At 72.2% G+C, this 57,671-nt stretch carries 46 protein-coding genes, 1 tRNA gene and 2 pseudogenes (1 of these 49 running past the window's edge); 22 read left to right on the top strand and 27 right to left on the bottom strand.

Going from position 1 to position 57,671, the window contains the following annotated elements:
• Positions 1-144 precede the first annotated feature (144 nt).
• From ABTZ54_RS30915 to ABTZ54_RS30925, 3 genes are all read right to left on the bottom strand, one after another.
• Entirely contained in the window at positions 145-2,145 is a 2,001-nt protein-coding gene (locus tag ABTZ54_RS30915; protein ID WP_351669522.1) for an alkyl/aryl-sulfatase, read from the bottom strand.
• Between the two features lie 302 nt (positions 2,146-2,447).
• Positions 2,448-3,665, bottom strand: a complete 1,218-nt coding sequence (locus ABTZ54_RS30920) for a globin domain-containing protein (protein WP_351669523.1) — start codon at positions 3,663-3,665, stop codon at positions 2,448-2,450.
• Positions 3,666-4,118: 453 nt separating this feature from the next.
• On the bottom strand, positions 4,119-5,036 hold the full coding sequence (locus ABTZ54_RS30925; protein ID WP_351669524.1) for a sigma-70 family RNA polymerase sigma factor family protein: 918 nt from the start codon (positions 5,034-5,036) through the stop codon (positions 4,119-4,121).
• 257 nt (positions 5,037-5,293) lie between these two features.
• On the opposite strand from ABTZ54_RS30925, the gene ABTZ54_RS30930 reads away from it, so the two are divergent.
• Entirely contained in the window at positions 5,294-6,028 is a 735-nt protein-coding gene (locus ABTZ54_RS30930; RefSeq protein ID WP_351669526.1) for an alpha/beta fold hydrolase, read from the top strand.
• A 112-nt stretch (positions 6,029-6,140) separates the two neighbouring features.
• Entirely contained in the window at positions 6,141-7,499 is a 1,359-nt protein-coding gene (locus tag ABTZ54_RS30935) for an NAD(P)/FAD-dependent oxidoreductase (protein ID WP_351669528.1), read from the top strand.
• Here ABTZ54_RS30935 and ABTZ54_RS30940 read toward each other — a convergent pair.
• The 3 genes from ABTZ54_RS30940 to ABTZ54_RS30950 all read right to left on the bottom strand — a co-directional run bounded on the left by ABTZ54_RS30940 (position 7,489) and on the right by ABTZ54_RS30950 (position 9,217).
• Positions 7,489-8,073: a hypothetical protein gene (locus tag ABTZ54_RS30940; RefSeq protein WP_351669530.1), complete on the bottom strand. Its 585-nt coding sequence runs from the start codon at positions 8,071-8,073 to the stop codon at positions 7,489-7,491. The two genes, ABTZ54_RS30935 and ABTZ54_RS30940, sit on opposite strands and share 11 nt — an antisense overlap.
• A gap of 263 nt (positions 8,074-8,336) precedes the next feature.
• Positions 8,337-8,588, bottom strand: coding sequence for a hypothetical protein (locus tag ABTZ54_RS30945; protein ID WP_351669532.1), 252 nt, complete (start codon positions 8,586-8,588; stop codon positions 8,337-8,339).
• Positions 8,589-8,782: 194 nt separating this feature from the next.
• Entirely contained in the window at positions 8,783-9,217 is a 435-nt protein-coding gene (locus ABTZ54_RS30950) for a cupin domain-containing protein (protein ID WP_351669534.1), read from the bottom strand.
• Between the two features lie 164 nt (positions 9,218-9,381).
• Here ABTZ54_RS30950 and ABTZ54_RS30955 point away from each other — a divergent pair, with 164 nt between their 5' ends.
• Complete coding sequence (locus tag ABTZ54_RS30955) at positions 9,382-10,257, top strand: sigma-70 family RNA polymerase sigma factor family protein (protein ID WP_351669536.1); 876 nt, start codon at positions 9,382-9,384, stop codon at positions 10,255-10,257.
• A gap of 7 nt (positions 10,258-10,264) precedes the next feature.
• Here ABTZ54_RS30955 and ABTZ54_RS30960 read toward each other — a convergent pair whose 3' ends face one another.
• Entirely contained in the window at positions 10,265-11,191 is a 927-nt protein-coding gene (locus ABTZ54_RS30960; protein ID WP_351669538.1) for a sigma-70 family RNA polymerase sigma factor, read from the bottom strand.
• A gap of 294 nt (positions 11,192-11,485) precedes the next feature.
• Between ABTZ54_RS30960 and ABTZ54_RS30965 the strand changes: the two genes are divergently transcribed.
• Positions 11,486-11,746, top strand: coding sequence for a WhiB family transcriptional regulator (locus ABTZ54_RS30965; RefSeq protein WP_351669539.1), 261 nt, complete (start codon positions 11,486-11,488; stop codon positions 11,744-11,746).
• Positions 11,747-11,891: 145 nt separating this feature from the next.
• Here ABTZ54_RS30965 and ABTZ54_RS30970 read toward each other — a convergent pair whose 3' ends face one another.
• Positions 11,892-12,641, bottom strand: coding sequence for an SDR family oxidoreductase (locus ABTZ54_RS30970; protein WP_351669541.1), 750 nt, complete (start codon positions 12,639-12,641; stop codon positions 11,892-11,894).
• Between the two features lie 169 nt (positions 12,642-12,810).
• Entirely contained in the window at positions 12,811-14,541 is a 1,731-nt protein-coding gene (locus ABTZ54_RS30975; protein ID WP_351669543.1) for an L-aspartate oxidase, read from the bottom strand.
• A gap of 166 nt (positions 14,542-14,707) precedes the next feature.
• Between ABTZ54_RS30975 and fdxA the strand changes: the two are divergent.
• Positions 14,708-15,016 (top strand): annotated as a pseudogene (gene fdxA / locus ABTZ54_RS30980) (ferredoxin); the annotation flags it as partial.
• A gap of 82 nt (positions 15,017-15,098) precedes the next feature.
• Here fdxA and ABTZ54_RS30985 read toward each other — a convergent pair.
• Positions 15,099-15,596, bottom strand: a complete 498-nt coding sequence (locus ABTZ54_RS30985) for an Ohr family peroxiredoxin (protein WP_351669545.1) — start codon at positions 15,594-15,596, stop codon at positions 15,099-15,101.
• Between the two features lie 125 nt (positions 15,597-15,721).
• Positions 15,722-16,618: an RNA polymerase sigma-70 factor gene (locus tag ABTZ54_RS30990; RefSeq protein WP_351669547.1), complete on the bottom strand. Its 897-nt coding sequence runs from the start codon at positions 16,616-16,618 to the stop codon at positions 15,722-15,724.
• 214 nt (positions 16,619-16,832) lie between these two features.
• Here ABTZ54_RS30990 and ABTZ54_RS30995 point away from each other — a divergent pair, with 214 nt between their 5' ends.
• Positions 16,833-17,444, top strand: coding sequence for a DUF5134 domain-containing protein (locus tag ABTZ54_RS30995; protein ID WP_351669549.1), 612 nt, complete (start codon positions 16,833-16,835; stop codon positions 17,442-17,444).
• A 5-nt stretch (positions 17,445-17,449) separates the two neighbouring features.
• Here the strand turns inward: ABTZ54_RS30995 and ABTZ54_RS31000 are convergent, their stop codons facing one another.
• From ABTZ54_RS31000 to ABTZ54_RS31020, 5 genes are all read right to left on the bottom strand, one after another.
• Positions 17,450-18,859, bottom strand: coding sequence for an aldehyde dehydrogenase family protein (locus tag ABTZ54_RS31000; protein ID WP_351669551.1), 1,410 nt, complete (start codon positions 18,857-18,859; stop codon positions 17,450-17,452).
• The gene (locus ABTZ54_RS31005; RefSeq protein WP_351669553.1) at positions 18,859-19,959 is read right to left on the bottom strand and encodes a phenazine antibiotic biosynthesis protein; all 1,101 of its coding nucleotides are present in this window, start codon (positions 19,957-19,959) and stop codon (positions 18,859-18,861) included. The genes ABTZ54_RS31000 and ABTZ54_RS31005 overlap by 1 nt, the downstream gene beginning before the upstream one ends.
• Positions 19,960-20,009: 50 nt before the next feature.
• Entirely contained in the window at positions 20,010-21,242 is a 1,233-nt protein-coding gene (locus ABTZ54_RS31010; RefSeq protein WP_351669555.1) for an NAD(P)/FAD-dependent oxidoreductase, read from the bottom strand.
• Positions 21,243-21,376: 134 nt separating this feature from the next.
• Positions 21,377-22,135: a class I SAM-dependent methyltransferase gene (locus ABTZ54_RS31015; protein ID WP_351669557.1), complete on the bottom strand. Its 759-nt coding sequence runs from the start codon at positions 22,133-22,135 to the stop codon at positions 21,377-21,379.
• Between the two features lie 135 nt (positions 22,136-22,270).
• Positions 22,271-22,789, bottom strand: coding sequence for a HEAT repeat domain-containing protein (locus ABTZ54_RS31020; RefSeq protein ID WP_351669559.1), 519 nt, complete (start codon positions 22,787-22,789; stop codon positions 22,271-22,273).
• Between the two features lie 252 nt (positions 22,790-23,041).
• On the opposite strand from ABTZ54_RS31020, the gene ABTZ54_RS31025 reads away from it, so the two are divergent.
• Positions 23,042-23,115, top strand: a tRNA-Ala gene (locus ABTZ54_RS31025).
• A 12-nt stretch (positions 23,116-23,127) separates the two neighbouring features.
• Here the strand turns inward: ABTZ54_RS31025 and ABTZ54_RS31030 are convergent.
• Positions 23,128-24,709: pseudogene (locus tag ABTZ54_RS31030) on the bottom strand (ISL3 family transposase).
• Between the two features lie 268 nt (positions 24,710-24,977).
• Here ABTZ54_RS31030 and ABTZ54_RS31040 point away from each other — a divergent pair.
• From ABTZ54_RS31040 to ABTZ54_RS31055, 4 genes are all read left to right on the top strand, one after another.
• Positions 24,978-25,931 carry a 2-hydroxyacid dehydrogenase gene (locus ABTZ54_RS31040; RefSeq protein ID WP_351669561.1) on the top strand — a complete coding sequence of 318 codons (954 nt, stop codon included), beginning with the start codon at positions 24,978-24,980 and terminating at the stop codon, positions 25,929-25,931.
• 213 nt (positions 25,932-26,144) lie between these two features.
• Positions 26,145-27,764, top strand: a complete 1,620-nt coding sequence (gene qcrB, locus ABTZ54_RS31045) for a cytochrome bc1 complex cytochrome b subunit (RefSeq protein ID WP_351669563.1) — start codon at positions 26,145-26,147, stop codon at positions 27,762-27,764.
• Between the two features lie 130 nt (positions 27,765-27,894).
• The gene (locus ABTZ54_RS31050; protein ID WP_351669565.1) at positions 27,895-28,767 is read left to right on the top strand and encodes an alpha/beta fold hydrolase; all 873 of its coding nucleotides are present in this window, start codon (positions 27,895-27,897) and stop codon (positions 28,765-28,767) included.
• A 166-nt stretch (positions 28,768-28,933) separates the two neighbouring features.
• Complete coding sequence (locus ABTZ54_RS31055) at positions 28,934-29,452, top strand: GNAT family N-acetyltransferase (RefSeq protein ID WP_351669567.1); 519 nt, start codon at positions 28,934-28,936, stop codon at positions 29,450-29,452.
• A gap of 83 nt (positions 29,453-29,535) precedes the next feature.
• Here the strand turns inward: ABTZ54_RS31055 and ABTZ54_RS31060 are convergent, their stop codons facing one another.
• From ABTZ54_RS31060 to ABTZ54_RS31070, 3 genes are all read right to left on the bottom strand, one after another.
• Positions 29,536-30,744: a 2-oxo acid dehydrogenase subunit E2 gene (locus ABTZ54_RS31060; protein ID WP_351669569.1), complete on the bottom strand. Its 1,209-nt coding sequence runs from the start codon at positions 30,742-30,744 to the stop codon at positions 29,536-29,538.
• 125 nt (positions 30,745-30,869) lie between these two features.
• On the bottom strand, positions 30,870-33,557 hold the full coding sequence (aceE, locus tag ABTZ54_RS31065; RefSeq protein WP_351669571.1) for a pyruvate dehydrogenase (acetyl-transferring), homodimeric type: 2,688 nt from the start codon (positions 33,555-33,557) through the stop codon (positions 30,870-30,872).
• 102 nt (positions 33,558-33,659) lie between these two features.
• Positions 33,660-34,400, bottom strand: a complete 741-nt coding sequence (locus tag ABTZ54_RS31070) for an SDR family oxidoreductase (RefSeq protein ID WP_351669573.1) — start codon at positions 34,398-34,400, stop codon at positions 33,660-33,662.
• 269 nt (positions 34,401-34,669) lie between these two features.
• Here ABTZ54_RS31070 and ABTZ54_RS31075 point away from each other — a divergent pair, with 269 nt between their 5' ends.
• Positions 34,670-35,131 (top strand): cupin domain-containing protein, encoded by a 462-nt coding sequence (locus ABTZ54_RS31075; RefSeq protein ID WP_351669575.1) that lies wholly within the window; start codon positions 34,670-34,672, stop codon positions 35,129-35,131.
• Positions 35,132-35,218: 87 nt separating this feature from the next.
• Here ABTZ54_RS31075 and ABTZ54_RS31080 read toward each other — a convergent pair whose 3' ends face one another.
• The 3 genes from ABTZ54_RS31080 to ABTZ54_RS31090 all read right to left on the bottom strand — a co-directional run bounded on the left by ABTZ54_RS31080 (position 35,219) and on the right by ABTZ54_RS31090 (position 37,955).
• The gene (locus ABTZ54_RS31080) at positions 35,219-35,725 is read right to left on the bottom strand and encodes a cupin domain-containing protein (protein ID WP_351669577.1); all 507 of its coding nucleotides are present in this window, start codon (positions 35,723-35,725) and stop codon (positions 35,219-35,221) included.
• A gap of 64 nt (positions 35,726-35,789) precedes the next feature.
• Positions 35,790-37,340 (bottom strand): MFS transporter, encoded by a 1,551-nt coding sequence (locus tag ABTZ54_RS31085; RefSeq protein WP_351669579.1) that lies wholly within the window; start codon positions 37,338-37,340, stop codon positions 35,790-35,792.
• A gap of 144 nt (positions 37,341-37,484) precedes the next feature.
• On the bottom strand, positions 37,485-37,955 hold the full coding sequence (locus ABTZ54_RS31090) for a carboxymuconolactone decarboxylase family protein (RefSeq protein WP_351669581.1): 471 nt from the start codon (positions 37,953-37,955) through the stop codon (positions 37,485-37,487).
• Positions 37,956-38,140: 185 nt separating this feature from the next.
• Here ABTZ54_RS31090 and ABTZ54_RS31095 point away from each other — a divergent pair, with 185 nt between their 5' ends.
• The 5 genes from ABTZ54_RS31095 (at position 38,141) to ABTZ54_RS31115 (ending at position 44,000) form a co-directional block, all read left to right on the top strand.
• On the top strand, positions 38,141-38,929 hold the full coding sequence (locus ABTZ54_RS31095; RefSeq protein ID WP_351669583.1) for a DUF427 domain-containing protein: 789 nt from the start codon (positions 38,141-38,143) through the stop codon (positions 38,927-38,929).
• A 163-nt stretch (positions 38,930-39,092) separates the two neighbouring features.
• Entirely contained in the window at positions 39,093-40,043 is a 951-nt protein-coding gene (locus ABTZ54_RS31100) for an alpha/beta hydrolase (RefSeq protein ID WP_351669585.1), read from the top strand.
• A gap of 33 nt (positions 40,044-40,076) precedes the next feature.
• Positions 40,077-40,805 (top strand): alpha/beta fold hydrolase, encoded by a 729-nt coding sequence (locus ABTZ54_RS31105; RefSeq protein ID WP_351669587.1) that lies wholly within the window; start codon positions 40,077-40,079, stop codon positions 40,803-40,805.
• On the top strand, positions 40,802-41,143 hold the full coding sequence (locus tag ABTZ54_RS31110) for a hypothetical protein (RefSeq protein ID WP_351669589.1): 342 nt from the start codon (positions 40,802-40,804) through the stop codon (positions 41,141-41,143). The genes ABTZ54_RS31105 and ABTZ54_RS31110 overlap by 4 nt, the downstream gene beginning before the upstream one ends.
• 85 nt (positions 41,144-41,228) lie before the next feature.
• A complete protein-coding gene (locus ABTZ54_RS31115) occupies positions 41,229-44,000 on the top strand; it encodes a helix-turn-helix transcriptional regulator (RefSeq protein WP_351669591.1) in 2,772 nt (923 codons plus the stop codon).
• Positions 44,001-44,016: 16 nt separating this feature from the next.
• On the opposite strand, the gene ABTZ54_RS31120 is transcribed toward ABTZ54_RS31115, so the two are convergent.
• A complete protein-coding gene (locus ABTZ54_RS31120; RefSeq protein WP_351669593.1) occupies positions 44,017-44,442 on the bottom strand; it encodes an OsmC family protein in 426 nt (141 codons plus the stop codon).
• A gap of 135 nt (positions 44,443-44,577) precedes the next feature.
• Positions 44,578-47,322 (bottom strand): helix-turn-helix transcriptional regulator, encoded by a 2,745-nt coding sequence (locus ABTZ54_RS31125; protein WP_351669595.1) that lies wholly within the window; start codon positions 47,320-47,322, stop codon positions 44,578-44,580.
• Positions 47,323-47,526: 204 nt separating this feature from the next.
• Here ABTZ54_RS31125 and ABTZ54_RS31130 point away from each other — a divergent pair, with 204 nt between their 5' ends.
• Positions 47,527-48,960 (top strand): aldehyde dehydrogenase family protein, encoded by a 1,434-nt coding sequence (locus ABTZ54_RS31130; RefSeq protein ID WP_351669597.1) that lies wholly within the window; start codon positions 47,527-47,529, stop codon positions 48,958-48,960.
• 62 nt (positions 48,961-49,022) lie between these two features.
• Positions 49,023-49,883 carry a helix-turn-helix transcriptional regulator gene (locus ABTZ54_RS31135; RefSeq protein WP_351669599.1) on the top strand — a complete coding sequence of 287 codons (861 nt, stop codon included), beginning with the start codon at positions 49,023-49,025 and terminating at the stop codon, positions 49,881-49,883.
• Between the two features lie 52 nt (positions 49,884-49,935).
• Here the strand turns inward: ABTZ54_RS31135 and ABTZ54_RS31140 are convergent, their stop codons facing one another.
• Entirely contained in the window at positions 49,936-51,618 is a 1,683-nt protein-coding gene (locus tag ABTZ54_RS31140; RefSeq protein ID WP_351669601.1) for an FAD-binding protein, read from the bottom strand.
• Positions 51,619-51,829: 211 nt separating this feature from the next.
• Here ABTZ54_RS31140 and ABTZ54_RS31145 point away from each other — a divergent pair, with 211 nt between their 5' ends.
• From ABTZ54_RS31145 to ABTZ54_RS31155, 3 genes are all read left to right on the top strand, one after another.
• The gene (locus ABTZ54_RS31145) at positions 51,830-54,643 is read left to right on the top strand and encodes a helix-turn-helix transcriptional regulator (protein WP_351669603.1); all 2,814 of its coding nucleotides are present in this window, start codon (positions 51,830-51,832) and stop codon (positions 54,641-54,643) included.
• A gap of 223 nt (positions 54,644-54,866) precedes the next feature.
• Positions 54,867-55,553, top strand: coding sequence for a sigma factor (locus ABTZ54_RS31150; RefSeq protein WP_351669605.1), 687 nt, complete (start codon positions 54,867-54,869; stop codon positions 55,551-55,553).
• 227 nt (positions 55,554-55,780) lie between these two features.
• Entirely contained in the window at positions 55,781-56,863 is a 1,083-nt protein-coding gene (locus ABTZ54_RS31155) for a ferritin-like domain-containing protein (RefSeq protein ID WP_351669607.1), read from the top strand.
• A gap of 34 nt (positions 56,864-56,897) precedes the next feature.
• On the opposite strand, the gene ABTZ54_RS31160 is transcribed toward ABTZ54_RS31155, so the two are convergent.
• Positions 56,898-57,671 carry the 3' portion of a low temperature requirement protein A gene (locus tag ABTZ54_RS31160; protein WP_351669609.1) on the bottom strand. It continues 420 nt past the right edge of the window, so 774 of the gene's 1,194 nt are visible here — the last part of the coding sequence; the start codon falls outside the window, past its right edge — the gene reads right to left on this strand; it ends in the stop codon at positions 56,898-56,900.

Here is a 57,671-nt window from a genome sequence, read left to right on the forward strand (position 1 = left end):
GGGGGGGGTGGGGTTGGGGGGGGGGGGGGTGGGGTCGGGGGGGGGGGGGGGGGGGTTTGGGGGGGGGGGGGTGGTGGGGGGGGGGGTGGGGGGGGGGGGGGGGGCGGCCCCCCCCCGCCCCCCCCCCACGACGGGTGGCCGGGATCAGGGAGTGGTCAGCCCGAACCAGTACTCGAACGTGTCGAGGAGGCCGTTGAGCGTGTTGAGCGGTGCGATCGTGCCGCTGGTGATGGTGAGCGCGCCGGAGGCGAGGAGCTGGTCGGGGGTTGCGGCGGCGATGGCGAGGTCGTTGAGTCCGGCCCTGGTGATGGTGTAGACGGCATCGGTGGTGGGCTTGAGCGTGCCGGGGTACTGAACGAGGACTCCGCTGCGTACTTGCAGCGTGTAGGTGGTGGGGTCGCCCGGGATGCCGTTGGTGATGGTGAGGCCGATGGTGAGGGAGTGGTCGGCCGCGTTCGGCCCGTTGAGGCGGATGCCGAGGTAGTCGAAGAGCATGTCCAGCGGCATCGCGGCGAGGACCGGCGGGGTGATGATCTGGGGCGAGGGCAGGGCGACCGGGCTGTCCGCTGGACGGACGCGCAGCTCGTTGGCGGCGGCGAGGTAGAAGTTGCGCCAGGGGCCGCTCTCGGCCTGGTAGCCGAGCTGTTCGAGGATGTCGGCCTGGAGGCCGCGGGCGGCGCTGTTGGTGGGGTCGGCGAAGACCACGTGGGTCAGGAGTTCGGCGGCGAACCGGTAGTCCTGCGCGGTCTTGGCGTCGTCGAAGGAGGCCCGGGCGATGTCCACGACCTTGTCGGCGCCACCGAAGGCATCGACGTACCGGGCGCCGGCCTCTTCGGGCGGCAGGGCGTGCAGGTGCGCGGCGTTGCCGTCGTACCAGCCGAGGTAGCGCTGGTAGACGGCCTTGGAGTCGTGGTTGACGGTGCCGTAATAGCCCCGGTTGAACCACTGGCCCGACAGGGCCTGCGGTACGGCGTTGTCGAGTTCCTCGCCGATCTCCGGCATGGTCAGGCCGTGGTTGGCCAGCCGCAACGACTGGTCGTGCAGGTACCGGTACAGGTCGGCCTGCGAGGTCAGGAACGAGCGGACCGTCCCGGGTGCCTCCTCGCTGTTCCAGCGGGGCCAGAAGTGCGAGGCGAACAGGGAGTCGGAGCGGTCGGCGTACCAGTCGGCGGACTGGATCAGGAACTCCGACCACGCCTTGGCGTCACGGACTTGGGCGCCGCGCAGGCTGTAGAGGTTGTGGAGGGTAGGGGTGGCGTTCTCCGCCATGCACAGGGCACGGACGTCGGGGAGGTAGAAGTTCAGTTCGGCCGGGGCCTCGGTGCCGGGGGTGAGCTGGAACTCGATCCTGACGGGGCCGAAGGTGTGGACGATGCCCGGCGCGGCGATGTCCGAGGTGACGGTGAAGGTCGGGGCGAGCAGACCCGAGGTGCCGAGGGAGTTCGTCTTGCCGAGCCCGGCGTCCACCTGCCCCTGCGCGGAGCGCTCCAGCAGGGAGCCGTACATGAACTGGGCGCGGCGCTGCATGGCGTTACCGGCGTATACGTTCTCGCTGACGGCGTGCTCCAGGAAGCCGTCGGGGGCGATGATCTCGACGCCCGCGGGGAGGGCCCGGTCGTCCCACAGACCGAGCACGCCGCCGTAGTGGTCGATGTGGGAGTGCGTGAAGATCACCGCGCGGATGATCCGGTCACCGCCGCGGTGCTCGCGGTAGAGCGCGAGCGCGGCGGCGGCGGTCTCCTCACTGATGAGGGGGTCGACGACGACGATCTCCCGGGAGGCTCCGGTGGGGTCCTCCAGGAAGGTGATGTTGGACAGATCCATGCCCCGGACCTGGTAGACGGCGTCCGCGACGACCTCGAACAGACCCACGTTCATGTTCAGCAGGGCGTTGCGCCACAGGCTCGGGTTGACGCTGTCCGGGGCATCACCGGTGAGGAACTCGAACGGTGCCAGGGACCAGGCGGGCACCGGGCCGCCGCCCTGCTTGTCGACGGTGAAGTCGGCGGGCAGCGGCGCGATCAGGCCCTGGGCGGCGAACGCGGCCTCGGCATCAGAAGCCGGGTCGGGAACGACGACGGACGCGTTCAGATCGCGCGTGAGCGCGGTGGCGGGCTTGGTCGGAGCACGGTCGGGAAGAACCACGGGCGTTTCCACACCTTTCAACGGCTGGACGTGCGCGAAGGGTGACCGGTACGGGTGCACGGGAAATGATGAAGCGGGGATGCACGACGCACTGACATCCACCCCACCTCGGGTACGTTCCGTAGCGGTCCGCACGCGCACAGTACGGGTGCGCTGTCGTGAGTCTGAAGCCCCGTTCCGGACAACCCGCCCGGCGAAACCGGCCGAGCGCCGATCTCCAGCCATGCCGGACGGTCTGTCCGGCCAAGACGACGGCGTTCGGCGTTCGGCGTTGGCGCGCAGCGTCTGTGGCGGGTTGGGGGTTACGGCTTACTGAGCCACAGGTCGGGGCCGAAGACTTCGTAGTGGATGGTTCGGGGGCTCAGGCCGTGGTCGAGGAGGTCGGTGCGGACGGCTTTCATGAAGGCGAGGGGGCCGCAGAGGTATGCGGTGGTGTTGGGGGTGGGGGAGAGGCGGGTGATGTCGGCGAGGCCTTCGTTGATGTGGTCGGCGACGGCGTCGAGGTCGGGGTGGTCGGTGTCCTCGTACCAGAGGTGGAGTGAGGCGTTGGGGAGGCGGTTGGTCAGTGTGGTGAGTTCGAGTCGGTGGGCGTGGTCGGCGGGGGAGCGGTCGGCGTGGACGACGGTGACGGGGCGGTGGGGTGTGGTGGCGGCCAGGTGTTCGAGCATGGCCAGCATGGGGGTGATGCCGATACCTGCCGAGGCGAGCAGGAGCGGGCTTTCGCTCTGGTCGAGGAGGAGGTCGCCGAAGGGGAGGGAGACCTGGAGGGTGGTTCCGGGGCGGGCGTGGGTGTGCAGCCAGGAGGAGACCTCGCCCTCGGGGACGCGGCCGTCGGCGGAGTACTCCCGTTTGACGGTGATGCGCCAGGTCTTGAGGCCGGGTGCCGTGGAGAGGCTGTACTGCCGTATCTGGTGGGCCCCGTCGGGCAGTTCGACCCGTACGCTGACGTACTGGCCGGGGACGAACGGGCCGGTCGGTGTCCCGTCGGCGCGGCGCAGGACAAGGGAGACGGCGTCGGGGGTCTCCTCGTGGCGGCCGGTGATCTCCATGGTCTGCCAGACGGCGCCGTCCTCGACCCGGGCCTGCGCGTACAGGCGGGCTTCCAGGGCGATGAGGGCGTTGGCCATGAGCCAGTAGACCTCATCCCAGGCTGCTGCCACCTCCGGGGTCACGGCGTCACCGAGGACCTCGGCGACGGCGTTGAGAAGGTGGCGGGCGACCAGCGTGTACTGGTCGGAGGTGATGCCGAGCGAAGCGTGTTTGTTGGCGATGCGGCCCAGGATCGCGTCGGGACGCTCGTCGGGGTGGTCCACGAGCGCGGTCGCGAAGGCGGCGACGGCGCCGGCGAGCGCCTCGCGCTGGGTGCCGCTGGCCTGGTTCGCCCGGTTGAACAGGTCGCGGAGCAGTTCGGGCCGTTCCTCGAACATGCGGCGGTAGAAGAGTTCGGTGATGGTACCGAGGGACGCCCCTACGGCGGGGAGTGTGGTGCGGACGATCTGCGCGGACCGTTCGGACAGCATGCCGACTCCATAGTGGTAACTGAGATGCGTGTTTTTGGTGTGAGTCACCGTCGGTGTCTCTTCGGTGCTCGCATGACTGACCGGACAGCGGCTCATCGTGTGACAGCCGCGGAGGCTTCCTGAGAGCGAGAACTCCTGCACGATGTCGCTGAATAGTGCGGGTCGTGTCGCTTTCCGATGCCAACAGTGTCATTTGGTGTGGTGAAGTGCGCTAGGGTGAACGCAGTGTTTCCGGTGCCTAGGTGCGTACTGCGCGTACTGCACGAACGCGTCGGAACACTGCCGCACCCGCCCCCGCTGCCGCATACGCTGCGCGGAACCGGGCGGCTGTCATGGCCCCCCGGACGCCTTCGAACCCCCGCGAACGGCGTCCGGGGCTGCGGCCGGGCTCTTTTCCGGCCGGCAACGCGCAACGGGTGCGTGTGTCGTCGGCGTGGCATCCGTCGTCGTGTGTCACACGTCCTGTACGCCGTGTTCGGCGGCGCGGGCGGGATCACGGTTCCAGGAACGCAGCTTGTCCGGGTTGAGGACGGCCCACACACGGGTGACCACACCGCGGGTGACGCCGAAGCTGATGACGGCGGCGACCCGGTCGCGGTGGCGCACGACGATCGCGGTGCGGCCGTTGGCGGGGCGCAGTTGCAGGGTGGTGTGGGGCCGTGGGGCGAGCAGGGTCAGCAGGGCGCGGGCCACGTGCCGGCTGCCGTGTACCGGGCCGGGGAGGGTGCGAACTTTGCCGCCGCCGTCGAAGTACGCGCTGACGTCCGGCGTCAGCAGGGACTCCAGGCGCGCGGCGTCCAGCGTGGCGCACGCCCCTCGGACGGCGTGGACGATCCGGTCGTGTTGGCGGGGCGTCGTGGCATGCGTCCGGTGGCCGCGTGGGCCGGTGCCGGTACCGGCCGCCATTTCGCCCCACGGGCCGGACGACGCACCCGCCGTCTCCGCACCCGCCGTCTCCGCAATCGCAGTCTCCGCGACCGCCTGCTGCGGCACGCCCGGGACGTCGTCGGGGAAGAACACCGCCCGTTCGGCCGGGGACAGTCTGTCCAGCGCGCCGCGCAGGACATCGCTGATCTCCTCCGTCAGCGCCCGGTCCACTTCGGCGGCAGCCCCACCGGCGATCCCCGAGGAGCCCTTGCGCAGGGGCAGCCGGGCCAGGCAGATGGTGCCCGTGGTCCTGGTCAGCCAGGTGCGCGGTTCGGTGATCCGGGTGCGCTGGGCGTCGGTCAGGCCGTACCAGCGCCGGTAGGCGTGGGTGACGGCGTCCTCGGCCTCGGGGCCCGTGCCCAGCATCCAGGAGGCGATGTCGAGCAGATGCCGCCGCTCGTCGAGCAGTTCAGCGATCGGCACTGTCTCACCGGTGTCACTCATGGGGCGTCCTCTCCTCCTGCACCCTGCAACGCCCCACCACCGCGGTGGCCGCAGCGTTCCTTGCACAGCAGACCGGGCAGAAAGGGCACCTGTGACATCGGCCTGCGCGCACGGAACAGGCCCGCCCCGCAGGCCGGCCGGCGTGGCGCGGGAGGCCCGGGTCACACCGTACGGTCAACGCGAGGAAACACACGGTGTGACAAGATGAGATCTCCCTTTCCCCGAGACGCAGCCGTCTCTTGAAGAAGGAATCACTCATGCCTGCCATCCTGATCCACGGCGTGCCCGACACCCACCACGTATGGGACGGTGTGCGCCGGCACCTGACCAGGACCGACGTGGAGGCCTGGGACCTGCCCGGTTTCGGCGCCGAGCGTCCCAACGGCTTCGGCTCCTCCAAGGAGGAGTACGTCGACTGGCTGATCCGACGCCTGGAGAGGGTCGGCGAGCCGGTGGACCTGGTCGGTCACGACTGGGGCTGCATCCTCACCCTCCGCGTCGCGTACCTGCGCCCCGACCTGGTCCGCACCTGGGCCGGCGGCAACGGGCCGGTCAACTCCTCCTACGTGTGGCATCCGTTGGCGAAGATCTGGCAGGACCAGGTCGAGGGCGACCGCTTCATGCGCGATCTGCGCGCGGAGCCGTTCGCCGCGGACCTGGCGGCCGGCTTCGACGTACCCCTGCCGTTGGCCCAGGAGATGGTGGGTCGTGTGGACGAGCCGATGAAGGACTCCGTCCTCAAGCTGTACCGCTCCGCCGTCACCATGGGAGCGGAGTGGGAACCGGGACTCTCGGCCGTCTCGGCGCCCTGCCTGGTCTTCTGGGGAGCGCTCGACCCCGCGTGCCAGATCGAGTTCGGGCGCAAACTGGGCGCCTCGCTGCATGCCTCCGCCGTGGTCGAGATGGACTGCAACCACTGGCCGCCGCTCCAGCGCCCCGCCGAGGTCGCCCAGATCCTCGAGGGCCACTGGAACTCGCACGCGAGTCACTGACCACCTATCAGGCAGGTACGGCGTCCCCCCTCCGCAGTGGCCGGGTCACGGTGTCACACCTAGTGTTCGCGACCGGTCTACAGGGGGAAGACCTAGAGGAACAGAGGACACCGTGCGTGAGATCCTGATCGTGGGTGGCGGTTACGCGGGTTTCTACACCGCGTGGGGCCTGGAGAAGAAACTGCGGCGGGGCGAGGCGCGCGTCACCGTCGTCGACCCCCGCCCGTACATGACCTACCAGCCGTTCCTGCCCGAGGTCGTGGCCGGTTCGGTCGAGGCCCGGCACGCGGCGGTCTCGCTCCGGCGCCACCTGCACCGCACGCGCCTGGTCGCGGGCTCGGTGACGCAGATCAGCCACGGCGCGCGCACGGTCACGGTCCGCCCGGAGTTCGGGCCCTCCTTCGACCTGCACTACGACGTGCTGGTGGTGACGGCGGGGGCGGTCACCCGCACCTTCCCGATCCCGGGGCTGAGCGACCAGGCCTACGGGCTGAAGCACGTCGAGGAGGCGGTGGCGATCCGCGACCGCCTCCTCACCTCGTTCGACCGCGCGGCCCTCCTGCCGCACGGACCCGAACGCAGCAAGCTGCTCACCGTCACCGTCGTCGGCGGCGGATTCTCCGGAGTGGAGGGATTCGGTGAACTGCTGGCACTGGCCGCCGCGCTGCTGGAGCGGTATCCGGAGATCGACGTGGACGAACCGGCCTTCCATCTCGTCGAGGCGCGCGACCGCATCCTGCCCGAGGTCACCGACCGTCCGGGCGCCTGGGTGGTGCGTTCACTGCGGAAGCGGGGGGCCCAGGTGCACCTGAACACCCAGCTCCTCTCCGCCGAGGACGGACGGGTCCGGCTGTCGGACGGCACCGAGTACGACTCGGGCCTGCTGGTGTGGACGGCGGGCAACGCCGCCAACCCCATCGTGCACAACCACACCGACCTGCCCGTCGACGAGCGCGGCCTGCTGACCGTACGGGCGGATCTGCGGGTCACCACGGACACCGAGGTGGTGCCCGACGCCTGGGCGGCGGGCGACGACGCGTCGGTGCCCGATCTCGCCGCGGGCCGGCCGGGCGCCCGCACCGTGCCCAACGCCCAGCACGCCGTCCGGCAGGGCAAGCGCCTGGCGAAGAACATCCTGGCGTCGCTGCGCGGCCGTCCGGCGAAGGACTACGTACACAGCAGCCTGGGCGTGGTGGCCACACTGGGACTGGGCCGCGGCATCTTCCAGTACCGGGGCCTGGTCATCAAGGGGTTCCCGGCCTGGCTGATGCACCGTGGATACCACGTCCTGGCGATACCGAGCTGGGAACGCAAGACACGTGTGTTCGCCGTGTGGGCCACCGCCGTCCTCTACGGCCGCGACATCGTCTCGCTGCTCTCCGTACAGCACCCCAGGCAGGCCTTCGTCTCCCGAGGTGAGCCGCGCCGCGGCGAGGAGCCCGCGCAGCCCGAGGACCGGGTCAGGGCGTGACGGCGCGGTAGAGCCCGCGGCCGGCCCGCCGTACGCGCGAGGCTCCGACCAGCCGGTCGAGGGTGCTGCGGACGGCGTTGATGCTGCCGCTGTCGGTGTCGCGTCCCAGCGCGGACGCGACGTCGCGGGCGCGGACCTCGCGGTCTCCCGCCTCCGCGAAGTACGCCAGGATCTGCTCCGTCAGCCTGCCGTACGTCTTGCCCTCGTCGTCGCCGTCGGCGGCGGCGCTCGGGACGGCCTTGGCAGCCTTGACGGCCTTCGCGGTCTTGGCGGCCGGGCGCGCGCCGGCGCGGCCGGAGGACGCCGCGGCGCGCGCGGTCCTCGGCCGCGCCGGGGACGGCACGTCCACGGGGGCGGGCGGGGCGGCGGGAACGGGGGACGCCGGGGCCTGCACGGCGCCGGGCATCAGGGCCTGAAGGGCGTCGAGCGCCCGCTGCACGGAACCGAGATGCGCGGTGACCGCGGCCAGTTCCCGCTCCAGCGCCTGCTTCTGGATCTCCAGCCGGGCCAGGTCCTCCTGGAGGCTCTCGGCGGTGCTCTCGATGTTGCGAGCCGTCTGGGTCACGGAGCCCATGGGTTCCTCTCGTCCTCAACCCTGTGTCCTGGCGGGACCGCTCGATGTCCGGGTCCGCCACCCGGCACGGCACCGGGGGATGGTGCCCGACATCATATGCAGCGGCCCCGCCGACCGAGAACAGAGCGGGCGGACCCGTACAGAACACACCGTTGTACGCGGGAGCCGAGACGCCAGCTCGTTCGGCCCGCCCGGCCCGCCCGGCCCGCCCGGCCCGCCCGACAAGGCTGGCCGGGCCGAGCCGCTTGTACGGGCAGGGGCGGTCAGGGACGGCCCGCCGGCGAGGAGGTGAGTCCCGTGCCGCTTCCTTCGCCCGGCGGCGACTCGCCGTCACCGCTCGCGGCCATAGGCCGCTCCAGGCGCCGGATCCGATCGCAGACCGCGTGGATCTGGGCGTCGACCTCGTCGATCGCCTCTCGGAGTATCCCGATCCGCCCTTCGAGGACGGCGGCCTCCGCGGCCAGCGAGACGGTGACGGCGGCGGGATCGGCCGGGCGGTCGGCGTTTCGCGTCATCCTCGCCGCCCTCCCCGGCCCGTGCCGCAGCCGCGGTGGACGGGCCTCGGGGGACCGGCGGCCGCCAGGACGCGGCTGATGTCTGTCCCTGCCATGCTCCTCCTTCGTCGCCGCAGGGCCCGCGGCGCAGCGCGCCGCGGGCCGTCCGTACCCGCATTGACCGGGCAGTGAAGGGAGCTGTGACAGCCGGCTCGTTACGGCAGCTCGCAGCCGGGGGACGCGGCGTCCCGGGAGAAGGGGGCGCCGTGCGGCAGGACGTAGAGGACCTCAAGGACGACGTCCGTCGCCCCCCGGTTCTCACCGATGTGCACATGATCAGCGCCCGACGGTTCCTTGATGAAGCTGCCCTTCCCGTACACGCCGTCGGACGCGCAGGAGGAGTCGAAGTGGCTCAGCGTGCCCTGCTTGACGCGGGCGTACAGGGTGCCGTCGTGGAAGTGCCACCCGGTCGCCTGTCCGGGCGGAATGGTGACCTCGCGCAGGATGTAGTCGGTGTCACCGATGGTCCGCTGGGCGAGGACCCTGCCACTGACCCCGGGGCCGCCGGGGGTGGCCTGCGCGGCCCCCGGAACGAGAGAGAGCCCTATGAGGCAGGCTCCGACGACAGCGGCACGTGCTGTGGTGCGCATGATGATTCCCCTTTTTGGAACGTGAGAGTGAGCGGCGGCCCGGGCAAGAGGCTCCAAGGGGCGGCCCGCCCACACGACACACTGTATTGCCACTAAATAGGACCGAGGAGTGCGAGTCTGTGTGACAGTGTGTTGGGCCGTGCGGCGGAAAGGGGGAGTGGGGTATGGAGCACATCGGTGACACCGTGCCGCTCACGGAACTGCTCGACGAGCGACGGCACTTGGTGGAGGTCGCGCGGTGGATGCTGGGCAGTCCGGTCGCGGCCGAGCGGGTCACCGACGAGGCGTACCGGGAGTGGTACGCACTGCCCGACCATCAGCGCTCGCGCATCCGCACGCCGAGGATCTGGCTGACCCACGTGGTGGGCGGTCTCGCGCTGGCGCGGCTGTCCCCGCCGGGCCCCGACGCTGACGCGCGTACGTCGTCCGTGCCCCGTGGGCAGCCGCGCGACGCCGGTCCGGAGAGCGAGGCCGACGAGGTGCTGCTGCGCGCGGTGGGCACACTGTCACCCGCGCAGAGAGCCGCGTTCGTCCTCGACGGCATACTCGCGGCGCCGGCGCGTACGACACCGCGCGACGCGGCGCGATCCGTCGCGGACCGGGCCGATCCGGCCGCCGCCGCCCGCGACGGTCTGCGCGCCCGCAGCGGCCGCCCGGCATCGGGACGCCGGCAGGAGCAGACCGCGCGGGCCGTGCGGCAGGCGTGTGCCGACGGGGACCCCGTCGGCCTGCGCGCGGTACTGGCCGACGACGTCATCGCGTACTTCGACGGCGGGGGAAAGGTGCGCGCGCTGACCACGCCCGTCATCGGCGACGAGCACGTCGCGCGCAACCTGCTCACCCTGCTGTCCGCCCAGCCGCGCACCACCGTGGACACCTGGCCGGTCAACGGACGAGCCGGGCTGGTCGCCCGCTGGCACGAACGGGTCGCCGCGGTCATCACCCTCGACCTGGTCCACTCCCGTGTCGCCCGGATCTGGGTCGTCCTCAACCCCGACAAACTGCGTGCCTGGAACAGCGCGGCCCCAGACCGTATATGACACATCGTCAGTACGAGCTGAGGGCGGCCTCGCGCGTCTGTGCGCGGGAGCGGAGCAGAGCGGCGATCTTGCCCGGGCTGAACACCCACATCACCTGGTGGATGCCCCGGTGCGTGGCCGCGACGGTCATGAAGGTACTGGCCCGCCCGTCGCGGTACAGCAGGACTCCGCCGCGGCCGTTGGCCTCGACCCTCTCCACCTCGACCGTCGGCCAGAACCTCGGATGGGCGGTCGACAGGTTCGCCACCCGGGCCCGGCCGATCACCGGGACGCGGGCCGCCCCGCGCATGCCGTTCCCGTCGGACAGACTGACCGCGTCCGGGGCGAGCAGGGCTTCCAGCGAGGCGACGTCCCCGTGCCGGGCCGCGGTGACGAACGCGTCGAGCAGCCTGCGGTGTTCGGCGGCGTCGACACTGTCGCGCTGGTCCTCGGAGAGGTGCTTGCGGGCCCGGCTCACGATCTTGCGCACGTTGACGGGGCTGAGCCCCAGGATCTGCGCGATCTCCGGGTAGGAATAGTCGAAGGCCTCCCGCAGCACGTAGGCGGCGCGCTCGGTCGGCGGGAGCTTCTCCAGCACCAGGAGCAGGGCGAGTTCCAGCGCCTCCGCGCGTTCGGCGCCGGCCTGCGGGTCGATGCTGGTGTCGATGGGTTCGGGCAGCCACGGACCGATGTAGGTCTCCCGGCGTACCCGGGCCGACTGCGCCACGTTGATGGCCAGCCGTGTGGTGGCGCTCGACAGGAAGGCCGTGGGGCTGACCACCACGGTCCGGTCGGTGTGCTGCCACCGCAGCCACACCTCCTGGACGACGTCCTCGGCTTCCACCGCGCTGCCCAGCACGCGATAGGCGATGCCGAACAGCCGCGGCCGCAGTTTCACGAAGACGGTCACGGCCTCATGCAGGTCGCCTTCCACACGGATCGTCTCTGCGTACATGTCCTCGGTCTCCGTTTCCTGTTGCCGGTTCCAGACGGAGGCGAGGCGCATGCCGGGATCCGCCCGGCCCCGTCGCACGGGCCCGGTCCGCGGCGCCCGGTCCGCGGTGCGCGGTCCTGCGGGAACCTCCGTTCCAACAGACCGGACACCCAGGGAGTTCGTTACAGGTACGCGACGCACTTTCTGCCACATTTCGACGGCCCGGCGCCGATGTCACACATGGGCCGATCCTTCGGTCCTTCCCAGTGACAGGTGGTGGCCCCTCGCCACCAGCGTGTGAGGTGGAGGTGTTCCATGGATTGGCGAGACGGCGGCCTGTGCCTTCGGGAGGACCCGGATCTCTTCTTCCCGATCGGCAACATCACGAGCGGCCCGACAGCCCTTCAGATCGACGAGGCGAAAGCCGTCTGCTCCCGGTGCCCGGTGGCGCGGCAGTGCCTGTCGTGGGCCGTCGGAGCGGGCTCGGTGGAGGGCATCTGGGGCGGTACGACGGAGGGCGAGCGCCGGTCCATGCGCCGGCGGGCGATGCGTCGGCAGGCGCAAGCGGCTGCGTGAGCGCGGCCCGGACGACTTCGGGGTGGCACCGGCGACGGTGCCACCCCGAAGTGCTTGGTGAACGGAGAAGGGGGCCCGCCGTGATCACGGCGGGCCCCCTTCGTCGGTACGGCGCTCACCCCGCCGCCGCTGCCCCGGTGCGGGATCAGCCCTGCTGCTGCGCCAGCCAGTCGGCGAAACGGGTCTGCGCGATGTGCGCGTCCGGACCGGGCAGCAGCGTGTCCTCCTTCAGCTCGGCACCGAAGTACGGCGCGTGCACATCGGACACGACCGTGCGCGGGTCGTTCTTGGCGGCCAGGCCCTTGCCGATCAGCTCGTCCAGCCGGAACACGTCGGGGCCGGCGACCTCCACCACCCCGTTGACGGGGGTGCCGACGGCGGTACGGCCCACGGTCGCGGCCACGTCGTCGGAGACGACGGGACGGATCCTGACCGGTGCCAGGCGCACGGTGTCACCGTCGGTCGCGGACTCGGCGATGCCCTTCATGAACTCGAAGAACTGCGTGGCGTGCACGATCGAGTACGGGATGCCCGAGTCCTTGATCAGCTCCTCCTGGGCCTGCTTGGCACGGAAGTAGCCGCTCTCCTGGAGCCGCTCCGTACCGACGACGGACAGGGCCACGTGGTGGGTGACACCGGCGTCCGCCTCCGCCTTGAGGAGGTTGGTGGTCGAGGTGCGGAAGAAGTCCATCACCGCGTCGTCCGCGAAGGACGGCGAGTTGGAGACGTCGATCACGACCGACGCGCCGGTCAGGACCTCGGCGAGACCCTCGCCGGTGAGGGTGTTGACACCTGTGTTGGGCGCGGCCGGCACGGCCTCGTGACCGTGCTCGGTGAGCTTGGCGACCAGCTTCGAGCCGATCAGTCCGGTACCGCCGATGACGACGATCTTCATGAGGGGATCCTTTCGGGAGTGTGAGGTTGTCGCGAGGACAGGGTGTGCAAGGAAAGACCGGGTTCCCCTGCCATGTGTGACACGGCGGGGTTCCCCTGCCGTGTGTGACACGGCCGTGAGGTGTCCGGCCATGTGTGACACGGCCGTGAGGTGTCCGGCCGGTCCGCGGCTACTCGACGAGCTTTCCCTCGCTGGAGACCTCGGCCATGAGGGAGGTGATCTCCCGCGGAACGGGGGGAATGCTCTCGTGGGTGACACCCGTCTTCGGGGACCAGACGAGGTTGACGCGGAAGGCGGGGTCCGTCTCGGGGAAGTCGCTGCGGTTGTGACAGCCGCGCGTCTCCCGGCGCTCGAGCGCCGCTTCGAGCGTGGCCCGCGCGGCCATCGCGGACGACTTCAGGTCGAAGGCATGGGCGAGGTCCTGGAAGCCGGCGATGTCGGGGTGCACCCCGACGTCCTCCATGCGCTTCTCGATCAGGTCCAGCTCCGCCAGACCCGCGCGCAGGCCCTGCTCGTCCCGGACGACGCCCGCGTGCTCGGTCATGGTGTCGCGCAGGGCGCGCTGCAGGGCGCGGACGTTCTCGGGACCGTCGGCCGCGAGGAGCTCGTCGACCTCGGCACGGGCCCCGGCCACGGCGGAGGCGCTGCGGGGCTGCGCCGTGAGCGACTGCGCGTAGGCGGCGGCCGCCTGCCCGGTGATCCGCCCGTACACCAGGAGCTCGATGAGGCTGTTGCCGCCCAGACGGTTGGCGCCGTGCAGTCCGCTGGACGCCTCGCCGATGGCGTACAGGCCGCGGACGTCGGTGCTGTGGTCCTCGGGGCGGACCCAGACACCGCCCATCGAGTAGTGGGCCGTGGGCGCGACCTCGATCGGCTCGCGCGTGATGTCGAGCATCTGCAGTTCGAGGAGGGTCTGATAGACGCGGGGGAGCCGCGCCATGATCGTCTGTCGGGGCAGATGCGACACGTCGAGCCAGACACCGCCGTTGGGCGTGCCGCGCCCCTCCTTGATCTCGGTGTAGGACGCCAGCGCCACACGGTCGCGCGTGGACAGTTCCATCCGCTCGGGGTCGTAGCGGCTCATGTACCGCTCGCCGTCCGCGTTGCGCAGGACGCCGCCCTCGCCGCGGGCCGCTTCGCTGACCAGGGTGCCGGCGGCGTTCTCCGGCTCGATGATGCCGGAGGGGTGGAACTGCACCAGCTCCGGGTCGCGCAGCCGGGCACCGGCCTCGACGGCCAGCCGGAACGAGTCGCCGGTGTTCTCGTCGCGCCGCGAGGACGTACGGCGCCAGATACGCGTATGACCGCCGGCCGCGAGGATGACGGCGTCCGCGTGGATGAGGTAACGGGTGCCGTCGTTCAGGTCGAAGCCGTAGGCGCCGAACACCGCGCCCTCGTGGACCAGCAGGCGGGTGATGTAGACGGTGTCCAGCATCGGGATGTCCAGCCGGCTCGCCCGCCGGATCAGCGTGCGCTGGATCTCCAGGCCCGTGTAGTCGCCGGCGAAGGCGGTGCGCCGGAACGTGTGGGCGCCGAAGAAGCGCTGCGAGATGCGGCCGTCCTCCTCACGGGCGAAGTCCATCCCGTACCGCTCCAGGTCCTCGATGCCCAGGGCCGCGCCCTGGGCGACGATCTCGGCCGTACGGGGGTCACCGAGCAGATAGCTCTCCTTGAGCGTGTCGGCGGCGTGCTGCTGCCAGCTGTCCTCGGGATCCATCGTGGCCAGCGCCGCGTTGATGCCACCGGCGGCCAGTGAGGTGTGGGTGTCCTCCTTGGCCCGTTTGCCGACGGCGATCACGTCGACGCCGGCCTCGGCCAGCTCGATCGACGCCCGCAGGCCGGCTCCGCCGGTGCCGATCACCAGCACCGTGGTGGCCAGACGTTGTTCGGTAAAGGACACGTTCACTCCCGTCGCTCTGGGTGGGTCACGGACAAGTGACAGGGCCGGGCGACGGTTTGTGACACGGATACCGGTGCGCTGAACACAGCCCGCGTGCAGGTGTCACAGCTTCGCCGCGTCATCGGTCACATAGGTGAGCTCGAAGCCCTGAGAGGAGCAAAAGGGGATGACGTATGTCATCGCGCAGCCCTGTGTCGACATCAAGGACCGGGCGTGCCTGACCGAATGCCCGGTGGACTGCATCTACGAGGGCGAGCGCACGCTCTACATCAACCCCGACGAATGCGTCGACTGCCACGCCTGCGAGCCCGTATGCCCGGTGGAGGCGATCTTCCCCGAGGACGAGCTGCCGCAGCACTGGGCACACTACCGGTCGGTCAACCAGGAGTTCTTCCAGGGGAGTCCGCCGCAACAGAGCGCCCCGCGCCCCGCGCCGGGAGACCATCCCGTGGTCGCGGCCCTGCCGCCGCAGCACGCGCGCAAGAAGGACATCTCCGTCTTCGCCGTCCGCAAGGAGGAAGCGGCCGACGCGGACCCGTGGTTCCCGCTCTGAGCGGTCAGGGAGCGAGGGTGATGGTCGTCGGGGTGCCCCTCCAGGCCATGCGCGCGTACGGACACAGCGCGTCGGCCCGCTCCATCAGGCGCGAGGCCGTCTCGCGCGGCACACCGGGCCACTCCACCACCAGGTCGACGTGGAGCAGATAGCCGCCGTCCCCGGGATCGCGCCCGAACGCGACGGTCGCCCGGACCGACACGGCGGCGGGGTCGAGCGCCTCCTGGCGCGCCAGCAGGCTCAGCGCGCCGTGGAAGCAGGCCGCGAACCCGGCCGCGAACAGCTGCTCGGGGTTGGTCCCCCGCCCGCTGCCGCCGAGCTCGGCGGGCATCCGCAGATCCAGGTCCAGGGCGCCGTCGGACGAACGCGCCCGGCCCGAGGCACGCCCGTGCGAGGCCGCCCCGCCGACGACGGTCACCGTCGTCGTGTAGAGGGGCGAGAACGCGTCTCCGGTGTAGTCCTTCTCGGTGGACAGGGCGGGCAGCTGGAGCGGATCGGTCACGGCAGGACTCCGGTCGTCGTGGTGAGTCGTCCGCCGTGCGGTATACGGGCCGGACTACTCCATGACCGGGCAACGGCCCCTCCTGTGACGCCGCCCCAGGGGGGGAGGAGGGGGCCGAAGGCCGGTCAGCCCGCCAAAGAGGCCACGTACGGCGCCAGTTTGGCCGGGTTCATCACCCACATGACCCGGTCGACGCCCTCCTCGCGGATGCTCAGGGACAGCAGGGCGACCGGTTGCCCGCCCGAGGAGATCAGCACCGCCGGCAGGCCGTTCGCCTCGACCCACCGCACGTCCGTCCCCGGCCAGAACAGCGGGGCGAACGCCGCGAGGTAACGCGACACATGGGTCCGTCCCACCACCGGGATCCTGGACGCGCCGCGGGTACCGCCGCCGTCCGAGTAGCTGACGACGTCGGCGGCCAGAATGCCCTCCAGGACCGCCAGATCGCCCGTCCGCGCGGCGGACAGGAACGTCTCCAGCAGACGACGGTGGGCGGTCCGCGTGACGCGCGCCGTCCGCTCGGCGGCCAGGTGCTTGCGCCCCCGGCTCACCAGCTGACGCGCGTTGGCCTCGGTCGTCTCCAGGATCTCCGCGATCCGCCCGTAGGGGTAGTCGAACGCCTCCCGCAGCACATAGGCGGTGCGTTCCACCGGGTTCAGCTTCTCCAGAAGCATCAGCACCGCCAGCTCCAGGGCCTCGGCACGCTCCGCTCCCAGCTGCGGATCCTCCGTGGTGTCGACGGGATCGGGAAGCCACGGCCCCACATACGACTCCCGGCGCACCCGTGCCGACTGCGCCAGGTTGATCGCCAGCCGCGTGACGACCGTCGTCAGGAACGCCGCGGGCTCCTTCACCCTGACACGGTCGGTGTTCTGCCACCGCACCCATGTCTCCTGCACGACGTCCTCGGCCTCCACCATGCTGCCCAGAACGCGGTACGCGATGCCGAAGAGCTGCGGGCGTACCGCCAGGAAGTCCTCCATCGCCTGATCAAGGGGGTCGGGCCGGTTGCCGGCGTGCATGAAGAGTCCCTTCTGGCGTCGTGCGCACCATCGTACAAGCGGCGCTGCGGGCCAGTTCTTCCCGGCGGCACACCGTGTCACGAATCAAGGGCGCACACGGTCATGCCTGCGTACGGCAGAAGACGTACGGCGGAGTACATACGCCAGAAGACGTATGGCAGAAGACGTATGGCAGAAGACCAGGAAGGTGCACACAGTGTGGGAGACGGTGTCCATGCGTACCCCCCTCGACGTGGAACACGGCTTGCTCACAGTGCTCTTCTGTCTCGTCGCGGCGCACGCCCTGTGGCAGGGCCTGCGTCCCGGCGGCGCCGGGCGGAGCGAGCGGGCGGACCACTTTCTGCACGCCGCCATGGGCGGCGCCATGGCGGTGATGCCCTGGGGCCCGGGCCGTACGCTGTCCGGCAGGACGGCAGTGCTCCTGTTCACGGCCGCCGCCGTGTGGTTCCTCCTGCCCCGCCCGGCCCGCCGCACGGCGCACGCGACGGCGGCGCTCACCGCACGACTGCCGGCTGCGGCGGGCATGGCGGCGATGGCCTGGATGCTGCGCCCCTCCCACGGCCACCAGCACGCCGCCACCGGACACTTCGGTCACGTCACGGCACACCCCGTCCAGGACACCGTGGTCACCACGGTCCTGACCTCGTACCTCCTGGGGTACGCGATCTGGTCGCTGACCCGGACCATGACCCCGCCCCTGCCCGCCGCCACCACCGCCACGGCCGCCGCCCGCGCACACGCCGCGGCGACGACGGATCCGTACGGGCCGACACGCCACGGAGCGATGGCGCTGGGCACCGCCCTGATGCTGCTCATGCCCCACTGAGCCCCTCACAGGGTGCCGACGAACGCCTTGCCGCGCATCAGGAAGTCCGACAGATAGCTGTCATGGGGTACGCCGGGAGCCATCCAGCAGGTCGGGTGGTCGCCGACGTACACATTGGCGACGGTGGGCTCCGCCAGCAGCGTGTCGAGCAGGGCCCGGTCGCGGGTGAGGGCCGTCAGGACGAGGGTGTCCCGCAGCGCGGCGGTGCCGTCCGCACGGCTCCAGGGCGCCACCCACACGCAGGGGAAGGGCAGTTCGGCCCGCAGCTGCTCGGCGTCGGCCCGATCGGCCTGGTGCACCGCCGGGCGCAGCACGGCACTCCCGTCGCCGAGGTCCTCCACGATGCCGTCACCGCCCAGCCAGGATCGGGTCCCGGCCGCCACCAACCGCAGAAAGGAGTCCAGGGCCCGGGCCCGCTCCAGACCGCACACCGGGAGCACCGCCCGCTCGTCCTGCGGCGGCAGACCGGGCAGTCGGGACAGACGGGCCGCCAGGGCCTCGGCGAGCGGTGCCGGATCGCCCTCGACGAGCACGGCGGTGGCGTTGACGCAGGCGGTGCCGCCCTCGCCGACGACCGACGCGACGATCGTGTCGAGGTGCCGGCGCCAGTCGGTGTCCGCGGTGACGAGGATCTTGCTGCGGCCGGGCCCCTGCGGCAGCACACGGGGGTCACCGGCGTACCGGGCGACCACGTCGTCACCGCCGTACACCACCGCGCGGTCCGCGCCGCGGACCAGCACGTCGGCGGCCCGGTGGTCGCTGGGCAGCAGCACCAGCTGGTCCTGCCGGACACCCGCGCGGTGCAGCGCGGCGACCAGCCGGTGCGGGGTGAACGGCTCACGCCGCGAGGGGCGCACCGCCACGCGGTAGCCCAGCGCCAGGGCCTCCAGCCACAGCCGGTGGACACCGGGGTGGTTGCCGGAGGCGTTGACCGCGAACACATCACCGCGCCGCGCCCACACGGCGTACCCGCCGCCCATACGCCCGGGGACGGGCCCGGGGCCGGGTCCGTCCCCGGGGAGCGTCCCGCGCGGCCGGCCCTCCTCCGCCGACGACCGCGCCAGGGCCACGAACCGCGCGGTGTCCCGGGTCGCGGCACGCACCACCGGCAGCGGAATCCCGCAGGTGCGGCTGACGAGGTCCTCGTACATACGCACGTCCAGGCCGCCGACGGTCCCGGTGGCGAACTCCTCCGCGGCCGCCGCGAGGAGCGCGTCGATACGGGACGCCGGCACCGGCTCGGCCGCGCGCAGCGCGGACAGTGCCCGCGCCACATAGACCGGCGGCACCAGGCTCAGCCGCGCCACCTCGGCACCGGTCACGTCCCGCACCGCGCCCGGGACCCGCGTACGGTAGGGGCCGCGGGGGCCCAGGGCGTCCAGGTGGACCGGCGCGGGAGTCTCGGCGGCCGCCATCAGTACACGCCCTCGATCACCCGGGCGCCCTCGACGGTGGGCACCGGTGCCACGTCGGCCACGGCGTCCCCCGCCTGCCCGCCGGACGGGCGCACGCGCAGCGCCGTGTCGCGTTCCGCGTTGTTGGGGATGAGCATGGACTTGCTGACATGACTGACGATCACCTGGCCGCGCTCCCCGAACGCGACGGGTTGCCGGGTGCCGGGGGCGACGACCGACAGGAACACGTACGGTGACACCGGGTCGAACACACAGGGCTCGTCGGGGCCGGGCCCGACCCGTTCCAACAACGCGGTGAGCATCATGGTGTTGCCGTACATGCCGATGAGGGGCGTGTCGGGGAAGACGTCCGTGGCCAGCAGGTGGCGGGTGTCGGGGTCCATGTGCGTGCCGCCCCAGACGATGGCCCGCACCGTGCCGTTGATCCGCTCCAGGAGGTCGTCCTCGCGGGCGAAGCGCTCCAGCAGCGGGGTGGTGGCGGCCAGGACGCCGATGTCCTGGGTCGCCAGGATCCGCCGGCACTGCTCGACCAGGTGGTCGGTGTAGGCCTCGGCCTCCTCGGCCCGGCCCGCGGCGATCAGCCTCCTCACCCACCGCGGGTCCATGTCGACGCTCAGCGCCGGGCCGCCCAGGGACCGTGCCGCCCGCTGCAGGACGTCCCCCACCAGGTGCGGGCCGGTCGGCGCCACGGTCAGCCACGAGGTTCCCGTGGGCAGGCCGTGGGCGCGCAGCCGCCGGTCGACGTGCGCGGTGCTGTGCGCCACCCAGTCGTCGAGCTGGACCACGCGCTTGGGCGCCCCGGTCGTCCCGCCGCTGTCGAAGACGTTGACGAGCCGCACGCCGCCGCCGTAGCCACGCGGGACCAGGTCCGTCACCGGGACCTCGCGCAACTCGTCGGCGAGATCGGGGAAGAAGGCCAGGTCGGCCACACCCCTGACATCGTGCCGCGGGTCGAAACCGAGCCGGCCGGCCCGCTCCAGCCAGTAGCGCGAACCGGTCTCCGCGTCGAAGTGCCAGTGCATGGCCGCGCGGACGAACTCGTCCGGGTCGACACCGTCGAACGGTCCGGCGTCCAGGACGGCGGCGGGCTCGGGGGACATGGCTGATCCTCTCGGGACGGGGTGAACGGGCACAGGAATCCGGCGATGCCTCACGCGAGCAGGCTCCGCAGAGGGACCTCGGGGTCGCACAGCAAGGGGTCGTCGACCTGGGCCCCCGACTCCACCAGGGCCCGGACCTGCCCGATGACATCCCCCACGTTGACGCTCATGCCCGCCACCACGCGCCGCCCGGACATCCAGAACGCGACGAAGCGCCGCTCCTCGCGCGCACCGCGGAAGACGACCCGGTCGTAGCCGCCCGGCTCCACGTACCCGGTGTACTCCATGCCCAGGTCGTACTGGTCGGTGTAGAAGTACGGCAGCCGGTCGTACACCGCCTCCTCGCCGAGCATGCTCAGCGCGGCGGTACGCGGCTGGTGCAGGGCGTTGGCCCAGTGCTCCACCCGCAGATGGCGGCCGAGCCGCGGGTGGTGGGCGTTGGCGACGTCACCGGCGGCGTAGATGTGCTCGGCGGAGGTCCGCAGGTGCGCGTCCGTGACGATGCCGTCGCGCACCTCCAGGCCCGCTTCCTCGGCAAGGCGCACGTTGGGCGTGATGCCCACCCCGACCACCACGGCGTCCGCGGGCAGACGCGTCCCGTCGGTGAGCACCACACCGTCCGCGCGTCCGCCGCTCCCGGTGATCCGCTCGATCCCGGCGCGGGTACGCAGGTCGACACCGTGTTCACGGTGCAGCCCGGCGAACACCTCGGCGGCCTCGCGTCCCAGGACCTTCAGCAGCGGCAGTTCGCCGTGCTCGACCACGCTCACGTGCGCCCCGGCCGTCCGGGCGGCCGCCGCCGTCTCCAGGCCGATCCAGCCGCCGCCGACCACCACGATCCGCGCGCCCTCGGTGAAGACGGCCCGGAGACGGTCGCTGTCACCCAGACGCCGCAGATACAGCACGTTGTCCAGCTCCGCGCCCGGGACGGCCAGCCGCCGGGGCGTGGAACCGGTCGCCAGGAGCAGCCTGTCGTACGGCACGCGACCGCCGTCGTCCAGCGACACCGTGCCGCCGTCCCGGTCGATGGACGTCACGCTCCGGCCGAGCAGCAGGTCGACCTCGTTGGCCTCGTACCAATCGTCGGGGTGGACGCGGACCGACGCGCGGTCCTCCCTGCCCAGCAGATAGCCCTTGGACAGCGGCGGCCGGACGTAGGGCCGCTCCCGCTCGTCACCGATGACGACGAGGGGCCCGTCGTGACCGTGCGCGCGCAGTTCCTCCGCTGCCTTGCCGGCGGCCAGGCCGCCCCCGACGATCACGAACCTCTTCACACGCGACATGTCGAATCCAGTCCCAGAAGGTACGGCGCGCACAGCGAGCCGGATGGAGGGGTCGCCCACAAGACCGTGCGGCAGGCCCGGTTGTGACAGCGCCGATGCCCTGGGGGGGCATGCCGTACGGGTGCCCCCCCAGGTCATCGGCGCAGCGTCACGGCCAGCAGTTCCGCGTCCTGGTGACAGGCCAGCGGGGCGAATCCGTACTGCGCCAGTTCGCCGAGCAGCCGCTCGCGCGTGGCGGGCCACATCCAGAACGTCTCGCTGTGCTCCCGCAGCACGCCCTCGGCGCCCCTGACCCAGTAGTCGGCGCGGGCGCGGATGCGGTAGCCGGCGGCCGACAACGTCATGCGCCCGCCGTAGACGTGCTCGCCGACCCGCTGGTCGGCCAACACGCGCACGACGGTACGGGCCGGGGGCCGGGCCGGCGGCAACTGCACGAACAGCGCACCGCCGGGCGTGAGAGCCCTGCCGATGGCGGGCCACAACCTCTCGCGGACGGCGGGCGGCAGACAGCCCACCATGTTGTGACAGACGGCCACGTCCGCGACCGCGCGCAGGCCCGCCTCGTCCAGGGGACGCGGGTGCACGGTGACCCGGTCCCGCTGCTCGCAGGGCAGGGCGGCGAGCCGGGTCAGCAGGGACGTGCGCATGGCCCGGGCCGGCTCGACGGCGTGCACGCCGACCCGCGAGTCGCCCAGCGCCAGCATCGTCACCCGCCCGGTACCGGCCCCGATGTCCAGCACGCCGCTTTGGGCCCGGGCGATCTCACGGCCGTACAGGCGGCGGACCCGCGCCTCGTCCGTGTCGGCCTGGAGGATGTCGTAGAACTCCGCGGTGACCGCGTAGGACTCGGATTCCCGTCGGGTGCCCGAAGGTCGGCTGATGACAGTGTGCATGCCCGACATGACAATGAATGGGCAGGGAGTGTGACAGCCGGGGTACAGGAAGCTCGGGCGAGATCGACCTGGGGCGGAACACCTGGCCGAGGAAACGCGGCCGGGCGTTCCGTGTGAGCGGCTACGACTCCGCGGTCAGAGTTCGCCGCGTCGCGCGAGCTGGTTCAGCACGTTCTCGCGGATGATCTCGTTCCTGTCGTCGCGCAGCCCTTCGAGGACATCCCGGGCCTCCGGGCCGGGAATGGCGCCGAGAGCCCAGATCGCCTTCACCGCGAGTGCCCGGTTCTCGTCCCAGTCCAGGTGCTCGGGGACCCAGTGGGTTGCCAGGGCCATTGTCGGCACCGTCCTGGGCGAGCGGAGCCTGCCCAGCATGCGCACGATGTCCTCGTGGTCCCTGTGCCATTCGGCGGGGAACAACTCGGTCAACGGCTCCAGGAACTCCTCGACGGAGGCGTCGGCCGCGGCATGCACGATCAGCGCCATCTCGACGTCGTCGGCGTCCTGGCGCTCCATGGCGTCCCGGAGCACCCTCAGCGCCAGGGCCTCACCATCGGCCTCGCCGAAATGGGCGAGCACCTCGTCGAGCGCGCGCGTCGGGCCGTCCCCCAGTCCGACCGCCAGACCCATGATCAGCTCCTGCTCCTCGGGGGTCACTGCCTGCCCACCTCCCACGCGTTGAACGCCCCACCCTGGGTGGACCCTAGCAAGATCATTCTCGGCGGGCGCCTCCCGAACTCGTGAGCATCGACTTGGCCGCCTTCGGGACGCCTCCCGCGCTCATCGACAAACGACTTCCGTTCTCCGGTTGTGGCTCAAGTTGTGTGATGTCGTCGCGCTGAGTGATCAGTCCTCTTGGATAAATTCAGAGCGCTGGGTGCGGGTTGCTCGTATGATCGCTGGCGGGATGGGGCTCGTAGCGCAGCGGTTGTCGCGCCTTCACCGCATGTGGGAGGACGCCGGTTCGAATCCGGCCAGCCCCATCCCACTCGGATTCATGCCAGCAGGACGCGCTTCCGTAGGAGTTGAAAGCCTGCGCGTCCGAACATTTGGCGCTTGAGCATTTTGATGCGGTTGACGTGGCCTTCGACGACGCCCGAGTTCCAGGGCAGGGTGAGACCGGCGACAACGGCGTCGCGGTCGCGCTCGATTCCTGCGGCGAGGGTGTGGAGGCTGGGGAGGTCGTCTTGCCTCACGGCGGTGAGCCAGTCTGGCAGGAGCTGGCCCTGGCGCTCGGTGAGCATGGTCGCGAAGGACCGGACGTGCCTGGTGAGTGCGTCGATTTCGGGGCAGTTGGCCCGGACGTGCTTCAAGCGGAGCTGTTCGGTCTCGGAGAGGGTTTCCGGGCGACGGAGAACCACCCGGCGACGATCCGGGGCGAAGGCGGACGGGCCGTCACCGGCCGTGGTGAGGTGGGTTTCTGGCGGAGGTAGGCCCGGACCCGCTGGTAACTGCCCGTGTAGCCGAGTGGGACGATCTCTTCCCACAGTTTCCAGGCGTTCGTGCCGCCCTCGCTCCAGCGGTCGTCGAGGTAGGGCTTGTACTCGTCGAGAACCGAGCGCCTTGTCTGCCACTGACCGGTGAAAAGGTCTTCTGGCCTGGCAGCGTCCGCGTACCGTTTGACGGTTCGGCTTGTCATGCCGAGCTGCCGCTGGATCGCGCGGCGACTGTGCCCCGCCTCCACCAGGGCGTGGACCGTGGCGTGAACGGTCCGGGTTCGGTCGGCAAACCGGTGGCCGGTCGGCCAAGGCGAGTCGGAAGATTCCGGCTCCGGCGTCTCAGGAGCCTCGGGCACCAGGACGCCCAGGCATCGGCGGTGCTGGGCGATACTCCGCTCGGCGGCCTCACTGAGGTTGTGCCAGAGGTGCCACCGGTCTGCGACCTGGACGGCCTGCGGGGCGCCGACCGCGGCGCCTTCGGCAAAGAACGGCGCGCGGTCTCGGCAGACCACCTCGATTCCGGGCCTCTGGGCCAGCCACGCAGCCAGGGTCGACGACTCCCGGTCGGGTAGCAGGTCGACGGGGCGACCGGTCTCGACGTCCACGAGGACGGTGCCGTAGTGGCGGCCCTTGCGGGTGGCGTACTCGTCGACGCCGACCACCCGCGGGGCGGGCGCCTCCGGTTCTGGGAGCGCGGCGACCAGTCGCAGGACCGTGCTTCGGCTGACCGCCCCTCCCACGATGGCGCCAGGCGGGCACCGGCCCGGCCGGCCAGAGCGAGACCGATCGCCGCCAAGGTCGAGCGGAGGCGCTCGGTCCGCTGACCGTTCCTCCGGGTCAGGCCGGGTATCTGCTCGACGAACGTGCGACGTTCGCACTCGACGTTCCGACAGGCGAACCGGCGGACCCGCAGTCGAAGAACGACCCTTCGTCCCGCGCTCGGGACGTCAGAGGGGAAGCGCAGGTAGGAGCCGTGCACCTTGGCTGACCACGCGCCACAACCCGGACACGCAGCGCCCACCGTGGTGCATCGCGCATCAACACGCACTATCGCGATGTTCACGTCTACCGAAAGCACCGCGACGTCCGCGATCGAGGGGAGCAACAGCTCTTCCAGTCGGAACAAGATCTCATTCACAGCCACGAACTGTCGGCCCAGTCACTCGTGCCACTGCTCGTTTTGAGGCAACTTCCCAGGCAGTCCGAGAGGGTTCAGCCGTGACTCACAGTGCACGGATCGCACAACCTGAGCCAGAACCGCGTTCTCGTGGACAAAGCCACTGTACCCACCACCGCCCGCTGTCACAGAACCACACGGTACGCAGTCAATGGTCCGGCTCCGCCCGTGGTCTTCCCCGCCCCGGACCGGTGGCCCCGAGACCGTCGTGAGAGCGGAGTACGTCGTCATGACCGCGCGTTCCCCCCAGGTATGGCTGCCGGAGAAGTTCGGCCGTCTCGCCGATCTGCCCCCGGGCCTGGACTATGCCCGCTGGGACGGCCGTTCGGCCTTCCCCACGGACCCCGCGGAGGTGGAGTTCTACGTGCCTCCGCTGACCAAGGACATCGATGTCATCGCCGGGCCGCTGGCCCGCATGACACGCCTGCGGGCGGTGCAGGCGCTCAGCGCCGGCACCGATGAACTGCGGGCACGACTGGACCGGCTGCCCCGCGAGGTGACCCTGTGCAACGCGCGGGGAGTCCCGGCCGCCGGCACGGCGGAGCTGGCTCTGACCCTGATCCTCGCCTCCCTGCGCGGCATACCGGAATCGCTCCGCGCCCAGGAGCGCGAGGACTGGGACCCGCAGACCCACTCCACCCTGTACGGGCGGTCCGTGCTCATCGTCGGCCACGGCGCCGTCGGCTCCGCCCTGGAGGACCTCCTGGCCCCCTTCGGGTGCGCCGTCACCCGCGTCGGGCGCCAGGAGCGGGACACGCCCCAAGGGCCGGTGCGCGCAGTGTCGCTGCTGCCCGGGCTCGTCGCGGACGCGGACGTGATCGTGCTGTCCACCCCGCTGACCGCGGCGACCCGCGGGCTCTTCGACGCCGCACTGCTGTCCCGCGTGAAGGACGGCGCCCTGCTCGTCAACGTCTCCCGGGGCGCGGTCGTCGACACCGACGCCCTGCTGAAGGAGGTGCACGGCGGCCGGCTGCGGGCCGCCCTGGACGTGACCGACCCCGAGCCGCTCCCGCCGGGGCATCCGCTGTGGACCGCGCCCGGCGTGCTGATCACCCCGCACGTCGGCGCCTTCACCCCCGATCTGTGGCCGCGCCTCGAAGCGCTGATCCGACGGCAGCTGGCCCACTTCGCAGCGGGGGAGGGGCTGGAGAACGTCGTCACCTCCCGGCACCACCCCGCGTGACGGTGTCACACCTTCGGCGTCTCACCGGTCTTGCCTGGGACAGCAGTTCATGAATACGCCCGAAGAGTGCAGACGGCGCAGACAGTGCATATCGCGCAGTCAGCGCAGCAGGGCGTCGTCCTGGACGAACCGGCTCCGCCGTGTCCGCTGTGCACCGGTCCGGCACGGACCGGGCACGGCGGCCCGGGTGGGACGCAAGCGAATGGTGACGAGATGGGCAACGACAGCCGGCCGGCCGAACCGGAGCGGGGGAGTGGCGGGGAACGGCTCGTCACCTGGGCGGCGAGCCGGACCGGCCTGCGCGGCCCGGCCGGCTCCGTGCGCCGCATGGTCTTCCCCGACCACTGGTCGTTCCTGCTCGGCGAGATCGCGCTCTACAGCCTCCTCGTCCTCCTGGTCACCGGCGTCTACCTCAGCCTGTACTTCCACCCCTCCGCCGACCTCCTCGTCTACGACGGCCGGTACGCGCCGCTGCGGGGGCAACTGGTCTCCCGGGCCTTCGACTCGACCCTGCACCTCTCCTTCGACGTACGCGGCGGTCTCCTCATCCGCCAGGCACACCACTGGGCGGCGCTGGTCTTCGTCGCCGCGCTGTTCACCCACCTGATGCGGGCCTTCTTCACCGGCGCGTTCCGCAAACCGCGCGAGCTGAACTGGGTACTGGGCTTCGTCCTGCTGGTCCTGGCCATGTTCGCGGGCCTGACCGGTTACGACCTGCCCGACGACCTGCTGTCCGGAACCGGCCTGCGGGTCGTCCACGGCACCCTGCTGTCGATCCCGGTCGTGGGGACCTACCTCTCGTTCCTCCTGTTCGGCGGCGAGTTCCCCGGCGACGACCTGATCGCCCGCTTCAACACCCTGCACACCCTGGTCATCCCCGCGCTGATCGTCGCCGTCCTGGCCGCCCGGGCGGCACTGGCCGTACGCCACCGGCCCACCCAGTACCCCGGGCCGGGCCGTACCGAGAACAACGTCGTCGGGCTTCCGTTCACGGTCCGTGCCGTTAAGTCCGGCGGCTACCTCTGCCTGGTCTCCGGCGTGATCTTCCTCATGGCCGCCGTGGCCCAGATCAACCCCGTCTGGGACTACGGCCCCTTCCGCCCCGACCAGGTCGCCGCCGGATCCCAGCCGGACTGGTACATGGGCGTCGCCGACGGCCTGCTGCGTGTCATGCCCGGCTGGGAGACCGACCTGTGGGGCCACACCCTGGCCCTGGACAACTTCCTGCCCCTGCTGGCCGGCCTGCTGCTCTTCCTCGCGATGGGCGCCTACCCGTTCCTGGAGGCCTGGGTCACCGACGACGACCGCGACCACCACCTGCTGGACCGCCCCCGCAACCGTCCCGTACGGACCGCCCTGGGGGTGGCCTGGCTCAGCGTCTACGCGGTGGCGCTCGCCGGCGCCGCCAACGACGTGATCGCCACCCGCCTGCACGTCTCCGTCAACTCCGTGACCTGGACCGTACGCGTCGGCCTGTTCCTCGTCCCGGTCCTGGCCTTCGTCCTCACCAAGCGCCTCGCGCTCGCCCTGCAGCGCCGCGACCGCGACCAGGTGCTGCACGGGCGCGAGACCGGCGTCATCAAGCGCCTGCCGCACGGCGAGTACGTCGAGGTCCACGAGCCCCTCGACCCGGCGCGGCTGCACACCCTCACCACCCACCAGCAGTACCGGCCCCTCCAGGCCCCGCCCGGCCGGGACCCCGACGGCTCCGCGCCCACCCGCGTCCGGCGCCTGCGCCTCGCGCTCAGCCGCGCCTTCTACGGCCCCGGCACCCAGATCCCCAAGCCCTCGCCGAGCGAGCACAGGGAACTCACCGCCCGCCACCGCCCCTGAGCCGCGGCGGCCGCCCACCAGCACCCGCCTGACGGCCCGTCCGCCGACACCGTCCGCGAAGACCACCACCCACCCGCGTCCACACACGGCGCGGGCACCGATCACCGACACAGTCCGAAGGGACACCGCCATGGAACCCACCACCCGCCTCGCCCGGACCATCCGCAGCAGCCGGCCCCGTACCGCACTCACCGCTCTCGCCGCCGCGAGCATCTTCGCCGGCCTGCTCGCCACCACCACCGGATCGGCCGCCGCCGACAAGGGCACCGGCACCGGCGCCGCCACCGAGGCGCCCAAGCCCACCGTCGTCCTCGTCCACGGCGCGTTCGCCGACTCCACCAGCTGGAACGACGTCATCCGCAGACTGCGCGACGACCACTACCCGGTGGTCACCGTCGCCAACCCGCTGCGCTCCCTGAACGGCGACTCCGCCTACCTCAGGGACGTCCTGGCCGGCATCGACGGACCCATCGTCCTGGCCGGACACTCCTACGGCGGCTCGGTGATCAGCAACGCCGCCACGGGCAATCCGAACGTCAAGGCGCTGGTCTACCTCGCCGCCTTCCTCCCGGAGAAGGGCGAGAGCGCGGCCGACCTGGCGGCCAAGTTCCCCGGCAGCACCCTCGGCGACGCGCTGCGCCCGGTGCCGACCACCAACGCCGACGGCCTGCCCGTCAACGATCTCTACATCCGCAACGACACCTTCCGCCACCAGTTCGCGGCGGACGTGCCCCGGGCCACGACGGACCTGATGGCCCTCACCCAGCGGCCGATCACCGACGCCGCCCTGGCCCAGGCCGCCGCCGAGCCGGCCTGGAAGACCATCCCCTCCTGGGTCCTGGTCGCCACCCAGGACCTCAACATCCCGCCCGCCGCACAGGAGTTCATGGCCCAGCGCGCCCACGCCCACACCACGAAGGTGCGCTCCTCGCACGCGGTGAGCGTCTCGAAGCCCGGGAAGGTCACCGAGATCATCGAGGACGCCGCACACACGGTTCGCTGACCCCCACTGGAAAGGAGCCGTGCGGACGGGCGCCACAGCGCCCCGTCCGCACGGCTCCTCCCGTGTGCCACAGCCGGCCGGCGCGGCCGTCCCGCGCCCCGACCCACCGACCGACGGCCCGGCGGGCCACCTCCCGCACCGGTCCCGGATCCGCAAGGACGAACCCATGCGCCGCGAACCGCGGATCACCCAGACAGGCCCGGCCGACCTCGCCCGCACCGTGGCGCTGCACCGCCGCTGCTCGCCGCAGACCCTGTGGAGCCGCTACCACCGGGCGATGCCCGACCCCGCCACCTACCTGCCCGGGCTGCTGGCCCGCCCCGGCTCCATCCACCTGGCCGTGCAGGACCTCACCGGACGCCACATCGCCGTGGCCCACCTGATACCGGATCACACCGCGGTGGAGGCGGCACTGCTGGTCGAGGACGCCTGGCAGGGCCGCGGACTGGGAACCCGCCTGCTGCGGCGCCTGGCCCGGCACGCGCTCCACGGCGGCTGGGAGACCCTCTACGGTCTGTTCCTGTCCGGCGACGAACGGATCGACGCGATCCTGCGCCACGCGGACGTTCCCGTGCACCGCACGCGGGAGGGCGACTCCGTCACCGCGTGGGCCCGCACCCGCGACCTCGCCCACCGGGGCCCAGGCCCGGCGTCGACCGGGTCCTCGACGCCGGCCACGTCGTGAGGGCGGCAGCCCGCAGACACGGAGCGGCCCGCGGCCTCCTCCCCAGGGAAGACGCCGCGGGCCGCTCTACGGGGCTCCTCGTCCTACGCCGCGGTGTCGGCGTACAGGTCGTCCTCGAACGCCGCCGCCTCCAGGATCGCCTTGACGGAGGTCAGATAGCGGGCCGCGTCCGCCCCGTCCACCAGCCGGTGGTCGTACGACAGGGACAGGTACACCAGGTCCCGGATGCCGATCACCTCGTCGTCACCGTCCCGTACGACAGCCGGCCGCCTGACCGTCGCTCCCACGCCCAGGATCGCGGCCTCCCTCGGCGGCACGATGACGGTGTCGAACAGGGCCCCGCGCGAACCGGTGTTGGAGATCGTGAAGGTAGCTCCCGTCACGTCGTCGGGAGTGAGGTGCCCGCCGCGGGCCCGCTCGGCCAGGTCGTGGACGGCCCGGGCGAGCCCGGCGACCGTCAGGTCACCGGCCGCCTTGACGACCGGGGTCATCAGACCGCCCTCCGTGTCGACCGCGATGCCGATGTTCTCGGTGTCGAAGTACGTGATGGTCCCCGCGGCCTCGTCGATCCGGGCGTTGACGACCGGGTGCGCCCGCAACGCCTGGGCGGCGGCCTTCACGAAGAACGGCAGCGGCGACAGCTTGAGCCCCTCGCGAGCGAGGAAGCCGTCCTTGGCCCGGCCGCGCAGCCGCATCAGCCGCGTGACGTCGGCCTCCACGGTGGTGGTCAGCTGCGCCTGCTCCTGCAGCGCCTTCCTCAGGTTGCTCCCGATGGCACGGCGTATGCGGGTCATCGGCACCGTACGGCCGCGCAGCGAGGAACCGGCGGGGCCGGCTGCCGGGGCGATCACGGGCGGGACGGCACCAAGCGAGGCCGCAGGCACGTTCGCGGGCGCAGGCGTGGCGACTGGCGCGAGGGCCGGGGCGGGAGCAGGGGAGGGCGCGGGAGCAGGTGTGGGGGCCGTGATCGGCGCCGGGGAGGCCACCGCAGCCACCGCCGCCGCCGGCACCCCCGGCACCGCCGGCGCCGGCGCCGGGTTCGCCGGGGCCTCGTCCGGCGTACCGATGACGCCGAGCGCGGCGCCGACCTCGACCGTCTCGTCCTCCGCGGCGGTGATCTCCAGCAGGACACCGCCCACCGGGGCGGGGATCTCGGTGTCGACCTTGTCGGTGGAGACCTCCAGCAGGGGTTCGTCGGCCTCGACGCGCTCGCCGATCTGCTTCAGCCACCGGGTCACTGTGCCTTCGGTGACGGACTCGCCGAGGGCGGGCAGGGTCACGGATACCGTCATGATGGTGTCAACTCCTCAACACCGGCGGGCGCGATTGCGAGGCCCGCCGGATCTGTCGTTCGTCTCGTTCACTGGTCTGTGTCATTCGGGGCCGGTCACATCCGGCCGCTCGCGTCCGGCGTCGATCAGGACCCCAGGCCGTAGCGCGCGCGGGCCTGCCCGACCGTCGCCGGAGCGATCCGCCCGGTCCGGGCCAGCCGGTCAAGCGCGGTCACGACGATCGACTCGGCGTCCACCCGGAAATACCGGCGGACGTCCTCGCGCGTGTCGGACAGCCCGAAACCGTCGGTGCCCAGGGAGTAGTAGTCCTGCTCGATCCACTGGCTGATCTGGTCGGGCACCTGCCGCATCCAGTCGCTCACCGCCAGCACGGGGCCCGGCGCGCCCGCGAGCGCCCGGGTCACGAACGGCGTGCGCTCCTCACCGCGCGCGAGGGCGTCGTCGGCGCGCATCGCGTCCCGGCGCAGCTCCGTCCAGGACGTCACCGACCACACGTCGGCGTGCACACCCCAGTCGGCGGCGAGGATCTCCTGCGCGCGCAGCGCCCAGTGGACGGCCGTACCGGAGGACAGCAGCTGCAACCGCGGCCCGGAACCGGCGGGGTCGGCGGGCCGGAACCGGTAGATGCCCCGGACGATGCCCTCCTCGATGCCCGCAACCGCAGGCATGGCCGGCTGGTGCTTCGGCTCGTTGTAGACGGTCAGGTAGTAGAAGACGTCCTCGGGCCGCTCGCCGTACATCCGGCGCAAGCCGTCGCGGACGATCACCGCGATCTCGTAGGCGAACGCCGGGTCGTAGCTGACCGCCGCCGGATTGGTGGCCGCCAGCAGATGCGAATGGCCGTCCCCGTGCTGCAGTCCCTCGCCGGTCATGGTGGTGCGTCCGGCGGTGCCGCCGACCACGAAGCCACGGCCCATCTGGTCACCCAGCGCCCAGAACTGGTCGCCGGTGCGCTGGAATCCGAACATCGCGTAGAAGATGTAGAACGGGATCATCGGCTCGCCGTGCGTGGCGTACGAGGTCGCCGCGGCGGTGAACTCGGCCACCGAACCGGCCTCGGTGATGCCCTCGATCAGGAGCTGCCCGGTGGTGCTCTCCCGGTAGCGCAGGAGCTGGTCGGCGTCGACGGGATCGTAGTTCTGGCCCTGCGGGGAGTAGATGCCGGCCGTGGGGAACAGCGACTCCATGCCGAACGTGCGGGCCTCGTCGGGGACGATCGGCACCCAGCGCGCACCGCTGTGCTCGTCCCGCATCAGGTCCTTGACCAGCCGCACCAGCGCCATCGTGGTGGCGATCTCCTGATGGCCGGAGCCCTTCTCCAGCGCCTCGAAGGGCGTGGCGGACGGCTGGGGCAGCGGCTTCGCCGTCACCCGGCGCAGCGGCAGCGGGCCGCCCAGCGCGGCCCGCCGCTCGCGCAGGTAGCGCACCTCGGGCGAGTCCGTCCCCGGATGCCAGAACGGGACCTGCTCACCGGCGAGCGCACTGTCGGGGATGGGTAGGTCCAACGTGTCGCGCAGCACACGGAATTGAGCCATCGTCAGCTTCTTCATCTGGTGGTTGGCGTTGCGCGACTCGAACGCCGGACCCAGCGTGTGACCCTTGACCGTCTGGGCCAGAACCACCGTCGGCGCGCCCCGGTGTTCCACCGCGGCCCGGTAGGCGGCGTACACCTTCAACGGCTCATGCCCGCCACGGGAGTTCTCGAACAGCTCCACCACCTGCGCGTCGCTCAGGGACGCGGACAGGGCGGACAGGCCGGGGCCGGTGAAGAAGTTCCCGCGGATGTACGCGGCGTCCCGCGCGGCCAGTGTCTGTAGCTGCGCGTCGGGCACCTGGCCCAGGCGCCGCACCAGCTCGCCCGTGGTGTCCCGGGCCAGCAGGGGGTCCCACGCCTGGCCCCACAGCGTCTTGACCACGTTCCAGCCCGCACCGCGGAACCGTGCCTCCAGCTCCTGGACGATCTTCGAGTTGGAGCGGACCGGCCCGTCCAGGCGCTGCAGGTTGCAGTTGACGACGAACGTGAGGTTGTCCAGGCCCTCGCGGGAGGCGAGCGTCAGCGCGGCCAGCGACTCCGGCTCGTCCGTCTCCCCGTCACCCAGGAACGCCCACACCCGGGAGCCGGAGGTGTCCTTGATGCCGCGCGCGTGCAGGTAGCGGTTGAAGCGGGCCTGGTAGACGGCGCTGAGCGGGCCGAGCCCCATCGAGACCGTCGGGAACTCCCACAGCCACGGCAGCCGCCGCGGATGCGGGTAGGACGGCAGTCCGTGCCCGCCCGCCTCCCGGCGGAAGCCCTCCAACTGCCCCTCACTGAGCCGCCCTTCGAGGAACACCCGGGCGTAGATGCCGGGGGAGGCGTGCCCCTGGAGGAAGAGCTGGTCGCCGGAGCGGTCGCCGTCCTTGCCCCGGAAGAAGTGCTGGAACCCGATCTCGTAGAGCCAGGCCGCCGACGCGTACGTGGAGATGTGGCCGCCCAGCCCCAGCCGTGAGGCCCGGGTGACCATCGCGGCGGCGTTCCAGCGGTTGAGCGCGGTGATCCTGGACTCCATCTCCAGGTCACCGTCGAACGCGGGCTCGGAGGCGGCCGGGACGGTGTTGATGTAGTCCGTGGACAGCAGCGGCGGCAGCGGGGCCCCGGACGCCTCGGCGAACTCGTGCACACGCCGCATCAGGTACGCCGCGCGCTCCGGCCCGGCGGTGCGTACGACGGCGTCGAGCGAGGCCCGCCACTCGGCGGTCTCCTCCCGGTCACGGTCGGGTAGCTGGTCGAGCTCACTGGTCGCGGGCGGCTCAGTGGGCCGGGACGGATCGTTCATGGCTGCCTTCCTGGCACGGCGTGCGGAACAGATGGGGCCGGCCGCCATGAAGAAGGGGCCGGCGGGGGAGTACGGGGCGGCCGCGCGGCGCCGCCCGCCGGCTCAGCGGCTCTTGAGCCACTCGGCGAAGGTCCTGCGGCCCAGGTGGGCGCCGGGCCCGGGCAGCAGGACGCGCTGCCCCAGCACCGCGCCGAAGAACGCGGCGCGGGTGTCGGGGACCACCGGCCCGCCGCGGCCCAGGACGGCCAGCACCTCACCGGCGGCCTCATCGAGCCGGAGCACCTCGGGGCCCGCGACCTCCAGCACCCCGAAACGGGGCAGCCCCACCGCGGCATGGGCGAGCGCCACGGCGACGTCGTCCGCCGCGACCGGACGTACCAGCAGCGGCGGCACATGCACACCGTCGGACCGCGCCCCCTGCGTCGCGACCGCCTCGATGAACTCGTGGAACGGGGCGGAACGCACCAGGGTGTAGGGCACGGTGGAGCGCCGTGCGAGGTTCTCCTGCGCCGCCTTGGCCCGGAAGTAGCCCGCGCCGACGCGGTCGGCGCCCACCACGGACAGCGCCACGTAGTGCTCCGCGCCGGCCGCGGCCGCGGCCTTGAGCAGATGCCCCGTCGAGGCGGTGAAGAACTGCGTACTGACCGTCTGGTCCCGCGAGGGGGCGTCGGTGACGTCCACGACCACATCGGCGCCGCGCACGGCCCGCTCCAGGCCGTGCCCGGTGCGCACGTCGACCGCGTCCGCGCGGGAGACCGGCACGACCTCCACCCCGTGGTCGCGGAGCCTGGCGACGGTGCGGGAACCGATCAGACCGGTGGCACCGATGACGACGACTCTCATCCGGATCTCCTTCGTCGGGGGCCGACGGCCCAGCCGGGTGTACGAGGGCGACGGCGCCGCGGGCGGGTGCCCGCCGCCGTCACCCCACCTAGACAGCCCGAACCCGGTTCTTGTGACACCGTGTCGGACGCCGTCCGCACCACCGGGTGTCACAGATCCCCGCCCCGCCCGGTCAGGACAACCGAACGGCCACCACGGCCGCGACGAACACGTGACGGCGCGGACGACGAACCGCGCGGACACGGTGCAACCACGGAAGGTGCGACCCAGTGTCGGAGAACTCACAGCACACCCACCACGGCGATCACGGACACGGCACCGGCGGCGAGGACGGCCCCAGCTGGACCCGGGCGGCGAACCTGCTCCAGGACGCCTCGCCGATCACCGTCCCCGAAGGCGCGGCGGCGATGACCATCCACGTCCAGTGGGAGCCCGGCGACCCCGGCACCCCGCCGCACCGCCACTCCGGCCCGGCGTTCGGCTACGTCGTCAAGGGCGCCGTCCGCTTCGAGCTGGAAGGGCAGCCGGAGCGCGTCATCGAGGCCGGCGGCACCTTCTGGGAGCCCGGCGGCGACGCCATCCACTACCAGGACGGCAACGCACTGGACGACGAGCGCACCGAGTTCGTCGTCACGATGATGTGCGCCCCCGGCAAGCCCATGCTGGAACTGGTCGACGAGGCGGAACTGAAGGAGCGCGCGCACCTGCGCGCACCGCGGCCGACCGCCTGACGCACGGCGCGGGGCCCCGCGTCCGTGACACTCCGGCGATGACCGGTGTCACGGACGCGGGGCCCCGTCGCCTTCAGCGGCGTCCCCCTACTCCTGTTCCTCCTCCACGAAGTACGAGTCGTGCCGGTCGAAGAACGCGGCCCGCTCCTCCTCCGAGGCGTGCGCCAGCTTCGACACCTGCTCGAAGTACTCCTCGCGCGGAGCGCCCGGCGTGAACAGCAGCAGCATGTCGGCCGGGGCGTCGGAGTCGTTGCGGAAGGCGTGCAGCCCGCCCTGCGGCACGTGCAGGAAGTCCCCCTTGCGGGCGTCGACCCACTGCGCCCCGTCGAAGAGGCGCACGGTGCCGTCCAGGATGTAGAACGATTCGGAGATCCGCTTGTGGAAGTGCGTCTTGGGGCCGCCGGCCCGGGGCCGCATCTCCACCCGGTAAAGCCCGAACTCGCCCCGGGTGGTGGCGGTCGTCGCCAGGTAGTGGGTGGCGTCCTCGCCCGTACCGCTCTGCCCGAGGTCCGGCGGCATGGTGGCCGGCCGGAAGACGGCGCTGACCTTGCCGTCCTCGCCCCAGTACTTCTGTTCCGGATATGGATACGACATGAAGGGTTCCTTTCCTCTGCTTTTCTGTGACTTCTGCTATGTCTCGGAACGGCCCCGGCCGGGGTCAGCCGGAGCTCCGGCGATGGGTGAAGCGGGACACCAGCGGCGGCTCCCCCAGCCAGCCGTGGGACCCACGGTGTGGCCGGTGCCCGCCCGCACCGTGCCGCCGCAGCAGGGCGAACGCCAGCGCCGCGCCGACGGCCAGCAGCCCCGCGCACAGCGGCATGGCCCGGCGGAACGACGCGTCGAAGGCGGCACTCGACCGGTAGGCGTCCGGCCCCATCCCGCACAGCAGCGGCAGCGCCGCCACGGCCACCAGGCCCGCCGCCCGTGCCGCGGCGTTGTTGACGCCGCTGGCCAGCCCGGCGTCCGCGGCGTCCACCGAGGCCAGCACGGTCACGGTCAGCGGAGCGACCAGCACGACCATGCCGCATCCCAGCACCAGCAGCGCCGGCAGGACATCGGCCGCATAGGACGCGCCCGGCCCGGCCCGCAGCATCATCAGCATGCCCGCACCGCACACCAGCGGCCCGGCGGTGAGCGGGACCCGCGGCCCCAGCCGCTGGGCGAGCACCCCCGACGCGGAGGAGAACAACAGCATCAGCACGGTGGTGGGCAGCATGGCGGCACCGGCGGCCAGCGCCGAGTACCCGACGACGATCTGCAGCTGAAGCGCGGCCAGGAAGAAGAACCCGCCGGTGCCCGCGTACACGCACAGGGTGATCAGGTTGACGGCGGTGAACTGCCGAGAGGAGAACACCGACAGCGCCATCATCGGGTCGGCACCGCGCCGCTCGACCCGCAGGAACGCGGCGCCGCACACGACGGCGCCGACACCGGCGGCGAGGGCCACCGCACCGCCGTCGCGAGCCGCGGTCAGCGCGTAGGTGCCCAGGGCCAGGGCCCCGGCGCCCAGGACGGCACCGGGCACGTCGAAAGCCCGAAGGCCCCGGCGGGCCGAGCCGGTGACGGTCCCCGCGTCCGAGGAGGGCCGGCCCACGGATTCCGGGACATGGCGCAGCGCGACGGGCACGCACAGCAGCGCCGGGACGATGCTCAGCGCGAACGTCCACCGCCAGCCGGGACCGTCGACCAGCCACCCGCCCAGGAACGGCCCGAGAGCCGCCGCGATCCCGCCGAACCCCGACCACAGCCCGATCGCGCGCGGCCGGTCGTCCGGGTGGAAGGACGCCTCGATGATCGCGAGCGAGCCCGGGGTGAGGAGCGCGCCGCCGATGCCCTGCAACGCTCGGGCCGCGATCAGCGTGCCCGCGTCCGGGGCGAGAGCGCACAGCAGCGAGGCCACCGCGAACCACCCGACGCCCACGACGAAGACCCGCCGCCGCCCGAGCCGGTCGCCCAGGGACCCGCCCACCAGGATCAGGCCCGCAAGCGCCAGCATGTAGGCGTTCACCGTCCACTGCAGCACGGCGAGACCGGCGCCGAAGTCCCGGCCGATGCGCGGCAGCGCGACGTTGGTGACGGTGGAGCCGAGCAGGACCACACTTGATCCCAGCACCGTGGCCAGCAGCGTCCACCGGCCGCGGGCACTCGCGATCCGCAGCAGGGCGGCGGGTACGGGGGCGGTGTCGTCCGGGGCGGGGGAGTGCGGCATGTCGTGTCCTGGCGTCGTCGTCCGGCGGGTAAGGGGTGGACGGGTAAGGGGTGGACACAGCCCGGCCGGGGATCCGTCGCCCGGCCGGTGGCCGGGGAGGCAGGGCGACGGACCCGCGCGTCCGGCCGGGCCGGAGCGGTCGGCTCAGCCGAACATGCCGGGCTTGTAGCCGCCGGCCGGCTGACGGTTGATGACGTTGATCCGGTTGTAGGCGTTGATGACCGCGATCAGCGAGATCAGCGCCGCGAGCTGGTCCTCGTCGTAGTGCTTCGTGGCGTTGTCCCACGCCGCGTCCGACACCCCGTCCGAGCCGTCGGCGATACGCGTGCCCTGCTCGGTGAGCTCCAGGGCCGCACGCTCGGCCTCGGTGAACACCGTCGCCTCGCGCCACACGGCCACCAGGTTCAGCCGCTGCTGGTCCTCGCCCGCGGCGGCGGCGTCCTTGGTGTGCATGTCGGTGCAGAAGCCGCAGCCGTTGATCTGGCTGGCGCGGATCTTCACCAGTTCCTGAGTGGCGATGGGCAGGGCCGAGTGGACCGCCGCACCGGCCGAGTTCAGATGCTTCATGACCTTGCCGGCGAGCGCGTTGCCGAAGTAGTTGATGCGAGCTTCCACAGGAGTCTCCTCAGGTATCGAACAGTTACGGACCACTGACCGGACACCCGCCGGTTCTGTGACACCCCCGGCCACGGAACTCCCCGGAACACCGTGTGGACATTCCCGCTCCACACACTGTGCAAGGCCACGCCAGGCGGCCGGTACCATCGCGGCACACTGTCAACGATCGCAAGGCGGGCCTCATGGCAACCGAAAGTGTCCTTCACCCCAGCTTCATCGTCCCGGTCGGCCATATCGAACCCGTCCCGCGCCGGATCCGGGGCATGGTCGCCGGCCGGGTCGTCTTCGACACCCGCCGCGCCCTGTACGTGTGGGAATGGCAGGCCTACCCCCAATTCAGCATCCCCGTCGAGGACTTGGTCGACGGCACCCTCCGCGACGACGGGCACATGGAGCACCTCGGCGCCGGCCCGGCCCACCGCCACACCCTCCAGGTGGGGTCGGAAGTCCGCGAAGGCGCGGCATGGGTGTGGGGCGAGGGCGCGCCGGGCGCACTGCATGACACGGTGCGTTTCGAGTGGGAGGCGCTGGACTTCTGGCTGGAGGAGGACGAGCCGGTCTTCGCGCACCCCCGCAGCCCCTACTCCCGCGTCGACGCCCTGCGGTCGAACAGCACCGTCCGCGTTGAGCTGGACGGAGTCGTGCTCGCGCGGGCCGACGCCTGCGTCAAGCTCTTCGAGACCGGACTGCCCACCCGCTACTACCTCGACGCCACGGCCATCGACTGGACGCGGCTGCGCCACTCCGAAACCGTCACCCGCTGCCCGTACAAGGGGACGACGAGCGGCTACTGGTCCTTCGACAGCGACCGCGCCTCCCACCAGGACATCGCCTGGACCTACGAATTCCCGACCGCCCACGTCCACCGCATCGCGGGCCTGACCGCGTTCTACAACGAGCACGTCGACCTGTACGTCGACGGCTCCCTGCTGCCCAAGCCCGGTAATCCCGGCGCGACCCAGGCCGACTAGACGGGCACGCGAGGCGGCCGTCCGCCCGGCGCGTCACACAATGCCCGCCGGCCCGGTCTCAAGGGAGGAAGACACGTCCCGAGCTCACCTTCCGAGCTCACCCCCCCCGAGCTCACCCCCCCCGAGCTCACCCCCGAGCTCACCTCCCGTAAAGGACCGCACCATGAGTGACATCGTTCTCGAACCCGCCGCGCAGGCGTTCGCCGACGCCACCGCCAAGCCGCCGCTGCTGTACGAACTGGGTGTCGAGGGCGCCCGCGCGCTGCTGGACGAGGTCCAGGCCGCACCCGTCGAGAAGCCCGACGTGGACGAGAAGTGGATCACCGTTCCGGCGGAGGTCGGCGACGTGCGCGTGCGGATCGTCAAGCCCGTCGCCAGCACGGGCGTCCTGCCCGTGATCCTGTACGTGCACGGCGGCGGCTGGATCCTCGGCAACGCCGGCACCCACGACCGCCTGGTGCGCGAACTCGCCGTGGGCGCGCGGGCCGCCCTGGCCTTCGTCGAGTACGACCGCTCCCCGGAGGCGAAGTACCCCGTCGCCATCGAGCAGGCCTACGCCACCGCCCGCTGGATCACCGCCAAGGGCGGCGACGAAGGGCTGGACGGCTCCCGTATGGTCGTCGCCGGGGACTCCGTCGGCGGCAACATGAGCGCCGCCCTCACCCACCTGGCCAAGCGGCGCGGCGACGTCACCTTCCTGCACCAGTCGCTGTACTACCCCGTCACCGACGCGGGCCAGGACACCGAGAGCTACCGCACCTTCGCCCACGGGCCGCACCTGACCGCCAAGGCCATGGAGTGGTTCTGGGACGCCTACACCCTCGACCCCGCCGAGCGGAACCAGGTCACCGCCTCCCCGCTGCGCGCGACCCTGGAGGAACTGCGGGACCTGCCGCCGGCGTTCGTCGCCGTCGACGAGAACGACGTCCTGCGCGACGAGGGCGAGGCCTATGCCCGCAAGCTGACCCAGGCCGGCGTGCCCACCACGAGCGTCCGCTACAACGCCACCCTGCACGACTTCATGATGCTGAACCCGGTCCGCGGCACCCAGGCCTCCACCGCGGCGATCGAGCAGGCCGTCCACGTGCTGCGTAAGGCCCTCGGCACCCTCTGACCCCCGCGTACACGTCAGCGAAAGGCCACTTCCATGAGTGAGCACACACCCACCGTCGTCCTCGTCCACGGCGCGTTCGCGGACTCCTCCAGCTGGAACGGCGTCGTCGAACGGCTCCAGTCCCACGGCCACGCCGTGGTGTGCGCGAGCAACCCGCTGCGCGGGCTGAGCAAGGACAGCGACTACGTCCGCCAGCTCGTACGGTCCATAGCGGGCCCCGTGATCCTGTGCGGGCACTCCTACGGCGGCTCCGTCATCAGCGACGCCGCACACGGCCTCGACCACGTCAAGGCGCTCGTCTTCGTCGCCGCCTTCCTGCCCGACGAGGGCGAGAGCGCGCTCACCCTGTCGGAGAAGTTCCCGGGCAGCACCCTCGGCGAGACCCTGCGCTCCGTGCCGGTCACCCTCCCCGACGGCACCCGGGCGGCGGACCTCTACATCGACAAGAACGCGTTCCACCAGCAGTTCGCCGCCGACGTCCCCGAAACGACCACGGCGGTCATGGCCGCCACCCAGCGGCCCGTGACCGACGCCGCGCTCGCCGAGGCGGCCTCCGCCCCGGCCTGGCGCGACATCCCCTCCTGGGCCCTCGTGGCGACCCAGGACCGCAACATCCCGGCCCGTACGCAGCTCTTCATGGCCGAACGCGCGAAGGCCACGACCGTGACCGTCGACGCCTCGCACGCGGTCGCCGTCTCCCGCCCCGGCGACGTCGCCCGCCTGATCGACGAGGCGGTACAGGCCACCGGAGCACACCCGTGAGCACGGAGGAGCAGGTCGCCCGCGGGCTGGCCGACCTGGAGACCTACCTGTACCGGGAGGCCCACCTCAGCGCCGCCCGGCTGCGCGTGAACGCCTTCATCGCGCGATCGGCGGGGCTGACCCGCCAGCAGAAGAGACACATCGAGGAGTGGTACCTCGACGAGCAGAAGTACGTCGCCGGGATGGTGACGCAGCACATCGCCGACAGCATCGCCGAGGCCGACGCCGCCCAGCACCGGCGCCTTCCGCGCCTCCTGCACCGGCTGCTGACCGCCGTGGCCGTGCTGAGCCTGCTGACCCTCGCCGGCACGGCACTCACGGTGAACCTGCTCCTGTGACCCGCACCGCGGGCGGCGCGCGGCGACGACGAGCCGCCCGCGGGCACCGTGATCACCAGAGGTATCGTGGCCGCGGGAGGCGGCCATGGCGAGGGACGGGGTACAGACCGGGCTCATCGGGAGACACGACGAGTGCCGGCTCCTCGACGACCTGCTCACGCGGGCCAGAGACGGCCGCAGCGGCGTCATCCTGATACGCGGCGAGGCCGGGATCGGCAAGAGCGCACTGCTCCACCACCTGACCGGCCGGGCCGACGGATTCCGCGTCGTACGCGCCGCCGGCGTCCAGTCCGAGATGGAACTGTCCTACGCCGCCCTGCACCAGCTCTGCGCCCCGCTCCTCTCCCAGCTCGACCAGCTCCCCGGGCCGCAACGCAACGCCCTGCGCACGGCATTCGGCATGCAGACGGGGCCCACCCCCGACCGGTTTCTGGTCGGCCTTGCCACCCTGGGCCTGCTCGCCGGAGCCGCCGCCGACCAGCCGCTGCTCTGCCTGGTCGACGACGCACAGTGGCTCGACCACGTGTCCTCCCAGACACTGGAATTCGTCGTACGCCGGCTGCTCGCCGAATCGGTTCTCCTCGTCCTCGCCGTCCGCGAGTCCGGCCCCCGCTACGTCCTGCCCGACCTGCCCGACCTCGAACTCCACGGCCTGAAGGAACAGGACGCACACCACCTCCTCGACTCGGTGACCACCGGCCCGCTCGACCCGCGGGTACGCGACCGGATCGTCGCCGAGACGCGAGGAAACCCCCTCGCCCTGCTCGAACTGCCCCGCGGCCTGACCGCCGTGGAGATGGCCGGCGGCTTCGAAGGCCCCACCGCCCGCCCCCTCGCCGGCCAGATCGAAGCGGACTACCTCCGCCGGATCCGGGCCCTGCCCGCCCCGGCACAGCACCTGCTGCTCCTCGCCGCCCTCGAACCGGTCGGCGACGTCTCCCTGCTGCGCCGGGCCGCCGAACGCCTCGACATCCCGCTGGACTCCGCCGTCACCCACGCCGAAGCATCCGGCCTGCTGACGCTCCGCGCCTGGGCCCGCTTCCGCCACCCCCTGGTCCGCTCGGCGGCACACCGCGCCGCCGACGCCGAGGAACGACGCCGCGCACACCAGGCACTGGCCGACTCCATCGACGCGAAAGTGGACCCCGAACGCCGGGTCTGGCACCTGGCGAGCGCCGCCACCGGGCCCGACGAGGCCGTGGCCGCCGAGCTCGAACGCTCCGCGGACCGCGCCCACCGCCGAGGCGGACTCGCGGCCGCGGCCGCCTTCCTGCACCGGGCCGGCGAGCTGACCCCCGACCCCGAACGGCGCGGTGCCAGGACCCTGGCCGCCGCCCGGGCCAAGTTCCAGGCAGGCGCCTACGACACCGCCCGCGAACTGGTCGACATGACCGACCCGACCCAGCTCGACGTGGTGGGGACCGGCCGGGCCGGCCTGCTGCGGGGACAGATCACCTCGGCCGCCCAGAGCGCCAGCGCCGGACTGCCCCTGCTGCTCGCAGCCGCCCGGCAACTCCAGCCGTACGACGTCGAACTGGCCCGCCAGACCTACCGGGACGCCATCTACGCGGCCCTGACCGCGGGCCGGCTCACCACCGGCGGGGTCCGCGACGTGGCCGAGGCCGTGCTGAGCCTCCCGGACCACGGCCGCGCCGCCGACCGCGAACACCTCCTGCTGACCGGCATCTCGCGGATGGTCACCGAGGGCTACCCCGCCGGCGCCCCGCTCGTCCTCGACGCCGTGCACGCCTTCCAGGCACAGCGCGGCACCCCGCAGGACGCACTGGGCTGGCTGCCGCTCGTGTGCCGCATGGCACACAGTGTGTGGGACTTCGCCGCCTGGTCCGAACTCTCCGCCCGCCTCGTCGAGTTCGCCCGGGAGGACGGAGCACTCGCCGTACTGCCCTCCGCCCTCCTGCTGCGCCTGTCGAACCGGGCCTTCGCGGGCGACCTGCGGGCCGCCGACTCCCTCAGAGTCGAGGCCGACGCGATCGGCGAGGCCACCGGCAGCAGCTTCTTCGCCCACTACGGAGCCCTCGTCGTGGAGCCCTTCAAGGGCCGTGAAGCCCCGACCAGGCAGGCGATCGCAGCCGTCACGCACGACCGGCTCCTGCGGAACGAGGGCAAGGTCGTCACCGCCACCCAGTGGGCCGAGGCGGTCCTCTGCAACGGCCTGGGCCGATACGAGGAGGCCTGCGCCGCCGCCGAGCGCGGCTGCGCGAACCCGCAGGAATTCGGCCTGTCCCACCAGTCCAGGGTCGAACTCGTGGAGGCGGCCGCCAAGCTGGGCCGGCCCGAGCGCGCGGCCGAGTCGGTGCGCGTGATCGAGGAGATGGCCCGGGTCAGTGCGACACCCTGGGCGCGGGGCACCTCGGCGGCCGTCCGCGCCCTGGTGGCGCCGGAAGCGGACGCCGAAGCCCTGCACCACGAGGCCGTCGAACAACTGGACCTCGCCCAGACCCGCATGGACAGTGCCAGGGCGCGGCTGCGCCACGGCGAGTGGCTGCGCCGCGCAGGGCGGCAGGCACAGGCGAGGACCCGGCTGGGCGAGGCCTACGAAATGCTCGCCGAAGCGGGCGCCGAGGCGTTCGCGGAGCGCGCCCGGCGGGAACTGCGGGCCGCCGGCGTGAAGACGCGCCGACGGGCCGCGGCGACGACGGTCACCTTCACCGCGAAGGAGGCGGAGATCGCCCGCCTGGCCCGGGACGGACTCACGAACCCGGAGATCGCCACCCGGCTGCTCCTGAGCCCGCACACGGTGGAATGGCATCTGCGCAAGGTGTTCACGAAGCTGGGGATCTCCTCACGCAAGGAGATCGGCTCGGTGGAACTGGACACCGTGGCGACCACGCCCTGACCCGCCCGCACCCCGCTCAGGGCGCCGACGGCCGGTCCAAGGACACCGGCTCGGGTTCCGCGAGCAACGCGGGTACGGTCACGATCTCCATGTCCCGCGTCAGCAGACGGTGCACGGGGCAGCGCCCGGCCGCCGCCAGCAACTGCTCCCGCTGGTCCGGCTCCAGGGCACCGGTCAGCCCCACGTTCTTGACGATGCGCCCCGGACCTCCGAACCGGACGGCCACATCCACCCGCTCCAGCGGCCAGCCGTGCCGGTCCGCCATGGCCCGTACGGCCATCGACGTGCACGACCCCAGCGCGGCCAGCACCAGCTCTCCCGGCGTGGGCCCGGCATCGGCACCCACCGGCTCGGGTTCGTCGGCGGTCAGCGTGTGGGCGCCGATCGTGACGGAGCGCGTGAGCCGCTCGCCCTCGGCGACGCAGACGAGACGCGTGATCATGGGTCTTCCTCTCGGCAGGGATCCAGGACCGCGATGCAACGCGTCCCGCCCTACAGACCGGGCCGGCGCCACACCTGTGACAGCCGACCCACGCCCCCCGTGCTCTCCGGGGCCGCCCCGCTCAGCCGACGCCGGTCACAGCGCCGTGCGCAGGGAACGCCGGGAGGAGACGCCCAGCTTGGCGTACACCTTGCGCAGATGCCACTCCACCGTGTGCGGGCTGAGGAACAGCTCGGCACCGATCTCGGAGTTGGTCAGCCCGTCCCGGGCCAGCCGCGCGATCTGCGCCTCCTGGGCGGTCAGCGTCGCCGTGGCGTCACCGTCACGCCGGGCCACCGACTCACCCGCGGCCCGCAGCTCACGCGCGGCCCGCTCGGCGAAGGCCTCCGCACCGAACCCCGTGAACAGGGCGTGTGCCGTGTTCAGCTGCTCCCGGGCGTCACCGCGCCGGCCCTCGCGCCGCAGCCACTCCCCGTACAGCAGGTGCGCGCGGGCCAGATCCGTCGCGAAGCGCGTACGCCCGAACCGCTCGATCGCCTCGCGGTAGCACTCCTCGGCGGCGGCGCCCCGGTCCAGCAGCGCCCTGGAGCGAGCCTGGACGCCCAGCGCCCAGTCCGTCCCGGCGGCCCCCGTGGTCTTCACGAGCCGGTCCACAGCGGCACGGGCCGCGTCGAGGCGGCCGCTGCGCGCGGCGGCCTCCACCAGCTCGATCAGCCCCGAGTTGGCCGCGACCAGGTCCTGCGGGTGCGCGCTCGCCGCCCGGGCCGCGTCGAACGCCTCCTCGAACCGGCCGAGGCCGTTGAGGAGTACGGCCTCGGCCCGCCGCGCGATGGCCACGCCGATGCCCTCACCGCGCCGCACGGCGCTCTCCACGCCCTCCTTGATCAGCGGCAGCGCCTCGTCCGCCCGGCCGCGCCAGGCGGCCAGGGTCATCGTGCCGAACGGGGTGAAACGGTGGCCGACCGCTTCCTGGACGCGGACGATCTCCGCGATCAGCAGGGCCGCCTCGTCCAGTTCCCCGGCCCAAGTGTGAACGACCACCTGGGAGTTGAGGGCGAGCGGCAGCTCGGCCAACGCGCCGACCGCGCGGGCCGTGCGGACGTGGCGGGCCACCAGCTCCGCCCAGCTCTCGTCGTCCCACACCTCGGCCGCCAGCGCCGAGGCCAGCCACGACCGGCGCAGGATCTGCTCCGGGTCGCTCTCCCGGCGGAACAGCTCCAGGGCCCGGCGCGCGGACGGCACCACTTCGAGGTCCTCGTCGGTGAGCCGGGCGGCCAGGGCGTCCAGCAGCGCGTCGGCGGCCCGCGTCGCGCCATCGGGCGAGGACGGCGTCCTGCGCGCGGCCATCGCCACCTCGCGCGCGTCCGCGCCCGTGGCGAGGCGGCCGGCGAACAGCGCGGCCGACAGGGCGTCCAGGAACGTCTCATGGGCCAGATCGGCGTCGCGTACGAGCAGACGGCGCGCGGTGGCCAGAAGCAGCGGCACCGCTTCGCCCAGGCGCCCGGAGGCGAAGGCGATCTGGGCATGGACCAGGTCCGCGCGGGCGCTCTGCAGGTCGTCGAGGGCTTCGCCGCGGGCCAGCGCCAGCAGCTCGCGGGCCGCGCCGGGCGCACCGGTACGCAGTTGGGCCTGGGCCGCGTCGAGCGCGAGCGTCGCCTTGCGTCGCGGGTGGGAGGTCAGGACGGCCGCCTGGGCGAGGAAGGCGGCCGCCGCGGCGGTGGCGCCGCGAGCCGCCGCCCGGCCGGCCGACGCCTCCAGTTCGGCGGCGATCGACTCGTCCGGCCGCACCGTCGCCCGCGCCAGGTGCCAGGCACGGCGGTCGGGGTCGAGGTCGGGATCGGTCACTTCCGCAAGCACCCGGTGGGTCTCTCGGAGTTCGGCGAGGTCGGCCGAGCGCAGGACGGCGGAGCGCAGCAGCGGATGCCGAAAGCGTATGAGCGCCCCGGCCACCAGCAGGCCTTCCGCCACCGCCGGGTCGATCGCGCTCGGGCTGATGTCCAGCCGTCCGGCGGCACGCCGCAGCAGGGCGACGTCACCGACCGGCTCGGCGGCGGCGACGAGCAGCAGGCGCCGGGTCGCGGGGGGAAGGCCATGGACCCGGGCGACATAGCTGCGCTCGATACGGCACGACACCGAGCCCAAACCCGGGGTGTGCAGCGCATGCTCCGTCCCCATGTCGGGCCGGTCGTGCGGCAGTTCGAGCAGAGCCAGCGGGTTGCCGCGCGCCTCGGCGAGGATGCGGTCGCGGATCCGCGCGTCCATGGGACCGACCGCCGACGCGCTCAGCAGACTGCGGGCGTCGGCGTCGTCGAGGCCGTCGACCAGCAGCTCGGGCAGGCCCGCCAGCTCGTCGTTGCCGCGCTGCTCGCGGGAGGCGAACACCAGGGCCATGGGTTCGGCGAGCATCCGGCGCGCGACGAGCGCCAGGGTCTGCGCGGAGACCCGGTCGAGCCACTGGGTGTCGTCCACGAGACAGAAAAGCGGCTGCTCGGCGGCCACGTCGGTGAGCAGCCCGAGGACGGCGAGGCCGACGAGGAACCGGTCGGGCGGCGGACCGTCACTCAGGCCGAACGCGGTGGCCAGAGCATCGCGCTGCGGAGCGGGGAGGCGCTCGATGCGATCGAGGAACGGGGCGCACAGCTGATGCAACCCCGCGAACGGCAACTCCATCTCGGACTCGACACCCGCCCCACGGGCGATGCGGTGCTGTCCGACGCGGGTCTCCAGATGGTGCAGCAGAGCGGACTTCCCGATTCCGGGGTCGCCGCGCAACACCAGTACGGCGCTGTGCCCGGCCTCTACCTCGGCGGCCAGGGCGTCGAGCGCCTCCCGCTCACGCCGCCGACCGCGCAGCTGCCTCGAACCGTCTCCACCGCTCATTCTGACCCCCGCACGAGGGGAGCATAACAATCGCCCGGGCGCCCGGGACGGCAGAGGTGAAGCGCTTGCCGCCGGCCCCGGCCAGGTCCCGCGCGCCCGGCCGGCGGCGCACGACGGAAGCCGACGGAAGCGACGGGGCGGTGACGCGGATCATGGGCCTGGGAGAGCATGGATGCCGTGCGCCGAGCGAGGTCTCCTGGAGGCATGAACAAAGAACACACGGCCTCCTTCCCCGCACCGTCCCACTGGATCGACGGCCGCGCCGTCCGCGGTTCCGGGCCGCCGATCGACGTGGTGAATCCCGCGGACGAAACGGTCGTCGCCACGTTCCGCGAAGGCACAGCCGAGGACCTGGACCTGGCGGTCGGCGCCGCGCTCGCCGCGTGGGACGGATGGGCGGCGACGCCGGTGCGGCACCGGACGGCCGTCATGCGGCGCCTGGCCGAGGGCCTGGACAAGCGCCGTGAGGAGCTGGCGACCGCCATCACCCAGGAGATGGGCGCGCCGATCGGCTTCTCCCGGCAGGCGCAGGCCGGCTTCCCGGTCGCCTCGGTCCTGGCCGCGGTCGCGACGGCCGAGCGGTTCGAGTGGACGTCCGAGGTGGGGAACTCGCTTGTCGTCCGCGAGCCCATCGGCGTCGTCGGGGCGATCACTCCCTGGAACTTCCCGCTCCAGCAGCTCGTGACCAAGGTCGTCCCCGCCATGCTCGCGGGCAACACCGTCGTCCTCAAACCGTCCGAACTCGCCCCGCTCAGCGCCCGCGTGTTCGCCGAGACCGCCGCCGAAGCCGGACTGCCCGACGGCGTGTTCAACGTGGTGCAGGGCACCGGACCGGTCGTCGGCGAGGCCCTGGCACGGCACCCGAAGGTCGACATGGTCTCCTTCACCGGATCCACCCGGGCCGGCCGGGCCGTGTCCGTCGCCGCCTCCGGCACCGTCAAGCGGGTCGCCCTCGAACTGGGCGGCAAGGCGGCCCACATCATCCTTCCCGAGGCCGACCTGGACACCGTCGTCCCCCGCGGTCTCGCCTTCGCCTGGGCCAACGCGGGCCAGGCCTGCGGCGCGTACGTACGCATGCTCGTACCCGAGGGACTCCAGCAGGAGGTGGTCGACAGGCTGCGGGCAGCGGCCCAGGAGTACGTCGTCGGCGACCCGGCCGACGAGGCCACACGGATCGGCCCGCTCGCCTCGGAGACCCGGCGCCGGTGTGTCGACGACTACATCCGCCGCGGCATCGCCGACGGCGCCACGCTCGTGGCCGGCGGCCCCGGCCGGCCCCAGGGCCTTGACAGCGGCGCCTACGCCCGGCCCACGATCTTCTCCGATGTCGACCCGCGGTCGGTCATCGCCCAGGAGGAGATCTTCGGCCCCGTGCTCGTGGTCATCCCCTACACCGACGACGACCACGCCGTCGAACTGGCCAACGGCACCGTCTACGGGCTCAACGGCGCCGTCTCGGGCGACCAGGAGCACGCCCTGGCCATCGCCCGGCGCCTGCGCGTGGGACAGGTCGACGTCAACGGCGGGCAGCACAACTTCCAGGCACCCTTCGGCGGGTACAAGCAGTCCGGCAACGGCCGCGAGATGGGCCGCGCCGGACTTGAGGAGTTCCTGGAGACCAAGGCGATCACCCGGTGAGGCGCCACGGTGACATCCCATCGGCCGTGGAAGAAAAGGGATGGGGGAGGGGAGGGGCGGCGATGACGGACCGGGCAGCCCTGGCAGCCTTCCTGAGGACCCGACGCGAGGCGCTCCAGCCGGAGGACGTCGGCCTTCCGCGCGGGCGCCGCAGGCGTACCGGAGGACTGCGGCGCGAGGAGGTCGCGGCGCTGTGCGACATGTCGGCGGACTACTACGGCCGCCTGGAGCAGCCGCGCGGCCCCCGCCCCTCGGAGCAGATGCTCGCCGCGCTGGCCCGCGGCCTGCGGCTGTCCATGGAGGAGCGCGACCACCTCTTCCGGCTCGGTGGCCACGCCGTGCCACGCCGCACGCGCAGGGAGGACCACGTCGAGCCCGGGACGATGCGCATCCTGGACCGGCTGGAGGACACCCCCGCTCTCGTCATGGACCAGCTCGGCCGGACGCTGAGGCAGACGCGTCCCGCCGTGGCCCTGCTGGGCGACACGACGGCGTACACCGGCTGGGCGCGCAGCGCCCACTACCGCTGGTTCACCGACCCCGCCTCGCGCCTGATCCGCCCGGAGAGCGAGCACGACGAGCACAGCCGTCTGCTCGTGGCCGATCTGCACGGCGCCCTCGCCCGCGACGGTGCGCAAGCGCGGGTGGCCGAGCTCGTCGATGTGCTTCTTCAGGCCAGTTCCGAGTTCGCCGGCGTCTGGCGCAGGCGTCCCGTGCCGGGGCCTTCCTGCGCCCCCAAGCGTTTCCTCCACCCGCAATTGGGGACGCTGGACCTGCACTGCCAGACCCTGCTCGACCCCGGCCGCTCCCACCGGCTCGTCGTCTACAGCGCCACCCCGGGAACCGAGAGCGCCACCAACGTGCGGCTGCTGTCCCTGCTGCCCGATCGGCTGTCACAGAACGGCGGCGTGCGCGGTCGTTAGCGTATGAGTCACGCGGCGCGGCAAGAGCTGCGCCGCACGCGCCCGCTCCACGTCACCGGGGCTCACGCAGCACCCCGGTGGCCGGGGACCACACCAGAGAGACCCCCGGCCCCGGCCCCAGCCCCGCCCCGGACCCGGCATCGGGCCGGTCGGGCCGGTCGGACCGGTGGTGACGACCGCCCAGGGTCTCCCGGCGTTCCCGCGCGCACTCCAGCGTCGCGCGCGCGGCGAGCAGCGTCGACCTGAGGTCGTACGCGTACGCGAGGTCCTGGAGGCCGCCGATGTCGATGTGGATCCCGGCGTACGCGGTGCGGGCCTCGATCCCCTCAAGTCCGTCGAGCCCGGCGGCGAGCCCCGCCTCGTCGCGTACGACGCCCGCGTGCTCGGTCATCAGGTGACGTACCGAGCGCAGCAGGGCCCGGACGTTCTGGTCGCCGTCGGCCGCCAGCAGGCGGGTCACGTCCGTCTCCGCGGCGCGCACTGCCGCGGGGGAGCGCTGCTGCACGGTGAGCCGCGCCGAGTACTCCGCCGCGGCCCGGCCCGCGATCCGGCCGTGGACGAGGAGTTCGAGCAACGCGTTCTCCCGCAGCCGCTGCGCGCCGTCCGGTGCGCCGGCCGCCTCCCCGATCACGTAGAGCCCGGTGACCTCGGTACCGTGGTCCTCGGACCGCACCCGGACACCACCCAGGGAGTACTGGGCCGTCGGCGTGACCTCGACCGGGTCGCGGGTGATGTCGAGCGTCTGCAGTTCCAGCAGGCTCTGGTGCATCTGGGGCAGCCGCGTCAGGACGGTCTCGCGCGGGAGATGGGACAGATCGAGCCACACCCCGCCGGACCGGGTGCCCCGCCCCGCCCTGATCTCGGTGCAGGCGGCCGCCGCGACCCGGTCCTGGCCGCAGCGCTCCAGCTGCTCGGGCTCGTAGCGCGTCATGAACCGCTCGCCGAGGTTGTTGAGCAGCACGCCGCCCTCACCGCGGGCCGCCTCGTCGAGGAGCAGGCCGGCCGCGTGCTCCGGCCCGACCAGCCCGAGAGGATGGAACTGCACCAGCTCGGGGTCGCGCAGCCGCGCGCCGGCCTCGGTGGCGAGGCGCAGGGCGTCGCCGCCGCTCTCGTCGCGGCGCGACGACGTACGCCGCCAGATACGGGTGTGCCCTCCGGTCGCGAGGATCACGGCGTCGGCGTGCGTCAGGTAGCGCGAACCGTCCACGAGGTCGAACCCGTAGGCGCCGAAGACCGTCCCGTCGTCGACCAGCAGCCGGGTGACGTACACGCCGGTGAGGACGGGGATCCCGAGCTCGGCCGCGCGGATCCGCAGCGCCCGGTGCACGCCCGGCCCGCCCAGCTCGCCGGCGCACGCCGTACCGTCGTGCGCGTGGCCGGACCGGCGCGGGCCCTGCCCGCCGTGCTCGGGGCGCGGGCGCTGGCGTCCCGTGTCCTGGCCGCCCCGCTCCGCGTAGCGGGCGACGGCCCGCGCGGTGCGGGGGTCGGCCAGCAGGCGTCCCTCGCGCAGGGTTTCGGCGGCGTGCCGCTGCCACACCTCGTCGGGCTCAGAGCCGGCCGCGGGCCACACGGGGCCCGCGGACCCGATGGCCGGGGGCGCGTTCTCGGTCATGCTCTTGGCCACGACGACGACCGACACTCCGGCCTCAGCGACCTCGATGGCCGCACGGAGGCCTGACCCACCGGCTCCCACCACGAGAACGGATGTGGCGAGCTGGTGTCCGAGCGAAGACATGGGGGACCTCCTGCGGCGGGTGGGGAACATCGGCACTGGTCGACCGGACAGCGGTCCCGTTTGTGACAACTGCCGGGGACTTTCGGACGTGGAGACCGTCACAGGCGGCGAACACACAGGGTGTGCGCCGTTCCGGGTATCGTTTCAAGACTTGTTCCGACCACGATGCAAGAACCCCTTTATCCCCAGATGTCCTGAGGAGCCGCGTCGCATGATCGCCAGCCCGCTTCCCGACCTGGTAGGCCGGCAACGCGAGTGCGCGGCACTCGACGACCTGCTGTCCGGGCTGAGCGACGGCGGGTCCCGCATCCTGGTGATCCGCGGCGAGGCCGGCATGGGCAAGTCCGTGCTCCTGGAGTACGCGGCCGCCCAGGCGACGCGGGTGAAGGTGACCTGGGCGCACGGCATCGAGGCGGACATGGAGCTGCCCTACGCCAGCCTGCACCAGGTGTGCACCCCCTTCCTCGGGGAGCTCGACGAACTGCCAGAACCTCAACGCGACGCCCTGCGCGTGGCGTTCGGCATGGCCGCCGGAGATCCCCCCGACCGCTTCCTGGTCGGCCTGGCCGTGCTGACCCTGCTCACCCGGGCCTCCGAGACCCGGCCGGTTCTCGTCCTGGTCGACGACGCCCAGTGGCTGGACCAAGTGTCCCTACAGACACTGGAGTTCGTGGCACGCCGACTGCTCGCCGAAGCCGTCGCCATGGCCTTCGCGGTACGGGACCCCGAAGGCGGGGCCGCCCTCAACGGACTGCCCACCCTGCGCCTTGAGGGCCTGGACACCACCGCGGCCGGCCGACTCCTCGAATCCGTCGTCGGCGGCCGCCTGGAGAAACGGGTCCGGGACCGGTTCGTCACGGAGATGGACGGCAACCCGCTGGCACTGCTGGAGTTCTCCCGAGGCCGCAGCGCCGCCGAGCTGGCCTACGGTCTCGACTCCTCCGTCCGGCCCGGCGCCTACGGACCGGTCGCCGGCCGCGTCGAACGCGACTTCGCGGGCCGGATCGCCTCCCTGCCGGAAGCCACCCGCACCCTGCTCCTGATCGCCGCCGCCGAACCCGTAGGCGACGCACGCCTGCTGGTACGCGCCGCCGCCCGGCTCGAGATCGTGCCCTACGCGGCCCCCGCCAAAGCGGCCGGACTGATCGAGTTCGGGGAGTCGGTCAGATTCCGCCACCCCCTGGTCCGCTCCGCCGTCTACCAGGGAGCCACACCCGAGGAACGCCGGACGGTCCACCGGGCACTGGCCGACGTCACCGACCCGGTCCTCGACCCCGACCGGCGCGCCTGGCACGCCGCCCAGGCCACCGACGGGCCCGACGAGGACGTCGCCGCCGGGCTCGAACAGGCCGCCGACCGCGCGCGTCAGCGCGGCGGCATAGCCGCCGAGGCGGTGCTGCTCGAACGCGCGGCCGAGGCGACACCGGACGCCTGGGCACGCGGCCGCCGAGCCCTCGCCGCCGCCGAGGCACACTTCTCCGCCGCCGCGCCCGACCGCGCCACCGAACTGGCCACAGTGGCCGAACTATGCCCCCTGAGCACCCTGGACCGGGCCCGGCTGACGCGCCTGCGGGCCCGGATCCTGTTCGCCCGCAGCCGCAGCGACGACGCGGCACCGCTGCTGCTGGAGGCCGCGGCGCAGTTCACCGCCGCCGCATCACCGCTGGCCCGCGAGACCTACCTGGAAGCGATCAGCGCGACCATCTTCGCGGGCCGTGTCCACGGTCCGACCGGTGCCCGCGCGGCGGCGATCGCCGCCCGCGAATCGGGGGCACCCGCTTCCGGCTCCCAGGCCGCCGACCGCCTTCTCGACGGCGTCGCCGCACTGCTCGCGGACGAGCCCGACACCGCGGTCCCGGCGCTGCGCGGCGCGCTGGACCTGCTGGTGCACGAAGAACTCGCCACCCGCGAGGCGGTCGTGCGCTGGCTGCTGCTGATCCCGGTCGCCCTGGAGGCGTTCATCCACTACGCCTGGGACCTGCACGCCTGGGACGCACTGTCGGCCCGGGCCGTGCGCCTGGCCCGCGACGTCGGAGCACTCGGCGCGCTGCCCCCGGCCCTCATCTACGCCGGCGGCGTGCACATCCACTACGGCAACTTCCCCGAGGCCGACCGGATGATCGGCGAGGCCGACGCGCTCGCCGCCGCCACCGGCCACGCCCCGCACCAGTACGCGACCCTGGTCCTGGCGGCGTGGCGCGGCGAGGCGGACGTCGCCACCGGCATCATCGACGAGGCCCGGCAACAGGCCGAACAGAGCGGCGAAGTCTCCCTGCTCGGCGCCACCGGCTACATCCAGGGAGTGCTCTTCAACGGCCTGGGCCGCTACGAGGAGGCGCTGGAGGCCGCACGCAAGGCAATCGACCACGACGGATTCAACTTCACCGGCCTGTCGCTGGTCGAACACATCGAAGCCGCCACCCGGTGCGGCGAACTCGACCAGGCCCGCGCCTCACTGGCCCGCCTCATCCAGCTCACCGGCCCCGCCGAGTCCGGATGGGCACGCGGCGCCGCCGCCCGCTGCCGCGCACTGACCACCGACGGCGAGGAGGCCGACACGCTGTACCGGACCGCGATCGAGGAGTTCCAACGCGGCGGCGTGGCCGTCGAAGTGGCACGCACCCACCTCCTCTACGGCGAATGGCTGCGCCGCCACCAGCACCGCTCCGCGGCCCGGGAACAACTGCGCACGGCCCACCAGATGTTCGACGGCATGCGCGCCCACGCCTTCGCCGAGCGAGCCCGCCGCGAACTGCTCGCCACCGGCGAACACGTCAGCGTACGAGAGGACCGCCCCACCAGCTCCCTGACCCCCCAGGAGTTCCAGGTCGCCGCACTCGCCGCCGACGGCATGACGAACGCGAAGATCGGCGCGGAGCTGTTCATCAGCCCGCACACCGTGGAGTGGCACCTGCGCAAGGTGTACGTGAAGCTGGGCATCAACTCACGCCGCGCACTGCCCGGCGCCCTCGGCGACGCCCCGGCCGACGCCCTCCACGACCAGCACACGGTACGCAGCGCCTGACATCCGCCACGGGACCCCACGGCCCCGTCAGGGACTCTCGCGGGCCCCCGGGGGAAGCCCACCAGGGGCCCATGGACTGCGCCCCCCGGGGATCCCACGGACTCCACCACGGGGTACCACGGACTCCACCACGGGGAAACAAGGGCGCGGGGAACGGTGCCCCGCGGCGAAGGTGGAAACACGCCCTGAACAGGCGCCCCCCTTCCACCACGAGGAGTTCCCCATGCCCGCGACCGCCTCGCAGACGACGACCCGACCCGCGCCCGCGCGCCCCGCCGGCCACGACGACATGGACACCGCCCTCGGCACCTTCCTGGCCGAGCGGACACGCCTCTTCCGCATCGCCTACCGCATCCTCGGCGACGTCACCGGCGCCGAGGACGTGGTCCAGGAGGTATGGCTGCGCTGGCAGCTCACCGACCGCGCAGCCGTCGAGAACCCGGCCGCGTTCCTGGTGACCGCCACGACCCGGCTGGCCATCAACGTGGTCCGCTCCGCACGCCACCGCCGCGAGGTCCCCGTCGAACTCCGGCTGGCCGAACTCGGCGACCGAGCCGCCTCGGACTCCGCACCGAGCGTCGAGCACAGCGTGGAACAGAGCGTCGCGATCGAGGGCGCCCTGGCCCTCCTCATGGCGCGACTGACCCCCGACCGCCTGGCCGCCTACGTCCTGCGCAAGGGCTTCGGCTACGCCTACGCGGAACTCGCGGCACTGCTGCGCATCAGCGCCCCGAACGCCCGGGTGGTGGTCCACCGGGCACAGGCCCGCCTGGAATCCGCCAGAGAACACCCGGTCCCCGCCGACTCACACCGCCGCCTCACCGCCGCATTCCGCACCGCCGCCCACACCGGCAACCTGGACACCCTGGTGGAACTGCTCACCCCTCACCCCGTCGAGCAGGCAGCGTGACACACCGCCCGGACCCGGACCATGTCACACGGTTCAACACACCATGCTGAGCGCGCACCAGCGAAGCCGGCAAGGAACAGGCGATAGCCCCACACCGAAGTGAATTCGAACCACCGGTACAGCGCCTCGTCGACTACGTGTCATCTCCACCGGACAGTGTCACAGATACCCCCGCTCACTGGTCAGTGCACTGACACCCACGCCGACGAGCCGAAACGAGCTTCCCCATGCCCCAGGACCAGTCCACCACGACCGACACCACCGCGGCCGCCGCGACCGCGACGACCGGCATCACGACCCTGGAAGACCTGCGCACCCACCTGCAGTGGGCGATCGAAGTCGAGCACTCCACCCTCCCGCCCTACCTGACCGCCCTCTACTCCCTCGACGCCGAACGCAACCCGGACGCCGTCCAGTTGATCAGCGGGGTGTTCGTCGAGGAAATGATCCACCTCGCCCTCGTCGCGAACCTGCTCAACGCCATCGGCGGCGAACCCCGCCTCGACGCACCGCACATGCTCCCGCCGCACCCGCGGACCATGCCGCACGCCGACCCCTCCATCGAGCTGGCACTCCTGCCGTTCGGCAAGGAAGCCCTCCGCATGTTCCTCCGCCTCGAACAGCCCGCGCACCCCGGAGACGCGGCGGAAGCCGACCACTACGAGACGATCGGACAGTTCTACGACGCGATCGAGAAGAGTCTGCTCGACCTGTGCGCCGAACTCGGCGAGGACCAGGTCTTCACCGGCGACCCCGCCCGCCAGGTCGCCGCCGGCCCGTTCGCCCACACCGCAGGCCGCCTCGCCCCCGTCACCGACCTGCGCACCGCACTCGCGGCACTGGAGGAGATCGTCGAACAGGGCGAGGGCGCCGCACGCGCCGACGTCTGGGACGGGGACACGGACGTGCTCCACCCCGAAACCAAGGCCGTCTCCCACTTCTACCGCTTCCAGGAACTCGCCGCAGGACGCCGCTACCAGGCCGGTGACACCCCCCAGTCCGGCCCCACCGGGGAAACCGTAACGGTGGACCCGGCCGGAATCCGGCTGGTGCGCCCCAACCAGCAGCTGGCCGACCACCCCGAAGGCCACGCGATCCGCACCGCGCAGCAGGCGTTCAACCAGACGTACTGCAAGATGCTCCAGATGCTGGAGCAGGCCTTCAACGGCAACCCGGCGATGCTGGGCACGTCCGTGGGCACCATGTACGCGGCCAAGAGCCAGGCACAGACCCTGATGGCGATGCAGGACGACGACGGCCTGGCGGCCGGCCCGACCTTCGAGTACATCGCCCCCGAGGACCGCATCTAACCGCCCCACACGCCCGCCGCCCGCGACGAATCGGTCAAGCCCCGGCCCCCTCTTCCTCTTCCTCCTCCTCGCGCCGCGCGAGGAGGACGGACCCCGCGATGAGCAAAGAGGCGACGACCCCGGTCCCGAGCACGGCAAACGGGGTGAAGGTCAAGCACAGGACGACCACAGCCGCGGCAGGCGGAAGGACATCGCCTGCCGCGGACACCCGGACGGCCCGCCGGTGCAGCAGCCACACACAGCTGACGAAGAGGGCGACGGGCACCGTGAACACGGCCGCGGCCTGGACATCACTCAGCGCACGATCACCGGTGACATGAGCGACGTTGACCGCGAGCGCCGCACCCACGGCAGCCGCCGAGGCGAACACCACGTAGTGCCCGTACCCCCACCACATCGCCGTCCTTTGCGTCCGCAGCCGCCGAGGCGCGTCCTGGGCGAAGTACATCCACCACAGCGCGAACACGGTCAGCAGCCCGCCCAGCGCGACCGGCAGGACGGAACCGAGCAGTTGGTGAGTCTCCGACGCGGCACCGACGGCCAGACCGGCGGCCATCACGGACTCGCCGAGCACGATCAACGTGAACAGGCCATATCGCTCGGCGATGTGCTGAGGATGCCAAGTGGTGCCCTCAGCCCGCTCGGCCCACACCGGCACAGCCAGCTCCAGCACAGCCAGAACGGCGAACGAGACGGTTCCACCGCCCACCGGCACGGCCAGCCGCACCAGCCACGCACCCTGCAGCACCAAGATCCCCACGGCATACCGCAACGCCGACCGCCGCCGCCCCCGGTCCGTACAAGCGGC

Source organism: Streptomyces sp. NPDC094032, assembly GCF_040303965.1.
In the GTDB taxonomy this organism is placed as follows: domain Bacteria; phylum Actinomycetota; class Actinomycetes; order Streptomycetales; family Streptomycetaceae; genus Streptomyces.

Coding starts and splice junctions, on each gene's coding strand:
- ABTZ54_RS30920 (WP_351669523.1), bottom strand. CDS start 3,665: ATGCTGTCCGAACGGTCCGCGCAGATCGTCCGCACCACACTCCCCGCC.
- ABTZ54_RS30925 (WP_351669524.1), bottom strand. CDS start 5,036: ATGAGTGACACCGGTGAGACAGTGCCGATCGCTGAACTGCTCGACGAG.
- ABTZ54_RS30930 (WP_351669526.1), top strand. CDS start 5,294: ATGCCTGCCATCCTGATCCACGGCGTGCCCGACACCCACCACGTATGG.
- ABTZ54_RS30940 (WP_351669530.1), bottom strand. CDS start 8,073: ATGGGCTCCGTGACCCAGACGGCTCGCAACATCGAGAGCACCGCCGAG.
- ABTZ54_RS30945 (WP_351669532.1), bottom strand. CDS start 8,588: ATGACGCGAAACGCCGACCGCCCGGCCGATCCCGCCGCCGTCACCGTC.
- ABTZ54_RS30950 (WP_351669534.1), bottom strand. CDS start 9,217: ATGCGCACCACAGCACGTGCCGCTGTCGTCGGAGCCTGCCTCATAGGG.
- ABTZ54_RS30955 (WP_351669536.1), top strand. CDS start 9,382: ATGGAGCACATCGGTGACACCGTGCCGCTCACGGAACTGCTCGACGAG.
- ABTZ54_RS30960 (WP_351669538.1), bottom strand. CDS start 11,191: ATGTACGCAGAGACGATCCGTGTGGAAGGCGACCTGCATGAGGCCGTG.
- ABTZ54_RS30965 (WP_351669539.1), top strand. CDS start 11,486: ATGGATTGGCGAGACGGCGGCCTGTGCCTTCGGGAGGACCCGGATCTC.
- ABTZ54_RS30970 (WP_351669541.1), bottom strand. CDS start 12,641: ATGAAGATCGTCGTCATCGGCGGTACCGGACTGATCGGCTCGAAGCTG.
- ABTZ54_RS30990 (WP_351669547.1), bottom strand. CDS start 16,618: ATGCACGCCGGCAACCGGCCCGACCCCCTTGATCAGGCGATGGAGGAC.
- ABTZ54_RS30995 (WP_351669549.1), top strand. CDS start 16,833: ATGCGTACCCCCCTCGACGTGGAACACGGCTTGCTCACAGTGCTCTTC.
- ABTZ54_RS31000 (WP_351669551.1), bottom strand. CDS start 18,859: ATGGCGGCCGCCGAGACTCCCGCGCCGGTCCACCTGGACGCCCTGGGC.
- ABTZ54_RS31005 (WP_351669553.1), bottom strand. CDS start 19,959: ATGTCCCCCGAGCCCGCCGCCGTCCTGGACGCCGGACCGTTCGACGGT.
- ABTZ54_RS31010 (WP_351669555.1), bottom strand. CDS start 21,242: ATGTCGCGTGTGAAGAGGTTCGTGATCGTCGGGGGCGGCCTGGCCGCC.
- ABTZ54_RS31015 (WP_351669557.1), bottom strand. CDS start 22,135: ATGCACACTGTCATCAGCCGACCTTCGGGCACCCGACGGGAATCCGAG.
- ABTZ54_RS31040 (WP_351669561.1), top strand. CDS start 24,978: ATGACCGCGCGTTCCCCCCAGGTATGGCTGCCGGAGAAGTTCGGCCGT.
- qcrB (WP_351669563.1), top strand. CDS start 26,145: ATGGGCAACGACAGCCGGCCGGCCGAACCGGAGCGGGGGAGTGGCGGG.
- ABTZ54_RS31050 (WP_351669565.1), top strand. CDS start 27,895: ATGGAACCCACCACCCGCCTCGCCCGGACCATCCGCAGCAGCCGGCCC.
- ABTZ54_RS31055 (WP_351669567.1), top strand. CDS start 28,934: ATGCGCCGCGAACCGCGGATCACCCAGACAGGCCCGGCCGACCTCGCC.
- ABTZ54_RS31060 (WP_351669569.1), bottom strand. CDS start 30,744: ATGACGGTATCCGTGACCCTGCCCGCCCTCGGCGAGTCCGTCACCGAA.
- aceE (WP_351669571.1), bottom strand. CDS start 33,557: ATGAACGATCCGTCCCGGCCCACTGAGCCGCCCGCGACCAGTGAGCTC.
- ABTZ54_RS31070 (WP_351669573.1), bottom strand. CDS start 34,400: ATGAGAGTCGTCGTCATCGGTGCCACCGGTCTGATCGGTTCCCGCACC.
- ABTZ54_RS31080 (WP_351669577.1), bottom strand. CDS start 35,725: ATGTCGTATCCATATCCGGAACAGAAGTACTGGGGCGAGGACGGCAAG.
- ABTZ54_RS31085 (WP_351669579.1), bottom strand. CDS start 37,340: ATGCCGCACTCCCCCGCCCCGGACGACACCGCCCCCGTACCCGCCGCC.
- ABTZ54_RS31095 (WP_351669583.1), top strand. CDS start 38,141: ATGGCAACCGAAAGTGTCCTTCACCCCAGCTTCATCGTCCCGGTCGGC.
- ABTZ54_RS31100 (WP_351669585.1), top strand. CDS start 39,093: ATGAGTGACATCGTTCTCGAACCCGCCGCGCAGGCGTTCGCCGACGCC.
- ABTZ54_RS31105 (WP_351669587.1), top strand. CDS start 40,077: ATGAGTGAGCACACACCCACCGTCGTCCTCGTCCACGGCGCGTTCGCG.
- ABTZ54_RS31115 (WP_351669591.1), top strand. CDS start 41,229: ATGGCGAGGGACGGGGTACAGACCGGGCTCATCGGGAGACACGACGAG.
- ABTZ54_RS31120 (WP_351669593.1), bottom strand. CDS start 44,442: ATGATCACGCGTCTCGTCTGCGTCGCCGAGGGCGAGCGGCTCACGCGC.
- ABTZ54_RS31125 (WP_351669595.1), bottom strand. CDS start 47,322: ATGAGCGGTGGAGACGGTTCGAGGCAGCTGCGCGGTCGGCGGCGTGAG.
- ABTZ54_RS31130 (WP_351669597.1), top strand. CDS start 47,527: ATGAACAAAGAACACACGGCCTCCTTCCCCGCACCGTCCCACTGGATC.
- ABTZ54_RS31135 (WP_351669599.1), top strand. CDS start 49,023: ATGACGGACCGGGCAGCCCTGGCAGCCTTCCTGAGGACCCGACGCGAG.
- ABTZ54_RS31140 (WP_351669601.1), bottom strand. CDS start 51,618: ATGTCTTCGCTCGGACACCAGCTCGCCACATCCGTTCTCGTGGTGGGA.
- ABTZ54_RS31145 (WP_351669603.1), top strand. CDS start 51,830: ATGATCGCCAGCCCGCTTCCCGACCTGGTAGGCCGGCAACGCGAGTGC.
- ABTZ54_RS31150 (WP_351669605.1), top strand. CDS start 54,867: ATGCCCGCGACCGCCTCGCAGACGACGACCCGACCCGCGCCCGCGCGC.
- ABTZ54_RS31155 (WP_351669607.1), top strand. CDS start 55,781: ATGCCCCAGGACCAGTCCACCACGACCGACACCACCGCGGCCGCCGCG.